We start from the raw sequence: 47,533 nt of genomic DNA, 5'->3' as shown, positions 1-47,533 counted from the left end.
GCCTGGAAGTCCGAAAGCGGGCTTGTTTCAGAGCGCGGGACGCGCTTGCGGAGCGCTTGAGCAGCGAGAAATCCGCGCTGCCGACCGAGTCGGGGGCTTCGCCGGGTCGAATTTCAACAGGCTGCTAACCCCAAGAGGAGAGTCCGAGATGAAGCACAAGAAGGTCGAGTTGGTGAAGGAGCGCGGCCGCTGGTCGGCGAAGTCCAAGCGTGATGCGGTGCTGAGGCTGCTGCGCGGCGAGGACTTGGACACGGTGTCGCGGGAGTCGAAGGTCACGGCGGCGAAGCTGACCGAGTGGCGCGAGGCGTTTCTCGCATCGGGCATGGCGGGCCTGAAGGCACGCGAGACCGACGCGCGGGACGAGGAAATCGAACGGCTCAAGGCGGTGCTGGGCGAGATGACGATGCGCTGCGAACTGCAGCGCGACGCGATCCGGAGGTTGAAAGCCGGCCTCCCTTTGGGCGAGACGAGGTTGCCGAAATGAGCGCGGCGACGTCGGAGGGGACGGGCCGGGTGTACGGGGTCAGGCGCGTGTGCTCGGCGTGGGAGCTTGCCCGCTCGACGTGGTATGCCCAGGCTGCGGCCACGCGGCCGGACCGTGCCCCGCCGGCCAAGCGCGGCCCGAAGACGGCGCTCAGTGACGAGGCGCTGGTGGCGGCGATCCGGGCCGTGCTGGCGGTGAGCCCGTTCACCGGCGAGGGCTACCGCAAGGTGTGGGCGAAGCTGCGGGCCGAGGGCATCCGTAGCGGCAAGGCGCGGGTGCTGCGGCTGATGGGCGCGCACGGCCTGCTGGCGCCGCAACGCGGCGGCGGCCCGCGGGGACCGCGGGCGCACGAGGGGACGATTCTCACCGAGGCGCCGGACCTGATGTGGGGGACGGACTTCTCGACGACGGTCACGCTGCGGGAGGGTACGGCGGCGGTGTTCATCGCGGTCGACCATTGCACGGCCGAGCTGGTGGGCGTGCATGCGGCGGCCCGTGCGACGCGCTGGGAGGCGCTGGAGCCGATCCGGCAGGGGGTGCGGGAGCGCTTCGGGCGGATCGGCGCGAAGGTCGCCAGCGGGCTGCGGTTGCGCCATGACCACGGGACGCAGTACATGGCCGACGATTTCCAGCAGGAGCTCGCGTTCCTGGGGATTGCGTCGAGCCCGTCGTTTGTCCGCGCCCCGGAGGGCAACGGGTGCGCCGAGCGGATGATCCGCACGCTGAAGGAGCAGTTGCTGTGGGTGCGGACGTTCGAGACCGTGGAGGAGCTGCGCCAGGCGCTGCTGGCGTGGCAGAAGGTGTACAACGAGCACTGGATGGTGGGCCGGCACGGCCACCGCAGCCCGGCACAGGTGCGCCGGGATCACCACGCCACGATGCAGCGCATGGCGGCGTGAATTACGCCCTCAGGCGTGTCCAGGAAATCGGGAGCGGTTCAGAGTTGGCAGGAATGTTCTCTCAATAGGCCATGGACCACACCACCCTAAGCACCCTACGCGACCGCCACCCCGCCTGGCGGCTGCTGGCCTCGCCGCACGCGCCGCTGGTGGCGAGCTTCCTGCACCGGGTGTTCGTGGCGCCCAACGTGCGGGTGATGAGCGAGGCCGATCTTGCGGAGGCGTTGGAGGACGAGCTGTTCGCCCTGCGCGAGCAGTTGGGTGCTGAGTCGTACCCGAAGGGCGCGCAGGACTACCTGAACGACTGGGCCGCGCCCGACAAGGGGTGGCTGCGCAAGTTCTACAAGCCGGGCACGGACGAGGCGCAGTTCGACCTGACGCCCGCCACCGAGAAGGCCATCGCCTGGTTGCTGACGCTGACCGAGCGCCCATTCGTCGGCACCGAATCGCGCCTGCTCACGCTGTTCGCGTTGCTGGAGCAGATCTGCGCCGGCACCGAGGCCGACCCGATCAAGCGCGTGGCCGACCTGCGCAAGAAGCGCGACGAGTTGGACGCCGAAATTGCCCGCGTGCTGGCCGGTGACGTACCGCTGCTGGACGACACGGCGGTCAAGGACCGCTTTCAGCAGTTCCAGCAACTGGCGCGCGAGCTGCTGGCCGACTTCCGCGAGGTGGAGCACAACTTCCGCCTGCTCGACCGCAAGGTGCGCGAGAAGATCGCGCTTTGGGAAGGCGCCAAGGGGGCGCTCTTGGACGAGATCATGAATGATCGCGATGCCATCGGCGACTCCGATCAGGGCCGCAGCTTCCGCGCCTTCTGGGACTTCCTCATGTCCAGCCGGCGACAGGAGGAACTCTCCGAGCGGCTGGAGCGGGTACTTCGGCTCCCCGCCGTCGCTCAGCTTTCGCCCGACCCCCGCACCCGCCGCGTGCACCACGACTGGCTGGAGGCCGGCGAGCACACGCAGCGCACGGTGGCCCAGCTGTCGCAGCAGTTGCGCCGATTCCTGGACGACCGGGCCTTTCTGGAGAACCGCCGCATCCTGGACTTGCTGCACGGCATCGAGAGCAAGGCGCTGAGCATCCGCGGGGCCGTGCCCGCTGGCACCGTAATGCACATCGACGCGATGGCGGCAGACATCGAGCTGCCGCTGGAGCGGCCTTTATTTACGCCGAGCGCAAAGCCTCACCTGGCCGATCTGGCCGTGCTGGCGGGCGAGGACGACATCGACACCGCGCGCTTGTTCGATCAGATCGTGGTGGACAAGGCGCGTCTGCGGTCCGCCGTGCAACGCGCACTGCGCCAAAAGGCGCAGATCACGCTGCGTGAGCTGCTGGAGCTTGAGCCGCTGAAACAAGGATTGGCTGAACTTGTGGCCTACCTGGAGCTGGCCCATGCTGGGGACGGCGACGCCCTGGAGGGCCTGCGCGCCATGGTGGACGAGGCCGTGCAGGACACCATACGCTGGCAGGCCAGCAACGCCGAGGGAGAAGCCGTGACGCGCGAGGCGCGCTTGCCGCGGGTGATCTTTACGCGTTGACGGCGGTCACAAGTGGTAGATGGCCAGGTAGGGTAGAACATGAACGATGACGCACTGCACGAGAGCGATTCGGTGGAGTCGCCACCCAGCGCGCTGCCGGCGGTGCCCGAGCTATCGCAACTGATGGTGCACCTGCTCAAGGGTGTGCTCTACCGCGACGACGACGAGCGCTTGTGGGCCAGCCTCTTGCGCCTGCAGGCGCGGGTGCGGGAACAGGCCGCCGTGCTGCTGCTCGACCTGGTGCTGGACGAGGCCGAGGGCCATGCTTTTCTGAAAAGCCGCCCGGACCCGGACGAGGCCGAGGGGGCGCCGCGCCTGCCACGGCTCGTCGCGCGCCGGCCGCTTTCCTACCCGGTGAGCCTGATGCTGGCGCTCTTGCGCCGCCGCATGGCCGAGTTCGACGCAGGCGGTGGAGACACCCGGCTGGTGCTCTCGCGTGACGACATCGCCGAGCTGATGCGGGTGTTTCTGCCCGATGGCACGAATGAGGCTCGGCTGATCGACCAGGTGGACGCGACGATCACCAAGGTGGTCGATTTGGGCTTTCTGCGCCGTCTCAAGCCTGCTGCTGGCGGTGGGCAGGACAGAGGCCACTTTGAAGTGCGGCGCATCCTGAAAGCTTTTGTCGATGCGCAGTGGCTGGCGGAGTTCGACGCGCGGCTGGAGGTCTACCGCACGGCGCTGTCGGGCGGCGCGAGTCTGGGTACCGGCCAGGAGAAGGCGGATGCGTGAGGCACCGATGGACGCTGGGACACTGGGCCTGGACTTCGTCGCTGACGACAATCGCGTCGGCTTCCGCCTTGACCGGCTGGAAGTGCTCAACTGGGGCACCTTCGACAAGCGCGTGTGGCGGCTTACGCTTGCCGGGCGCAACGGCCTGCTCACGGGCGACATCGGTTCGGGCAAGTCCACGCTGGTCGATGCCATCACGACCTTGCTCGTGCCGGCGCATCGCGTGGCCTACAACAAGGCGGCCGGGGCGGATGCTCGCGAGCGCTCCCTGCGGTCCTACGTGCTGGGCCACTACAAGAGCGAGCGCAATGAAGTCACGGGGAGCAGCAGGCCCGTGGCGCTGCGCGATGCGTCGAGCTACTCGGTCATCCTCGGTGTCTTCCGCAACGAGGGCTATGACCAGGCCGTGACGCTGGCCCAGGTCTTCTGGCTGAAGGACCCGCAGGGCCAACCCGCACGCCTGTTTGTGGCGGCTGAGCAGGCATTGACCATCACGGATGACTTCAGGGTCAACGGCGGCGACATCACTTCCCTGCGCAAGAAACTGCGGGCCGCGGGCTGCGAGCTGTTCGACAGCTTCCCGCCGTATGGGGCCTGGTTCCGCCGGCGCTTTGGTATCGAGCACGAGCAGGCGTTGGAGCTGTTCCACCAGACGGTCTCGATGAAGTCGGTGGGTAACCTCACCGACTTCGTGCGCAGCCACATGCTGGAACCCTTCGACTCCGGGCAACGCATCGAGGCCCTGATCCGCCACTTCGACGACCTGGACCGGGCGCACCAGTCCGTGCTCAAGGCCAAGCGGCAGGTGGAGCTGCTGACGCCCCTGGTCCAAGACGGCGCGCGGCACCAGCAGCTGACGGCCGAGATCCAGGGCTGGCGAGAGGCGCGTGATCAGCTCAGGCCGTATTTCGCCCGGCTCAAGGGCGAGCTGCTGGACCGGCGCCTGGCCTTGCTGGCGGAGGATGCGGCCCGGCTCGATGCCCAGATCGAGCGCCTGGATGCGCAGCGCGAGACCGAACGCGTTGAAGTCGGCCGGCTGGAGCGGGCACTGCGCGACAACGGCGGCGATCGGCTGGAGGAGCTGGCGGCGGAGATTCGCCGGCTGGAGCAGGAGAAGGTTCAACGCCAGCAAAGAGCTGAGCGCTACCGTGCGCTGCTGGCGCGCATCGACGCCGTCATGCCGGAGGACGAGTCCGACTTTCTGATTCTGCAGCAGGGTATTACCGAGCGTGCGGAGGACTTGCGCGAGCGCATTGCCGACCTGGACAACCGCGAGCGCGAAGAGGACTTCACGTTCCGCAAGGGCCGTGAAGAGCACGCCGCCTTGTCGGAAGAGATCGACAGTCTTCAGCGGCGCAAGAGCAACATCGACGCCGCCCAGGTCCGCATCCGCGATGCGCTGTGCGCGACGCTGGCAATCGCCGAGGACGAATTGCCATTCGCTGGCGAGCTCATCCAGGTGCGCGACGAGGAGCGCGATTGGGAGGGTGCCGCCGAGCGGCTGCTGCGCGGCTTTGGCCTGTCGCTCTTGGTGCCGGATGCTTACTACCCGGCCGTTGCGGACTGGGTGGACCGGCAGCATCTGGGCGGGCGGTTGGTGTACTTCCATGTGCGTCCGCGAAAGCCGGTGCAAAGCGCGGCGCTGCATCCGCAGTCGCTGGTGCGCAAGCTCGCCATCAAGACCGATTCACCCCACTATGAGTGGCTGGAACAGGAGCTTCGGAGTCGCTTCGACGTCGCCTGCTGCGACACCGGAGAGCAGTTTCGCCGTGAGGCGCGCGCCATCACGCGCGCAGGGCAAATCAAGGACCCGAGCGGTCGCCACGAGAAGGACGACCGCAGCCGGATCGACGACCGCAGCCGCTATGTGCTCGGTTGGAGCAATGCCGACAAGCTGCGGGCCCTGCGAGACCAGCGCGAGCGTCTGGAGGCCAGACTCGCCACGCTTGGGCAGCGCATTGGCGAGATCAGCCAAGCGCGCAACGAACTGCGGGGCCGGCTGGATGCACTGAGCAAGCTGGAGGAGTTCACCCGCTTTGCGGACATCGACTGGATGAGTCTCGCTCGGCGCATTGCCGAACTCTCCGAGGAGCGCGCACGGCTCGAAGCCGCATCCGACACCCTGCAAGAGCTGGGGCGACAGCTCAAGGCCGCTCAGGAACGCTTGGGCGAACTGGAGGCAAAGCGCTCCGATGCCTTGGGCAAGCGGGGCGAGGTCAAGAGCAAACGAGAGACCGCGCAGGCAATGCGGGATCAGGCCGGCAGCGTGTGGAACGACTTGCCGCTGACCGATGCGCAGATGGAGCGCCTGGATGGCTGGCGCGCGCAGGCGCTGGGCGAGCATCAACTGTCGGTCGAGTCTTGCGACAACCGCGAGCAGGAGGTGCGCCAACGGCTGCAGCAGCACATCGACGCCGAGGACAAGCGCCTGGCGCGGCTCACCGAGCGCATCGTCAATGCCATGCGCGGTTTCAAGGAGGAGTTCAAGGCCGAGACCGTCGAGATGGACGTTGCACTGGCGGCGCTGCCGGAATACGAGCGGATGCTCGACGGCTTGAAGCGCGATGACCTGCCGCGATTCGAGGCGCGCTTCAAGGAGCTATTGAACGTCAACACGATCAACGAGATCGCCAATTTCAACGCCCAGCTCGCCCGCGAGCGCGAGACGATCAAGGAGCGCGTCGATTTCATCAACCAGTCGCTTGAGGCCATCGACTACAACCCCGGCCGGTACATCAAGCTGGTGGCCCAGCCCAGCCCGGATGCGGAGATCCGCGACTTCCAGCAGGATTTGCGGGCGTGCACCGAGGGCGCGATGACGGGCTCGGCCGACGAACAGTATTCGGAAGCCAAATTCCTGCAGGTCAAGGCCATCATCGACCGCTTCCGAGGTCGTGAAGGGCTGTCGGACGCCGACCGGCGCTGGGCCGCCAAGGTCACCGACGTACGCAACTGGTTCCTGTTCTCGGCCAGCGAGCGCTGGCGCGCCGACGGGGCCGAGCACGAGCACTATTCGGACTCGGGCGGCAAGTCGGGCGGTCAGAAGGAGAAGCTGGCCTACACCGTGCTGGCCGCGAGCCTGGCCTACCAATTCGGGCTGGAGTGGGGCGCCGTTCGTTCGCGGTCGTTCCGCTTCGTCGTGATCGACGAGGCTTTCGGGCGCGGATCGGACGAGTCGGCGCAGTACGGGTTGCGCTTGTTCCAGCAGCTCAACCTGCAGCTGTTGATCGTCACGCCGCTGCAGAAGATCCACATCATCGAACCCTTCGTGGCCAGCGTCGGCTTCGTGCACAACGAGGGCGGACGCGACTCGCGGCTGCGCTGCCTGTCGATCGAGGAGTACCGGGCTCAGAAAGCGGAAGGCATGGCCGAAGCCAGGGCCGCCGGAGACCGCGCGGCACCATGAGCTGGACCACGCCAGCCGATCTGCGCGCTCAGGTCCAGCGCTTGTGGGACCGGGGTGACTTACTGCGGGCCACAGTGACGGACGCCGTTTCGTGGCCCCTGCGCCTGAACGTGAAGGTCCCCGCGGCTTCCGACCTGTCCGATCGATTCGAGGCCGTTCGTGAATGGGTGCGCGCCATCGCCGATACCCCTCAGGTCCGAATCGAATGGCGCGAGTGGAATCACCGCGTCCAGGGCATGCAGCGGCTCCCAGCGACCGTCTGGATCGATACCCTGCAAGACGCCTTGGCCTTCATCGGCAAGGTTCGGCAAGCGCAGCGGTTCGCGGCGCTCTGGCAGAAAACGGCAGCCGCGCAGCCGCCGCTGCTGGCGTGGCTGTCTCGGCGGCCGATCCAGGCGCTGGATCTGGTCGACCGCTGGGATCGTCTGCTGGCCGTCGTCGCATGGCTGCAGGCCCATCCTCGACCGGCCGTGTACCTGCGCCAGGTCGACGTACCTGGGGTGGACAGCAAGTTCATCGAGGCCCACCGAGGCGTCTTGACCGAGCTGCTGGACCTGGCTCTGCCAACCGAAGTCATCGAGCTTGACGCGACCGGCGTCGCGCAGTTCACGCGCCGATTCGGCTTCCTGGATAAGCCCGTCCGGATTCGGTTTCGCCTGCTCGACCCATCGCTGCCCAGCCTTCCGGGCTGCCCATCTTCGTCGCAGAACCTGCCCGACATCACGCTGGACGCCGCGAGCTTCGCAGCCCTGACGCTACCGGTCCGGCGCGTCTTCATGACCGAGAACGAGACCAACTTCCTTGCCTTCCCGCCCGCTGCGGGTGCCATCGTCGTCTTTGGCGCAGGCTACGGTTGGGAGGCGCTGGCGCGCGCCGAGTGGCTGCATCGATGCCAGCTGCACTACTGGGGCGACATCGACACCCACGGATTCGCCATCCTCGACCAGCTGCGCGGCTACTTCCCCGGCGCGGCGTCCTTCCTCATGGACCGGGAGACGCTGCTTGCCCACCGCCTACACTGGGGCGAAGAGCCCAAGCCTGTGCGCTATGATTTGCCGCGTCTCACGCCCGAGGAGGCGGCTGTCTATGACGAGCTCCGGTTCGATCGCCTCCAGCCCCGGCTGCGTCTCGAGCAGGAGCGCGTGGGGTTTGGCTGGTTGTGCGATCGACTGGCCTGTCTCCCCTCGGGAGCCCTCGTGGCTCCGCTCCCTTGCTCGTAAGCTCGGGAGCCGCTTTTCCGCTGGGTAAACTCCCCGCCACCAAATCACACCGGACCCCTGACCGTCGTCAGGGGTTTTTTGTTGCCCGTCGAGGGCCCTGCAAGAGGGGCGGCGGCCTGGCGGGCGTATCCGGTGCGTCCAGCCGCCACGGGCCGGGGGACGGCGGGGCCTCAATCGATCCGCATCACGCCCTTGCGTGGCGGCCAGGGGCCGAGGGTGTCGGCAGCGAGCCTGGCGCCCAGGGAACGCAAGACCTGGCGCTGTTCGGGGATGGGCACGCGCACGATCGCATCCTCCAGCCGGGCCAGGTCGGCGAAGGCGGGCAGGGCCCAGGCGCGTTGCAGCAGGGCGGTCAGGCGCGGCCAGCGCGCCGGGTCCGGCTGCCAGCGCACGAACACGGCGTTGCGCAGCAGGCAGGCGATGGCGATGTCGGCGATGGACACCTGGCCGAAGATCCAGCCTTCGGCCGGCAGCTGGGTCTCCAGCCAGTCCAGCGCCGCCGGCAGTTCCTCGTCGCGGGCGCGGTTGAACACCGCCTCGTCCGGCGCCTCGCCGAACAGCAGGCGCTTGGCGCCGCGCTGGTAGAACATCTTCCACACCACCACCTCGCCCAGGCGGGAGTCGCAGAACTCCTCCAGCCAGCGCGCCTGGGCGCGGTCGCCGACGTCGGCCGGGTACAGCGCCGGCTGCGGGTGGCGGTCCTCCAAGTACTGGCAGATCACCGAGGAGTCGTTGACCACGCGCTCCCCGTCCAGCAGCACCGGCACGCGCCGCAGCGGGCTGAGCGCGGTGAAGCGGTCGTCGCCCACGAACGGGGCGATCGGGTCGATCTCGTAGTCCAGCCCCTTCAGCGCCAGGCACACCAGCACCTTGCGCACGTAGGGCGAGAGGTGGTTGCCGATCACGCGGTAACGCGGCGTGCCTTCCATCGTCGTCCTCCGGGGCGGGTGGCGGGGTGGGGTGGTCAGGCGTCCCTGTTGTGGCGGCGCATGACGCGCTGCTTCTCGCGCTGCCAGTCGCGCTCGCGGGCGGCGTCGCGCTTGTCGTGCTCCTTCTTGCCCTTGGCCAGGGCCAGCTCCAGCTTGACCTTGTTGCCGCGCCAGTACATGGCGGTGGGCACCAGGGTGTAGCCGTCGCGCTCGATCTTGCCGACCAGCTTGTCGATCTCGTGCCGGTGCAGCAGCAGCTTGCGGGTGCGGCGGTCGTCGGCCAGCACGTGGGTCGAGGCCTGGATCAGCGGGGTGATCTGCGCGCCGAACAGGTGGATCTCGCCGTTGCGCACCAGGGCGTAGGCCTCGCCGATGTTGGCGCGGCCGGCGCGGATGGCCTTGACCTCCCAGCCCTGCAGGGCCAGGCCCGCTTCGTAGCGCTCGCCGAGGTTGTACTCGTGGCGCGCGCGCTTGTTCAGGGCGATGGTGCGGGTGGCCGGTTCGGCCTTGCCCTTCGCCTTTGCCTTATCATGGGCCGGTTTCTTGCTCATTCCCCCATTGTCGCCCAATTCGGGTGCCCACAGGCGTCTTCCCATGCCCCGCATCCACCGCAGCGCGCTGGTCGAGCACCCGGCTTCCCGCATGTTCGACCTGGTCAACGACGTGGCCGCCTACCCGCGGCGGTTCTCCTGGTGCGAGCAGGCGCAGGTGCTGGAGGCCGGCGGGGACCGCATGGTGGCGCGGCTGGACGTGGGCCTGGGCTCGCTGCGCACCTGGTTCACCACCGAGAACCGGCTGCAGCGCCCGCACCGCATCGACATGCAGCTGCACGACGGTCCGTTCCGCCGGCTGCACGGGGTGTGGGAGTTCCAGCCGCTGGGCGAGTCGGCCTGCAAGGTCTCGCTGACCCTGGAGTTCGAGCCGGCCACGCGCCTGCTGGCGCCGGTGTTCGCGCTGGGCTTCCAGGGCCTGGCCGACCGCATGGTGGACGACTTCGTGCGCGTGGCCGACCGCGAGGGCTGAGCCGTGCTGCGGGTGGAGGTGGTGATCGCCTGGCCGCACCGCCACGAGCTGCGGGAGCTGCGGCTGGAGGAGGGGGCCACGGTGGCCGACGCGGTGCGCGCGGCCGGGCTGGGCCACGAGGACCAGATCGCCGGCTACGCCGTGTTCGGTGCGGCGGCCGCGCCGGAGACCCGGCTGCACGACGGCGACCGCGTGGAGCTGCTGCGGCCGCTGGTGATGGATCCCAAGGAGGCCCGGCGCCGCCGCGCGGCGGCGCGGGCGCGCCGCTGAGGCCTCAGCGGCGGCGGCCTTCCTTCTCGCGCGGCAGGTTCGGGCCGAACTGGCGCACGGTCTTGCGGGCCAGCTCCAGGTCCTGCTCCGGGAAGTACTCGCCTTCCCAGCTGACCAGGCGGTCGTTCTCGAAGTGCAGGGTCAGCGTCTTGATCTCGACGTCGCCGCGGCGGTTGGTGCGCTCGGAGGCGGCGTAGTCCCAGCGCTGGGCGTGGAACGGATCGGCCACCGACGGCGTGCCCAGCAGGCCCAGGACCTGCTGCTTGCTCAGCCCCGGACGCAGCTGGTCCACGGCCTCCTTCTCCAGCAGGTTGCCCTGGTAGATCGGCTGCTTGTAGAGGATGCCGCAGCCGGCGACGGCGAGCGACAGGGGGGCGATCAGCAGCAGGCGGCGGATGCTCGGCATTGCGTACGGTCGGGATTGGGATGGGGCGATGATACACTCCCGGCCGCGTCTCGCGGCCCCGCTCGGCGGCGCGCGGTAAACCGCCAGTGAACCGGAGGTAACGGCATGGAATCGAACGACTTGCGCCGCGTCGGGCTCAAGGTCACGCATCCGCGCATGCGCATCCTCGAGCTGCTGGAGCAGAAGGGGCTCGAGCACCACATGACCGCCGAGGACATCTACCGCCACCTGCTGGAGCACGGCGACGAGATCGGCCTGGCCACGGTGTACCGGGTGCTGACCCAGTTCGAGGCCGCCGGCCTGGTGCTCAAGCACAACTTCGAGGGCGGCCAGGCGGTGTACGAGCTGGACCGGGGCGGCCACCACGACCACATGGTGGACGTGGACACCGGCCAGATCATCGAGTTCGAGAGCCCGGAGATCGAGGAACTGCAGCGCCAGATCGCGGCCCAGCACGGCTACGAGCTGGAGGAGCACTCGCTGGTGCTGTACGTGCGCAAGAAGAAGCCGCAGAAGCAGGCCCAGCCGCAGCGCTGAGCCGCCGCCCCGCGCGCCCGCGCCGTCAGCGGGCGCGGGCGGCCCGCCGGGCCGGGCGCTGCGGCGCCGCGGCCTCGGCGTCGGAGGCCACCGCCTCCTCCAGCAGGCGGCGCGCGGCGGCATGGGCCTCGGGCCCGACCTCCACGCCGCCCACCATCCTGGCCAGTTCCGCCTCGCGGCCGGCCTCGTCCAGCCGCTCCACCGCGCTGCGGGTGATGCCATCCTCCGGCGCCTTGCTGACCCGGTAGTGTGCATGGCCGTGCGCGGCCACCTGCGGCAGGTGGGTCACGCACAGCACCTGCCGGGCCCGCGCCAGGGCGCGCAGCTTGCGGCCGACGATCTGCGCCACCGCGCCGCCGATGCCGGAGTCCACCTCGTCGAAGACCATGGTCGGCACCGCGTCCGAGCCCAGCGCGGCCACCTCGATAGCCAGGGAGATGCGCGACAGCTCGCCGCCGGAGGCGACCTTGCGCAGCGGCCGCGGCGGCTGGCCGGCATTGGCCGCCACCAGGAACTCCACCCGCTCGGCGCCGTTGGCGTCCGGGCGCGCCTCGCCGACCGGCTCCAGCTCCACCAGGAAGCGGCCGCCGCCCATGCCCAGCTCGCCGATCAGGGCGGTGGTGGCCTCGCCCAGCGCCTGCGCGGCGGCCTGGCGGGTGGCGGTGAGGGCCGCGGCGGCCTGGCGCCAGGCCTCGGCGGCGCGGGCGATCCCGCCGTCCAGCTGTTCCAGGCGCTCGCCGGCGCCGCGCAGGGCGTCCAGCTCGGCGGCGATGCGGTCGCGGTGCGCGGCCAGCTCGGCCGGGGCGGTGCGGTGCTTGCGCGCCAGGTCGTGGATCCGGCCCAGGCGGCGCTCCAGCTCCTCGTAGCGGGCCGGGTCCAGGTCCAGGTCGTCGCGGATCCGGCCCAGCTGGGCCAGCGCCTCCTCGATCTGCACCGCGGCGCCCTCCAGCAGCTGGTCCACCTCGAGCAGGCGCGGCTCGTCCGCGGCGGCGCGGGTCAGGCGGTTGCGCACCTGCTGCAGCCCCTGCACCAGCGCGGGGCCGTCCTCGCCGCCGAGCCGGGCCAGGGCCTCGTCGCAGGCGGCGGTCAGGCCGGCGGCGTTGGCCTGGCGGCGGTGGGCGGCGTCCAGCGCCTCCAGCGCGGCCGGGTCCAGTTCCTCGCGCTCCAGCGCGGCCAGCTGGTGCTCCAGCCAGGCGATGCGGTCGGACCCGTCGCCCCGGGCCTGCAGCCGTTCGCGCTCGGCCAGCAGCGCCTGCCAGGCCGCGGCGGCCGCGCGCACGGCCGCGCGCTCGGCCTGGTTGCGGGCGTGGGCGTCGAGCAGGGCCAGCTGGCTGGTGCGGGAGAGCAGGGCCTGGTGCTCGTGCTGGCCGTGGATCTCCACCAGCATTCCGGCCAGCTCGGCCAGCTGCGCCAGGGTCACCGGACGGCCGTTGATCCAGGCCCGCGAGCCGCCGTCGGCGCGGATCACCCGCCGCAGCTGGCACTGGCCGTCCTCGTCCAGCTCGTTGGCGGCCAGCCAGGCCAGGGCGGGGGAGTCCGGGGCCAGGGCGAACTCGGCGGCCAGCTCGGCCCGCTCGCAGCCGTGGCGGACCACCCCGCTGTCGGCGCGCAGGCCGGACAGGAAGCCCAGGGCGTCCACCAGCAGGGACTTGCCGGCGCCGGTCTCGCCGGAAATGACGGTCATGCCCGGGCCGAATTCCAGTTCGGTGGCGCGTACTACGGCGAAGTCGCGGATGGCGAGGTGTCGGAGCATGGCCGGTATTGTAGGGGGCGTCCGTCTCGGCCGCGGAGACCGGGGGAGCGGGCGGCAGCCGGGCGTATTGCGGCCGCCCGGGGGAGGCACTATCTATTGGTGCATGAGCACCCCGCTGCCGACCCTGGACCCGCGTGCCCGCCAGCTCCTGCGGACCCTGATCGGCCGTTACATCCGTGACGGCGAACCGGTGGGTTCGCAGACCCTGGCGCGCGTCTCGGGCCTGGACGTCAGCCCGGCCACGATCCGCAACATCCTGGCGGACCTGGAGGAGATCGGCCTGCTCAGCTCGCCGCACACCTCCGCCGGGCGGGTGCCCACCGCGCAGGGCTACCGCGTGTTCGTGGACAGCCTGCTGCAGGTCAAGGCCCCGGGCGAGCAGGAGCTGGCCCGGCTGCGCAGCGAGCTGACCCCGGGCAGCAGCACCCAGGCCCTGCTGGGCAACGCCTCCGAGCTGCTGTCGGCCATGACCCATTTCGTGGGCGTGGTCAGCGCCCCGCGCCGCGAGCAGTTCGCCTTCCGCCAGATCGACTTCGTTCCGCTGGACGGGCGCCGCATCCTGGCCATCGTGGTGTTCGCCGACGGCGAGGTGCAGAACCGGGTGATCGAGCCGCAGCGGGCCTTCGAGGCGGCCGAGCTGGAGCGGGTGGCCAACTACCTCAACACCCACTGCACCGGCCGGCCGCTGGCGCAGATCCGCGCCACCCTGGTGCAGGAGCTGCGCCAGGCGCGCGACGCCATGGAGCGGATGCTGGCCCAGTCGGTGGAGCTGGCCGAGCAGGCCCTGGCCCCGCCAGGGGACGACGTGGTGCTGGCCGGCCAGACCCGGCTGATGGGTGTGCAGGACCTGTCCGACCTGGACCGCCTGCGCGAGCTGTTCGAGGCCTTCGCCCGCAAGCGCGAGATCCTGCAGCTGCTGGAGCGGACCATGCGCGCCCCGGGCGTGCGCATCTTCATCGGCGAGGAGACCGGCCTGGCCCCGCTGGACGGGGTCTCGGTGGTTACCGCCCCGTACCGGGCCGGCGGCCAGGTGCTGGGCGTGCTGGGGGTGATCGGCCCGACCCGCATGGCCTACGACCGGGTGATCCCGCTGGTCCAGGCCGCCGCCGACGTGCTCGGCGCGGCCCTGCAGCCGGCCCGCGAGGCTCCGGCGACTTGAATCGCTCCATTCCGGCCCCCATACGGCCGGAATACGCGGCCGGGAGCCGCACGGAGCCGATTGCATGACCCAGAACGAGACCCCTTCCCAGCAGCCGGAACATCCGGAGCAGCCGCAGACGACCGGTGAGGCCGCCGCGGCCACCACCGGTGCCGATCCGCTCGAGTCGCAGCTGCGCGCCGAGATCGAGGCCCTGCGCAGCGAGATCGAGCAGCTGAGGATGGATGCGCTGCGCGAGCGTGCCGACCTGGACAACCAGCGCAAGCGCATGGCGCGCGAGCTGGAGCAGGCGCGCCGGTTCGCCAACGAGCGCCTGCTGGGCGACCTGTTGCCGGTGCTGGACAGCCTGGACGCCGGCCTGGCCGCCGCCGGCGCGGAGGGCGGCCCCCTGAAGGAGGGGCTGGAGCTGACCTACCGCCAGCTGATGAAGGTCGCCGGCGACCACGGCCTGTCCGTGGTGGACCCGGTGGGCCAGCCCTTCGACCCCGAGCGCCACCAGGCCATCAGCCAGGCCGACCCGGGCGAGGCCGCGCCGGGCAGCGTGCTGCAGGTGTTCCAGAAGGGCTACATGCTGCACGACCGCCTGCTGCGCCCGGCGCTGGTGGTGGTCGCCCGCCACGACTGAACCGGCGCCGCGCCCGCGCGCGCCCCCACTTGAACGCCGCGGCCGCACCCCCCACCTAGCGAGCAGGGCCACCGCGCCAACGGCCAAACCCATTCCCCGAGGGAGCACACACATGAGCAAGATCATCGGTATCGACCTGGGCACGACCAACTCGTGCGTGGCGATCATGGAGGGCGGCAAGGCCCGCGTGATCGAGAACGCCGAGGGTGACCGCACCACGCCGTCGATCGTCGCCTACACCAAGGACGGCGAGGTGCTGGTCGGCGCCCCGGCCAAGCGCCAGGCGGTGACCAACCCCAAGAACACCTTCTTCGCGGTCAAGCGCCTGATCGGCCGCAAGTACACCGATGCCGAGGTGCAGAAGGACATCGGCCTGGTGCCCTACAGCATCGTCCAGCACGACAACGGCGACGCCTGGGTGGCGCAGGCCGACGGCCGCCGCATGGCCCCGCAGGAGATCTCCGCCAAGGTGCTGGAGAAGATGAAGAAGACCGCCGAGGCCTACCTGGGCGAACCGGTCACCGAGGCGGTGATCACCGTCCCGGCGTACTTCAACGACAGCCAGCGCCAGGCCACCAAGGACGCCGGCCGCATCGCCGGCCTGGACGTCAAGCGCATCATCAACGAGCCGACCGCGGCGGCCCTGGCCTACGGCCTGGACAAGGGCGGCGGCGACCGCAAGATCGTCGTCTACGACATGGGCGGCGGCACCTTCGACGTGTCCATCATCGAGATCGCCGAGGTGGACGGCGAGAAGCAGTTCGAGGTGCTGGCCACCAACGGCGACACCTTCCTGGGTGGCGAGGACTTCGACGCGCGCATCATCGACTACCTGGTCGAGGAGTTCCAGAAGGACCAGGGCATCGACCTGCGCAAGGATCCGCTGGCCCTGCAGCGCCTGAAGGACGCCGCCGAGCGCGCCAAGATCGAGCTGTCCAGCGCGCACCAGACCGAGGTCAACCTGCCGTACATCACCGCCGACGCCTCCGGCCCGAAGCACCTGGCCATCAAGCTGACCCGGGCCAAGCTGGAGGCGCTGGTGGACGACCTGATCAAGCGCTCGCTGGAGCCGTGCCGCATCGCGCTGCAGGACGCCGGCCTGCGCGCCTCGGACATCGCCGAGGTGATCCTGGTCGGCGGCCAGACCCGCATGCCCAAGGTGCAGCAGGCCGTGGCCGACTTCTTCGGCAAGGAGCCGCGCAAGGACGTCAACCCGGACGAGGCCGTGGCGCTGGGCGCCGCGATCCAGGGCGGCGTGCTGGCCGGCGACGTCAAGGACGTGCTGCTGCTGGACGTCACCCCGCTGAGCCTGGGCATCGAGACCCTGGGCGGCGTGATGACCAAGATCATCGAGAAGAACACCACGATCCCGACCCGCGCCTCGCAGGTGTTCAGCACCGCCGAGGACAACCAGTCGGCCGTGACCGTGCACGTGCTGCAGGGCGAGCGCGAGCAGGCCCGCTACAACAAGTCGCTGGCCAAGTTCGACCTGACCGGCATCGAGCCGGCCCCGCGCGGCGTGCCGCAGATCGAGGTGTGCTTCGACATCGACGCCAACGGCATCCTGCACGTGTCGGCCAAGGACAAGAAGACCGGCCGCGAGCAGAAGGTCGAGATCAAGGCCGGCTCGGGCCTGACCGAGGAGGAGATCCAGCGGATGGTCGCCGACGCCGAGGCGCACCGCGAGGAGGACCGCAAGTTCCAGGAGCTGGTGGCCGCCCGCAACCAGGCCGACAGCCTGGTCCACGCCACCCGCAACGCGATCAAGGAGCACGGCAGCAAGGTGCCGGGCGACGTGATCGGCCGCGTGGAGTCGGCCATCGCCGAGCTGGAGACCGCGATCAAGGGCGACGACAAGGCCCAGATCGAGGCCAAGACCCGCGCGCTGGAGGAGGCTGGCCAGTCGCTGTACGCGGCCGCCGCCGCGGCCGCCCAGGGCGGTGCCGATGCCGGCGCCGGCCAGGCCTCGGGCCAGTCGCAGGACGACGTGGTCGACGCCGAGTTCACCGAGGTCAAGGACGACAAGAAGTAAGGCCGTGCGGCGGCGCCCCAGCCGCCGCGTCCGGACAGCCCGCGCCGCCGCCGGTGGCGCGGGCTGTCGTGTAGGCGGCCTTGAGAGAACCAGCCCGGAATCCCGATGAGCAAACGCGACTACTACGAAGTGCTGGGCGTGTCCCGCAACGCCAGCGACGAGGAGCTGAAGAAGGCCTACCGCCGCTGTGCGATGAAGTACCACCCGGACCGCAACCCGGGCGACGCCTCGGCCGAGGCCGCGTTCAAGGAGTGCAAGGAGGCCTACGAGGTGCTCTCGGATCCGGCCAAGCGCCGGGCCTACGACGCGCACGGGCACGCCGCCTTCGAGCAGGGCTTCGGCGGTGGCGGTCCGGCGCCGGACATGGACGACATCTTCGGCGACATCTTCGGGACCATCTTCGGCGGCGGCTCGCGCGGGCCGCGCCGCGGCGCCGACATCGGCTACGTGCTGGAGCTGGACCTGGAGGAGGCCGTCGCCGGCGTCGAGAAGCGCATCGAGATCCCGACCCTGGCCGAGTGCTCGGCCTGCGCCGGCACCGGCTCGGAGGACCGCAAGCTGGAGCCGTGCCTGACCTGCCACGGCCGCGGCCAGGTCCGCTTCCAGCGCGGCATCTTCACCATGCAGCAGGCCTGCCCGGACTGCGGCGGCCGCGGCCAGACCGTGCGCAACCCGTGCCGCGTGTGCCACGGCGCCGGCCGCATCGAGGACGAGAAGATCCTGTCGGTGAAGATCCCGGCCGGCGTGGACAACGGCGACCGCATCCGCCTGGCCGGCGAGGGCGAGGCCGGCCCGCCGGGTACGCCGCCCGGCGACCTGTACGTGGAGGTGCGGGTGCGCGAGCATCCCATCTTCCGCCGCGACGGCGACGACCTGCACTGCGAGGTGCCGATCCGCATCTCCCAGGCCGCGCTGGGCGCGGTGGTCAACGTGCCGACCCTGGGCGGGGAGGTGGAGATCCGCATCCCGGCCGAGACCCAGACCGGCAAGGTGTTCCGCATCCGCGGCAAGGGTGTGCGCTCGGTGCGCAGCCGCGTGCCCGGCGACCTCTACTGCCGGATCGTGGTCGAGACCCCGGTCAACCTCACCGCCGAACAGCGCGAGCTGCTGGAGAAGTTCGAGGCCACCTTCACCGGCGAGGAAGGCCGCCGCCACTCGCCCCGCTCGGCCACCTTCCTGGACGGCGTCAAGGCCTTCTGGGACCGCATGACCTCCTCCTGACCCCGCATCGACCCGCGCCCCTGCAGGAGCCGCGTCAGCGACCCGAGCCATCCTGTAGGAGCCGCGTCAGCGGCGACCCGAGGCCGCGACCGGAGCCCGCGTTCAACGCGCATCCCGGGGATGCGCCCGCGACGCCGTTCCGGCCACGCCACGCCGCACCGCAACCCGGACCGGCCCGCCGGGCTGCCGCGTGCACGGCGCCTGCAGAAGGGCGCCGGCCCGGCTCCTGTAGGAGCCGCGTCAGCGGCGACCCGAGGCCGCGACCGGAGCCCGCGTTCAACGCGCATCCCGGGGATGCGCCCGCGACACCGCTCCGGCCACGCCACGCCACACCGCAACCCGGACCGGCCCGCGCCGGGCTGCCGTGTCGCAGGGGCGCCGGGCGAAGCGTTAGCATGCGTGCCTTGCCAACAAGGCCGCGCCCCATGAGCAACACGCTGGAAAAGCACCTGGTCCACGACCGCCGCAACCGGCCCGGCGGGCCCTCGCCGGTGGACGTGGTCACGGTGCAGTCGCAGCTGGCCTACGGCTACGCCGGCAACAGCGCCACCGTGCCGGTGCTGCGCATGCTGGGCCTGCGGGTCGTGGAAGTGCCGACCACGCTGTTCAGCAACACCCCCTTCTATCCGACCCTGCGCGGCCGGGTGCTGCCGGCCGACTGGCTGGCCGAGCTGCTGCAGGGCCTGGACGAGCGCGGCGTCAGCACCCGCACCGGGCTGCTGCAGTCGGGCTATTTCGGCAGCGTGGCCAACGGCCAGGCCTTCGCCGACTGGCTGGAGCGCCACCACCGTGCCGGCACCGCGCCGCGCTACCTGCTGGACCCGGTGATCGGCGACCTGCACACCGGACCCTACGTCGAGCCCGGCCTGGAGGCGGTGTTCGTGGAGCGGCTGCTGCCGCTGGCCTGGATGGTCACCCCCAACGCCTTCGAGCTGGAGCGCCTGGCCGGGCAGCCGGCGCTGCGGGAGGCCGAGGCCCTGCGCGCCGCGCGCGCGCTCCTCCGGCGCGGCCCGGAATGGGTGCTGGCGCACAGCGTGCAGGGCGGGGAGGACGAGCTGCTGACCCTGCTGGTGGGGCGCGAGCGCGCCTGGCGCCTGGCCTCGCCACGCCTGGACGTGGACGTGGCCGGCACCGGTGACGTGGTCACCGCGGTGCTGGCCGCCAGCCTGCTGCGTGGCGAGCCGCCGCCGCGCGCCGCCGAACGCGCCCTGGCCGGCGTGCACGCGGCGCTGGAATCCACCCTGGCCCACGGCTGGGAGGAGCTGGACGTGCAGGCCGCGGCGCCGGCCGCCTTCACTGAGGGCGCGCCGCGGTTCCAGGCGGTGGAGGTCTGAGCCCATGCCCGTGGCGCCGGTCGTCGGCCTGGTCGGCAGTGCCGGTGCCTATGGCCGCTGGCTGCGCGCCTTCTTCGAGCAGCGCATGGGCCTGCGCGTGCTCGGCCACGATCCGGCCGACCCTGACAGCGACACGCCCGGACGCCTGCTCGCGGAGGCGGACGTGCTGCTGTTCACCGCGCCCATCCGCCATACTCCGGCGCTGATCGGCCACTACCGCCGGCTCTCGGCCGGGCGCGAGGCGGGCAGGCTGTGGCTGGACGTGACCTCGCTCAAGCAGGCGCCGGTGGCGGCGATGCTGGCCTCGCGCGCCGAGGTGGTGGGCCTGCATCCGATGAGCGCGCCGCCCAAGGCGCCCACGCTCAAGGGCCGGGTGGTGGTGGTGTGCGAGGCCCGGCTGGAGCGCTGGCGTCCCTGGCTGGAACAGCTGCTGGAGGCGCTGCAGGGCCAGTACGTGCGCACCGCGCCCGAGCACCACGACCGGGTGATGGCGCTGGTCCAGGCCCTGGTCCACGCCGCGCACCTCGGGCAGGCCGGGGTGTTGCGCAGCTTCGCCGGGGAACTGGGCGGGCCGCAGGCGCTGCTGCCGTTCCGCTCGGTGGGCTTCGAGATGGATGCGGCGGTGATCGCCCGCATCCTGGCGATGAACCCGCAGATCTACGAGGACATCCAGTTCGAGAACCCGCACGTCGCCCGGGTGCTGGCGCAACTGGAGGCGCAGATCGCGCGCCTGCGCGCGTTGGTGGAGCAGGGCGACGACCGGGCGCGCGCGCAGTTCCGCGCGCAGTACCTGGACGCCAACCGCGCCGCCTGGGACGCGGCCGCGCTGGAAGAGGGCAGCTACACCTTCGAACGGGTGGGCTACCTGCTGGCCGACCTGACCGAGACGCACAGCCTCGGCGTGCACCTGCCCGAGGACCGTCCCGGCTCGCTGCGCGCGCTGCTGCACGTGTTCGAGCGGCACGGCATCAACCTCAGCTCGATCCATTCCTCGCGCACGCCGGCCGGCGAGGTGCATTTCCGCATCGGCTTCGAGCCGGCCTCGGACCCGGACGCGCTGCGCCGTGCCGCCGCCGAGATCGACGCCAGCGGCCTGGGCCGGGTCCTGGAGTGGCCGCGCGAGGGCGGCCCGGCGGCGCGCTAGGCCTGGGTCAGCACCAGCGAACCGTCTGGCGTGGAGAACTGCTTGCCCTCGCGCTTGAGCGGCATGCCGTCCAGCAGCTCGTAGCGCAGCGACGGCTTGCCGTCGGGGCCGGGCCTGTCGTCGTGGAACTCGATGACGATGTACGAGTTGCCTTCGCTGTCGGTGGCGGGGAACTGGCGGAAGGACATGCGCACCTCCTGGAATGTTGGACGCCAACAATGCGCCCCCACGGCACGATTATTCGCCACCGTGCTTAAGCGCATGTTGGCGCCTGGTGAGGGTTCCGTACGGAACGGCGCCGGGACGGCTACAATGCCGCCATGACCACGACCTTCACCCTGTCCCGTCGCGCCCAGGCGCTCACCAGCTCGGCCATCCGCGAGATCCTCAAGGTGACCGAGCGTCCCGAAGTCATCTCCTTCGCCGGCGGCCTGCCGTCCCCGGCGACCTTCCCGGTCGAGCGCATGCGCGAGGCGACGGAGAAGGTGCTGCGCGAGGCCCCGCAGGCCGCGCTGCAGTACGGTCCCACCGAGGGTTTCAGCCCGCTGCGCGAGTGGATCGCCGAGCGGCTCAGCCGCGGTGGCGCCAGGATCCCGGCCTCGCGCGTGCTGGTCACCACCGGCTCGCAGCAGGGCCTGGACCTGCTGGGCAAGGTGCTGATCGACGAGGGCAGCAAGGTGCTGGTGGAGACCCCCAGCTACCTGGGCGCGCTGCAGGCCTTCTCGCTGTTCTCTCCGCAGTTCGCCTCCCTCCCCAGCGACGCGCAGGGCATCGTCACCGACGCCATCTCCCCGGAGCAGATGGCCGGTGCGCGCTTCCTGTACTGCCTGCCCAACTTCCAGAACCCGACCGGCCGGCGCATGCCGCTGGAGCGGCGCAAGGCGCTGGTGGAGCTGGCGGCCAGGGCCGGCGTGCCACTGGTCGAAGACGATCCCTACGGCGAGCTGTCCTACGGCGGCGAGGCGCTGCCCAGCCTGCTGTCCATGAACCCCGACGGGGTCATTTACATGGGCTCGTTCTCCAAGGTGCTGGCCCCGGGCCTGCGCCTGGGCTACGTGGTCGCACCGGAGCAGGTGCTGGCCAAGCTGGTCCAGGCCAAGCAGGCCGCCGACCTGCACACCCCGACCTTCTCCCAGCGCGTGGTGTACGAGGCGGTGCAGGACGGCTTCCTCGACCGGCACATCCCCACCATCCGTGCCCTGTACGGCACGCAGTGCCAGCACATGCTGGCGGCGCTGGAGCGCGAGTTCCCCGAGGAAGTCACCTGGAACCGTCCCGAGGGCGGCATGTTCATCTGGGTGCAGCTGCCCAAGGGCCTGGACAGCGGCAAGCTGCTGGCCAAGGCGGTGGAGCGCAACGTGGCCTTCGTGCCGGGCGCGCCGTTCTACGCGGTGGACCCGCAGACCAACACCCTGCGCCTGTCGTTCGTGACCGTGCCGGGCGAGAAGATCGACGCCGGCATCAAGGTCCTGGGCGAGCTGCTCAAGGCCGAGATCGCGGCGCTGCGCGCCGCCGCCTGAGGACGCCCCCCGGTGCCGCGCGCGCTGGCCCGGGTCGAGGCGGTGCTGACCGGCCGGGCGGGGGACTACACCCGGCCGGGCAGCCGCAGCGCCATCGCCAAGCGCCCGCGCCCGGGACCGGGCCTGGCCGGGCCGGAAGGCCTGGACGGCGACGAGCAGGGCGACCGCCGCGTGCACGGCGGTCCCGACAAGGCCATCCACCACTATCCGCATGACCACTACGCGGCCTGGCGCGCCGAGCTGGGCCCGCATCCGTTGCTGGAGGCGCCCGGCGCCTTCGGCGAGAACATCAGCACCCGCGGTGTGACCGAGGCCGACCTGTGCCTGGGCGACCGCCTGCGCCTGGGCGCGGCGGTGGTCGAGGTCTCGCAGGGCCGGCAGCCGTGCTGGAAGCTGTCCGACCGCTTCGGCATCGCCGCCCTGGCCCGGCGCGTGCAGTACAGCGGCCGCACCGGCTGGTACTACCGCGTGCTGGAGCCGGGCCCGGTGCAGGCCGGCGACGTGCTGGAGTTGCTGGAGCGTCCCTGGCCGGACTGGCCGCTGACCCGCCTGGCCGGGCTGCTCTACCGGCGCACCCTGGATCGTGCCGGGCTGGTGGCGGCGCTGGCACTGCCGCTGGTGCCGTCCTGGCGCAAGGTGTTCGAACGCCGCCTGGAGCAGGGCCGAACCGAAAACTGGGACGTGCGCCTGCACGGCCCGCAGGCCTGACCGCGTCCTCGCCCTGCAGAAGCGGCATCCAGCCGCGACGCGCCCGCGTCCGGCGCCGGCGTTCAACCGCCACCTTGCCAGCGTCCACGGCGCAGGTGCATCCGCCGCACGCCGCAACCGGCCACGTCCGTCGTGTCGCCGCTGGCGCCGCTGCTGCAGGAAATCCCGCACCGCCGCGGGAGCAGGGAGACCCGGGGCCGGGGGCACCGGACGCGGGGGATCACGCCCGCGCCAGCGCGCGACCCACCTTGCTGCCCGTGGGCCGGCCCAGCAGCGCGGCCAGCCAGCGTCCGGTGCCGGCCAGCGCCTCCAGGTCCACGCCGGTCGCCAGGCCCATGCCGTGCAGCATGTACACCAGGTCCTCGGTGGCGAGGTTGCCGCTGGCTCCGCGCGCGTAGGGGCAGCCACCGGTGCCGGCCACCGCGGCGTCGGCCACGCGCACGCCGGCCTCGATGCACGCGGCCACGTTGGCCAGGGCCTGGCCCCAAGTGTCGTGGAAATGCACCGCCAGCGCCGGCATCGGCACCGCGGCCGCCACCGCCAGGAGCATTTCGCGGGCCTTGCGCGGCGTGCCCACGCCGATGGTGTCGCCCAGCGAGATCTCGTAGCAGCCCAGTTCGTACAGGCGCCGGGCCACGCGCACCACGTCGGCCAGCGGCACCTGGCCCTGGTAGGGGCAGCCGAGCACGGTGGAGACGTAGCCGCGCACGCGCACCCCGTCGGCGCGGGCGCGCTCGAGCACCGGCACGAAGCGCTCGATCGACTCGTCGATCGAGGCGTTGATGTTCTTGCGGTTGAACGCCTCCGAGGCGGCGGTGAACACCGCCACTTCCTCCGCGCCGGCGGCGCGGGCGCGCTCGTAGCCCTGCAGGTTGGGCACCAGCACCGGGTAGGCCACGCCGGGGCGGCGGATGATGCCGGCCATCACCTCGGCCGCGTCGGCCATCTGCGGCACCCACTTCGGGCTGACGAAGGCGGTGGCCTCGATGCTGCGCAGGCCGGTGGCCGAAAGCCGGTCCACCAGCGCGATCTTGTCGACGGTGGCGACCTGCCGGGCCTCGTTCTGCAGGCCATCGCGCGGGGCGACTTCGACGATGCGGACGAAATCGGACATGGCGCTACTCCGCGGCCACCACGGCCAGCACCGCGTCGGCCTCGACGAACTCGCCGGCGGCCGCGCGCAGCTCGGCGACCACGCCGGCCTGCGGCGCCCTGACCGTCAGCTCCATCTTCATCGCCTCCATCACCAGCAGCGGCGTGCCGGCCTCCACCCGCGCACCGGGCTGGGCATGGACCACCACCACCCTGCCGGGCATGGGCGCCAGCACGCGTCCGTCGCCGGCGCCGGCGGCCTCGCCGCCGCGGCTTTCCGGCGGCAGCAGGCGCACCGCCAGGCGCTGCCGGCCGTCGTGCAGCTCCAGCCCGCCGTCCCCGGCGAACACACCGTAGCGGTGCGCCTGGCCGTCCAGGCGCAGTTCCAGCGTGGTCCCGTCCAGGCGCGCGGCCTGCACCTCGTGCGCGTGGCCGCCGGCTTCGATGCGCCAGTTCCCGCCGTGGCCGCTGGCGCGCACCTCGTGGACCTGCCCGCCGGCCTGCAGGCGCAGCATGCGCGCGGCGCGGCCGAGCAGGCGCCAGCCGTCGCCCAGTGCCCATGGCGACCACGGATCACCGCTGCGCGCGGCGGCCGCGGCCTCGGCGGCCTGCTGGCGCAGCAGCAGCGCGGCCGCGGCGGCGGCCAGCGCCGTGGAGGCGGGCACGGGCGGGGCCAGGAACTCGTCGGTGTGGCGGTCCAGGTAGCCGGTGTCGATGCGGCCCTCGACCACCGCTGGATGCCGCACCAGCGCCTCCAGGAAGGCCAGGTTGGTGCGGGTGCCGGCCACGTGGCTGGCGGCCAGGGCCTCGCGCAGGCGCGCCAGCGCCGCGGGGCGGTCGGCGTCGTGCACGATCAGCTTGGCGATCATCGGATCGTAGAACACGCTGACCGTGTCGCCGGCCTCCACGCCGGCGTCCACCCGCACCTGCGGCGAGGGCGTCGGCAGCACCAGCCGGCGCAGGGTGCCGGAGGCGGGAAGGAAGCCGGCCTCCGGATCCTCCGCGTACAGACGCACCTCGATGGCGTGGCCGCGCTGGGCGATCCGCTCCTGGCGCAGTGGCAGCGGCTCGCCGGCGGCCACGCGCAGCTGCCATTCCACCAGGTCCAGGCCGGTGACCATCTCGGTGACCGGGTGCTCGACCTGCAGGCGTGTGTTGATCTCCATGAACCAGAACGCGCCCTCGCCATCCACGATGAACTCCACCGTGCCGGCGTTGACGTAGTCGATGGCGCGGGCCGCGGCCACTGCGGCCTGGCCCATGGCCTGGCGGCGTTCGGGGGTGAGGAAGGGCGAGGGCGACTCCTCCAGCACCTTCTGGTAGCGGCGCTGCGCCGAGCACTCGCGCTCGTGGAGGTGGACGAGGTTGCCGTGGGCGTCGCCGAACACCTGCACCTCGATGTGGCGCGGGCTGGCGATGTAGCGTTCCAGCAGCACGCGGTCGCGGCCGAAGGCGCCACGCGCCTCGCGCTGGCAGCTCTCCAGCGCGGCCGGGAAGTCCTCCAGACGGTGCACCACGCGCATGCCCTTGCCGCCGCCGCCGTGCGCGGCCTTGATCATCAGCGGGAAGCCGATGCGCGCGGCCTCGCGCAGCAGGGTCTGCGGCGACTGGTCCTGGCCGGTGTAGCCGGGCACCACCGGCACGCCGGCCGCGGCCATCAGCTCCTTGGCCCCGGCCTTGGAACCCATGCGGCGCATGGACTCCGGGCGCGGCCCGATGAACACCAGCCCGGCGGCGGCCACCGCCTCGGCGAAGTCGGCGTTCTCGGAGAGGAAGCCGTAGCCGGGATGGATGGCCTGGGCGCCGGTGGCGCGCGCGGCCTGGAGGATGCGTTCGCCGCGCAGGTAGCTGTCGGCCGGCGCCGGGCCGCCGATGTGCACGGCCTCGTCGGCCATGCGCACGTGCAGGGCGCCGGCGTCGGCGTCCGAGTACACCGCCACGCTCGCGATGCCCAGGCGCCGGCAGGTGCGGATGATGCGGCAGGCGATCTCGCCGCGGTTGGCGATCAGGATCTTGTCGAACAGGGGCACGGTCCTACTCCGTGGTCCAGGCCGGCGCGCGCTTGTCGAGGAAGGCGGCCATGCCCTCCTGGCCCTCGGGCGAGACGCGCAGGCGCGCGATCAGGGCGGCGTTGGCCGCGTCCAGCGCGTCGCGGTCGCCGCCGGCGCAGCCCTGCCGCACCAGCGCCTTGGCCGCGGCCGCGGCCTGTGGACCGGCGCGCAGCAGCAGGTCGAGCTGGCGCTGCACCGCCGCGTCCAGCGCCTCCGGCTCGGCCACCTCGTGCAGCAGGCCCATGGCCAGGGCCTGGGCAGCGTCGAAGGTCCCGGCAGTGGCGAACCAGCGCCGCGCCTGGCGCGGGCCGATGGCGGCGACCACGTAGGGCGAGATCCCCGCCGGCAGCAGGCCCAGGCGCGCTTCGGTCAGGCCGAACCTGGCCTGCGGCACGCCGATGGCGATGTCGCAGCAGGCCACCAGGCCCACGCCGCCGCCGTAGGCCGCGCCGTGCACGCGGGCGATGGTCGGCCGCGGCAGCTCGTCCAGGGTGCGCATCAGCCGGGCCAAGGCCAGGGCGTCCTGGCGGTTCTGTTCCTCGCTGGCGGCGGCCATGCCGCGCATCCACTGCAGGTCGGCGCCGGCGGAGAAGGAAGGGCCTTCGCCCTCCAGCACCACCACGCGCACCGCCGGGTCGCGGCCGGCGGCCTCCAGGGCCGAGGTGAGGGCGGCGATCAGCCCCGCGTCGAAGGCGTTGTGCAGCTGCGGCCGGTTCAGGCGCAGGCGCAGCACGGGGCCGGCCGGTTGGATCAGCAGCGGTTCGGCCATCGTCTTTCCCAATGGTGGAGCCGCCGATGATAGCCGTGGTGCCGCAAGTGGCCATGACGCAGCGCGGCGTAGGCCACGCGGGCGCGGTGGACGGCCAAAGGCGCGCAAGGCACTGCCCAACGCGGGCCATCGCGGCGCGAGCCGGATGTGAAGGCGGGTGCTACAATTGAGAACCGTTCTTGATTATGAGTCTGCCGTGACGCTGTCCGACCTGCCGCCACGCACCCCCGTCGTCGTCCAGTCCGTGGAGGACCGCAGCCCGAACGACCCGGTCGCGCGGCGCCTGCGCGAGCTGGGCTTCGTGGCCGGGGAGCCGGTCGAGATCGTGGCCCGCGGTCCGTTCGGGGCCGAGCCGCTGCTGGTGCAGGTGGGCTTCACCCGCTTCGCCCTGCGCCGCGCCGAGGCCGCGCGGGTGCGGGTGGGCCGTCCGCAGGAGGCCGGGGCATGAACGGCACCACCCTGCGCCTGGCCCTGCTGGGCAACCCCAACTGCGGCAAGACCGCGCTGTTCAACCAGCTGACCGGCAGCCGCCAGAAGGTGGCCAACTACGCCGGCGTGACCGTGGAGCGCAAGGAGGGACGGCTGGTTTCGCCCTCCGGCCGCACCTATACGGTGCTGGACCTGCCCGGCGCCTACAGCCTCAACCCGGCCAGCCTGGACGAGGCCATCACCCGCGACCTGTGCCGCGGCTTCTACCCGGGCGAGCCGGCGCCGGACGTGCTGGTGTGCGTGGTGGACGCCACCAACCTCCGCCTGCACCTGCGCTTCGTGCTGGAGGTGCGGCAGATGGGCAAGCCGATGGTGGTGGCGCTGAACCTCAGCGACGTGGCCGCGCGCCGCGGCATCGCCATCGACCGCGAGGCGCTGGCGCGCGAGCTGGGCGTGCCGGTGGTGGAGACCGTGGCCGTGCGCCGCAACGGCGCGCGCCCGCTGGTGGAGCTGATCGACCGCTTCGCCGACGCCCCGCAGCCGCCGGCGGTGCAGCTGCCGGAGGACGCCGACCTGCACGCCGAGACCCGGCGCCTGCTGGCGGCCACGGTCAGCATGCCGCGCCGCACCGCGCAGGTCGACGATGCCCTGGACCGCTGGCTGCTGCACCCGGTGTTCGGCCTGCTGACCCTGGCGGTGGTGATGTTCCTGATCTTCCAGGCGGTGTACGCCTGGGCCGCGCCGGTGATGGACGCCATCGACGCCGGCACCTCCGCCCTGGGCGAGTGGGTCACCACGCACATGGAGGAGGGGCCACTGGCCAGCCTGCTGGCCGACGGCATCATCGCCGGCCTGGGCGGGGTGATCGTGTTCCTGCCGCAGATCCTGATCCTGTTCGCCTTCATCCTGGCGCTGGAGGAGTCCGGCTACCTGCCGCGCGCGGCGTTCCTGCTGGACCGGATCATGGCCGCCGCCGGCCTGTCCGGCCGTTCCTTCATTCCGCTGCTGTCGTCCTTCGCCTGCGCCATCCCCGGCATCATGGCCACCCGCAGCATCCAGGACCCGCGCGACCGCCTGGCCACCATCCTGGTGGCGCCGCTGATGACCTGTTCGGCACGGCTGCCGGTGTACACGCTGCTGATCGGCGCCTTCATCCCCGCGCGCCAGGTCTGGGGCGGGCTCAACCTGCAGGGCCTGGTGCTGTTCGGCCTGTACATGGCCGGCATCCTCAGCGCGCTGGCGGTGTCCTGGGTGATGAAGAAGTGGCGCCACGACAAGGGTGAGCATCCGCTGCTGCTGGAGCTGCCGTCCTACCGCCTGCCGCACCCGCGCGACGTGCTGATCGGCCTGTGGGAGCGGGCGGTGATCTTCCTCAAGCGCGTGGGCGGCATCATCTTCGCCCTGACGGTGCTGCTGTGGGTGCTGCTGTCGTTCCCGGCGCCGCCGGCCGACGCCACCCTGCCGGCGATCGACTACAGCCTGGCCGGCCGCATCGGCCACGCCCTGGCGGTGGTGTTCGCGCCGCTGGGCTTCAACTGGCAGATCTGCATCGCCCTGATCCCGGGCCTGGCCGCGCGCGAGGTGGCGGTGTCCTCGCTGGCCACGGTGTACGCGCTCTCGGCCGCCGACGACGAGGCCGCGGCGCAGGCGCTGACGCCGCTGATCTCCGACGGCTGGTCGCTGGCCACCGGCCTGGCCCTGCTGGCCTGGTACATCTACGCGCCGCAGTGCATCGCCACCTGGGCGGCGATCCGCCGCGAGACCGGCTCGTGGAAGACCATGGCCCTGGCCGCCGGCTACCTGTTCGCGCTGGCCTACCTGGCCTCGCTGCTGACCTACCAGGTCGCGGTGCGGCTGGGCGCGGGCTGAGGGAGGAACCGGGCCATGCCGCTGACGGTGCAGTACATCGTGGTCGGCCTGGTGGTGGCCCTGGCCCTGTGGATCTTCCTGAAGAAGCAGATGCCCGGCACCCTGCGCCTGGCCCTGGCCAAACCGCTGGTGCGTGACGGCCGGCCGGCGTGGATGCGCGCGCTGGCGCGGCGCATCGCCCCGCCCGCGCAGGGCGGGGGCGGGGCCTGCGGTGGCTGCGACAACTGCGGGCCGCCGCCGCGGCGCTGAGCCGGCGCCTCAGCCGGCGGCGTCGGCCGGCAGCCAGGCGCGGAAGCGGCCGCTGCAGTGGAGCAGGGCCAGCATGTACAGCATGCCGTCGTAGTAGCGGTGCCGGCCGCGCGGCACCGGCCGTTCCCACAGCGCGCGCACGAAGTCCAGCCGGCGCGGATGGTCGGCGGCCAGGCTGGCGGTGGCGTTCATCGCCACCAGGCCGGTGGTGCGGCCGCCGCCCAGCGGCCGGCCGTCCAGGGTGTAGAGGCTGGCGTGCGTGTCCAGGCCCTGCTCCAGGAAGAAGGCCTGCAGCCGGTTGGACAGCGCCACCTGGCGCGGATCGGCGCGCCACCACGACCAGTCCACCGCCCAGTTCATCGCCGTGCGCCAGGCGTCGTAGCGGAAGTCGGCCGATTCCGGTCGCCACGGCGCCGCCCACGGCGTGCCGTCGAAGTTGCCGTAGTCGGGCGTGAGCGCGGTGCGCGGGTGCGCCGCGCGCACGAAGTAGTCGCGGCTGGTGCGCGCGGCCTCGGCCCAGAAGCCGCGGTCGGCCTCCGGGCCGACCCGCGCCCACACCTCGTAGAAGGCGGGCAGGTGGTAGGACGGATCGGTGTGCGCGGCGTTGGGCAGGTCCGGGGTGAAGCGCACCATCCGCGCGTCGCGGTCGAACAGGTTGATGGCGGTGGCCTGCCTGGCCGTGACCGTGGCCCCGGTGATCGGGCCACGGTGCAGGGCATGGGTGAGGATGCGGTCGGCCCAGGCGCGGTAGGCGTAGGGGCCTTCGCCCTCGCCCCAGCGCGCGGCGGCGAAATACAGCGCGGTGGCAAAGTATTCCTCGCCGTCGGGCGCGGGCATCGCATCGTTGGGCGTGCCGTCCGGGCGCAGCGACCAGGCGAAGTAGCCGTAGGCCGGATGTGCCGGGTCGTCCTGGTACATGTGGGTCAGCGCCCAGTTCCACAGCGCGTCGAACTCGCGCCTGCGGTCCAGCTGCACGGCGATCATCATCCCGTAGGACATGCCCTCGGAGCGCACGTCGCCGTTGTGGACGTCGAGGATGTACGCCAGTGGGCCGTGCCCGTTGGCGCCGGCCTCGTAGTACACGGCCTCCTCGTCCGGGTCGCCGTGGAACAGGCGGCCGAAGGCCTCCTCGATCCTGGCTTCCACCTCGGCGGCCGGAATGCCCGCCTCGGCGAACAGGTCCGGGTAGTGGCCGGTGGCCACCGCGCCGGCACTGGCGGCGGCGGACGCGGCCGGGGTGCCGGCGGTGCCGTCGGCCGTGCGCCCGCAGGCGGCCAGCACGGGCAGGAGGAACAGGGCAAGGGAGCGGAGCAGGGCACGCATCGGGCTGGTAGCGGTATCCACGTTGGCCCGGACGATAGCAGAGCGCGGCGGGCGCGGCCGCCTCAGCGCATGCCCTTGTGCTGGCCGCCGTCCACCGGCACGCAGGCGCCGGTGATCCAGGCCGCGCGCGGCGAAGCCAGGAACACCACCACGTCGGCCACCTCCTGCGGTGTGCCCAGCCGGCCCCAGGGAATGGTGGCGCGCACGGCTTCGTAGCGGGCCGGGTCCTCGTGGCGGATGCGTTCCCAGCGTCCGCCCGGTGCCTCGATCGAGCCGGGGGCGATGGCGTTGGCGCGGATCCCGTCCGGACCGTGGAACACCGCCAGCTTCTTGGCGTAGGCGATCAGCGCGGCCTTGGCCGCGGCGTAGCCGAAGTCCGCGCCGGGACTGGCCTCGATGCCGGAGATCGAGGCCACCAGCACGATGCTGCCGCCGCCGGCTTCCTTCATCCACGGGATCACCTGGCCGCAGGCGCGCGCCGCGGCCAGCACGTCCAGGTGCAGGCAGGCCTGGAGGTCCTCCAGCGACGGCCCCAGCGCCAGCGCCGAGGCGTTGTGCACCAGCACGTCCACGCCGCCGAAGGCCTGGCGCACGCCGTCGAGGAAGTCCGCCTGCGGCGCGGCGACGCCCGCGTCGCAGGCGCGCACGTGCACGCGCCCGCCGAGCGCGCGCAGCCGCTTTTCCACCTCGTGCAGGGCGCTGCGCCCGCGCGGGTCGCCGCCGCGCGCGCACACCGCCACGTCCGCGCCCTCGGCCGCCAGGCCCAGGGCGATGGCCCGGCCGATGCCGCGGCTGCCGCCCAGTACCACGCAACGCTTGCCCGCCAGTCCCAGGTCCATGTTCCTCCCCTTGCCATGTGGTGCCATGCCGGCCGTGGGCGCCTCCTCGCGGACGCGCCCCGCCGGCCCGCGGGGACGCGGGCGGCGGCCGCGGCTACATGCGGAACACCCCGAAGCGCGCCGGCTCGATCGGCGCGTTGAGCGCGGCCGACAGGCCCAGGGCCAGCACCCGGCGGGGGTCCACCGGGTCGATGATGCCGTCGTCCCACAACCGCGCGGTCGCATACCAGGGGCTGCCCTGGGTCTCGTACTGCTCCCGGATCGGGGCCTTGAACGCCTCTTCCTCCTCGGCGCTCCAGGTGCCGCCCTTCGCCTCGATCGCGTCGCGCCGGACCGTGGCCAGCACGCTGGCGGCCTGCTCCCCGCCCATCACGCTGATCCGGGCGTTGGGCCACATCCACAGGAAGCGGGCACCGTAGGCGCGGCCGCACATGGCGTAGTTGCCGGCGCCGAAGCTGCCGCCGATGACCACGGTGAACTTGGGCACCGACGAGCACGCCACCGCGGTGACCATCTTCGCCCCGTCCTTGGCGATGCCGGCATTCTCGTACCTGCGGCCGACCATGAAGCCGGTGATGTTCTGCAGGAACACCAGCGGGATGCCGCGCTGGTTGCACAGCTCGATGAAGTGCGCGCCCTTGAGCGCGCTCTCGGAGAACAGGATGCCGTTGTTGGCCACGATCCCGACCGGGTAGCCGTGGAGGTGGGCGAAGCCGCAGACCAGGGTCCTGCCGTAGCGGGCCTTGAACTCGTCCAGCTCGCTGCCGTCCACGATGCGCGCGATCACCTCGCGCACGTCGAACGGGCGGCGGGTGTCCTGCGGCACAATGCCGTACAGCTCCTCGGCCGGGTACAGCGGCTCGCGCGGTTCGCGCACGGCCACCGGCAGCTGCTTGCACCGGTTGAGGTGGCCGACGATGGAGCGGGCGATCTGCAGGGCGTGGCGGTCGTCCTCGGCCAGGTGGTCGGCCACGCCGGAGATGCTGGTGTGCACGTCGGCGCCGCCCAGCGCCTCGGCGTCCACCACCTCGCCGGTGGCGGCCTTCACCAGCGGCGGGCCGCCGAGGAAGATCGTGCCCTGGTTGCGCACGATGATGCTCTCGTCGCACATGGCCGGCACGTAGGCGCCGCCGGCGGTGCAGCTGCCCATCACCACGGCGATCTGCGGGATATTCTCCGCGCTCATCCGCGCCTGGTTGTAGAAGATGCGGCCGAAGTGCTCGCGATCGGGGAACACCTCGTCCTGCAGCGGCAGGAAGGCGCCGCCGGAATCCACCAGGTAGAGGCAGGGCAGGCGGTTCTCGCGCGCGATCTCCTGCGCGCGCAGGTGCTTCTTCACCGTCATCGGGAAGTAGGTGCCGCCCTTGACCGTGGCGTCGTTGGCCACGATCACCACTTCCTGGCCCATCACCCGGCCGATGCCGCAGACGATGCCGGCCGCCGGCGCGGCGCCGTCGTACATGTCCTCGGCGGCCAGCGGCGCGATCTCCAGGAACGGCGAACCGGGGTCGAGCAGGACGTCGATGCGCTCGCGCGGCAGCAGCTTGCCGCGCTCGGTATGGCGTTGGCGCGCCTTCTCGCCGCCCCCGGCGGCGGCGCGCTCCAGCCGCCGCCGGAGCTCGGCGGCCAGCTGGCGGTGGTATTCGGCGTTCTGCGTGAATTCAATCGAGCGGGAGTCGATCTGGCTGCTGAGGGCGGGCATGGGCGTCCTGGAGTGCGGCTGCCGCAAGCATACGGCAGCCGGCTCCGTCGGCCTTCTGGCGCCGCAACAAGGCGGCGGCGTTTAGCGTCCGATCAGTTGTCGGCGTCGTCGCGGGCCCGCGCGGCGGCTTCACGCGCTTCCTGCGCGGTGCGTTCGGCCGCGTCCGCGGTGGCGTCGGCGGCCCGGGCAGTGGCGTCGCGGGCGGCATCGCCGGCGCGGTCGGCCGCCTCGCGCGTGTTGGCGGCGGCGGCGTCCAGGGCCTGCCCGCTGCGGTCGGCCGCCTCGCGGGCCTGGATCGCGGCCGCGTCGGTGGCGGCCTGTGCCGCGTCCACGGCCTCGGCGGCGGCGTTCTCGGCGTGCTCGCCGGCGCGCTCGTAGTGCGCCTGGGCGTCGTCGCGGGCCGGTTCGTTGCAGGCGGCCAGCGGCAGAACCAGGGCGGCGGCGGCCAGCAGGGGCAGGGTGCGCTTCATGGGCGGGCGTCCTTCGTGGTGGATGGCACCCGAGGATCGCCAAGACCGGCTCAGCATGCCGTGAAGCCCGGCGCGCACGGAAAACCCTGCATAAACGAAAAGGCCGCCGGTTCCCCGGCGGCCTTTCCGCAAAGACTTGCCCTCAGCGGATTACTGCTGGGCCTCGTCCTTGGCGGCCTCGGCGGCTTCCTTCGCCTCCTCGGCGACGTCAGCAGCGGCCTCGGCGGTGTCGGCAGCAGCCTCGGTGGCAGCGTCAGCCGCGGTATCGGCGGCGTCAGCAGCGGCGTCGGCGGCGCTCTGCGCAGCGTCGGCGGTTTCAGCGCCGGCGGCGGCAGCCGCGTCGGCAGCAGCCTGGGCTTCGGCAGCCGCCTGGTCAGCGGCAGCAGCGGCGTCCTGGGCGGCTTCCTGCTTCGAGCACGCGGCCAGGGCCAGACCCAGAGCCAGTGCGACCAGCAGCTTGTTGATGCTCATTGGTGATTCCTCGTCGATTAGTTGGGCAGCGCGCTGTCGCGCGCCACGGACAATGATGACAAGCCCATATCCGCTGTCAAGCGGCTACGGGTGAATCCGGTTCTGTCCGGTAAAGGCTTCGTGAAATCCCGGGTGCGCCGATTATATGACGGTCAGACCGTTTCGATGGCAATCGCCGTCGCCTCGCCGCCGCCGATGCACAGCGAAGCCACGCCGCGGTTCAGCCCGCGTTTGCGCAGGGCGTGGACCAGGGTCACCACGATGCGGGCGCCGGTGGCACCGATCGGGTGGCCCAGGGCGCAGGCGCCGCCGTTGACGTTGAGCTTTTCGTGCGGGATGCCCAGCTCGCGGATCGGCGCCATCGCCACCACGGCGAAAGCCTCGTTGATCTCGAACAGGTCCACGTCCTCGACCTTCCAGCCGGCCTTCTCCAGCAGCGCGGAGATCGCGCCCACCGGCGCGGTGGTGAACCACTCCGGCTCCTGCGAAAAGGTGGCATGGCCGACGATGCGCGCCAGCGGCCTGATGCCGCGGCGGGCCGCTTCCTCGGCGCTGAGCAGGATGGTGGCGGCGGCGCCGTCGGAAATGCTCGAGGAACTGGCGGCGGTGACGGTGCCATCCTTGCGGAAGGCCGGCTTCAGCGTCGGGATCTTGTTGATGTCGGCGCGGGCCGGCTGCTCGTCGGTGGCCACCTCGACCTCGCCCTTGCGGGTGGCGACCTTGACCGGGACGATCTCGTCGGCGAAGGCGCCGGAGGCCTGCGCGGCCTGCGCACGCCTGACCGATTCGATCGCGTAGGCGTCCTGGTCCTCGCGGGTGAAGCCGAACTTCTCCACCGTCTTCTCGGCGAACACGCCCATGGCCTGACCATCGTACGGATTGGTCAGGCCGTCCCAGGCCATGTGGTCCACGACCTGGAAGTTGCCGTAGCGGTTGCCGGTGCGGGAGTTGGGGATCATGTGCGGCGCGTTGCTCATGGACTCCATGCCGCCGGCGACCACGACCGAGGCCGAGCCGGCCTTGATCAGGTCGTGGCCCAGCATGATCGCCTTCATGCCCGAGCCGCACACCTTGTTGATGGTGGTGCAGCCGGCGGAGGTCGGCAGGCCGGCGGCCAGTGCGGCCTGGCGCGCCGGCGCCTGGCCCAGGTTGGCCGGCAGCACGCAGCCCATGATGACCTCGGAGACGTCCGTGGCCGGCACGCCCGACTGTTCCAGCGCGGCGGCGATGGCGGCCGCGCCCAGCGTCGGCGTGGGCACGCCGTTGAACTGGCCGAGGAAGGAGCCGATGGCGGTGCGCTTGGCACCGGCGATGACGATGTCGGACATTGGGACCTCCACAGGATCGAACCCCGATTATCGCGGCGCCCGGAAGGAGGCGCCACCGTCCGCGTGGACAGGCGACAGGCGGGGGGCGATTGCGGGATAGAGCGGAGGCGATCCCCGCGGGCGGAGGCCCGCCACAACCGAGCCAGGATGCATTGATGCGGATCTCCGGCAACGCGACCGGTCGGGGCGGGCTGGCCCGCCCCAGGTTGGCGGTGGCCGGCGCCACCGTGCTGGCGGCCAGCCTGGCGGCCCGCGGGGGCGGCGGGGGCAACACGCGCCCCGATCCGCCGCCCCCGCCGCCGGCCACGCCACCGGCCCCGGAACCGCCGCCCACGCCGCAGCCGGCGGTCGACGCGCACCTGCAGCTGGTCAACGCCACCGCCAACCAGCGCCAGGGCTACACCGGCGCCGGTTACCGCATCGGCGTGATCGACAGCGGCATCAACCGCAATCACCCCGCGCTGGCCGGGCGGGTGGCGGCCAACCTGGTCTACGTCAACCCGGCGCGCAACGACATGAGCGTGGACGACAAGGTCGGCCACGGCACCACCGTGGCCATGCTCGCCGCGGGGCAGCCGTTCGGCGCCTGGCCAGGCGGCGTGGCGCCCGGTGCCACCCTGCTGTCGGCGCGCATCATCAATGACGAGCGGCCGCAGGACGACGGCTCCGGGCAGGGCAACGAGGTCACCGGCGCGATCGGCGTCAAGGCGATCCACCAGGACCTGGCGGCGCTGGGCATGCGCATCATGAATAACTCGTGGGGCGGCCTGTACTGGACCCGGCCCACGGTCACCGCCGCCATCGCCGACGAGTACCGCTTCTTCATCCGCGACTACGACGGCCTGGTGGTGTTCTCCACCGGCAACGAAAGCCGCGCCGATCCCACCGACATGGCCTCGCTGCCCAGCCAGGCCGGCCCCAACAACAGCCGTCCGGCGGCGGACCTGGAGCGCGGCTGGCTGGCGGTGGCGGCGCTGGACACCGCCAGTCCCGACCGCCTGGCCTGGTACTCCAACGCCTGCGGCATCGCCCGCAACTACTGCCTGGTGGCGCCGGGCACGGCGGTGTTCCCCGGCCACGACGCCACCGCGGCCAACCCGAGCTACTACTACGGTAGCGGCACCTCGTACGCCGCGCCGCTGGTCTCCGGCGCGGCGGCGCTGGTGTGGGAGGCGTTCCCGTACTTCGACAACGATCTGGTGCGGCAGACCCTGCTGGGCACGGCCACCGACCTGGGCGAGCCCGGGGTGGACGCGGTGTTCGGCTACGGCCTGCTCAACGTGGAGAAGGCCCTGCGTGGCCCGGCGCGCTTCGACTGGGGCGACGTGACCGTCAGCTTCGACGGCAGCTCGGCCTGGACCAATCCCATCACCGGCAGCGGCGGCCTGGTCAAGCGCGGCTCCGGCACGCTCACCCTGGGCGCGCCGGGTGTGGAGCTGGACTACACCGGCGCCACCCGCATCGAGGGCGGCACCCTGCACGTGCTCGGCGAGCTGACGCGCTCGGACGTCACTGTCGCCGCGGGCGGCCGCCTGGACGGCGCCCGCCGCCTGGGCGGGAACCTGGTGAACGAGGGGGTGGTGCACATCGGCGAGTCGGCCGCCGACGGCCTGGGCCTGGGCGTGGGCGGCGACTACGTGCAGCGCCCCGGCAGCCAGCTGTCGCTGGTGCTGGGCTGGGGCCACCTGGAGGTGGCGGGGCGGGCCACGCTGCAGGGCGGCGAGGTGCATGTGGCCGGCCTGCGCGACGGCTACGTGGCCGAGGTGCGCGAGGACGTGCTGCGCGCCGAGGGCGGCGTCACCGGCCGCTTCGACGGCCTCACCGCCGCGCCGGGCCTGTTCCTCGACGCCAGCCTGCTGTACGGCAACCACGAAGTGTGGCTGGACGTGCGCCGGGCGGAGGTCACCGCGGCGGCGGCCGGCCTGGCCGGGATCACCCCGGCGGCGCTGGAGGCCGCGCAGCGCGTGGAGGCGGCGTTCGACCTCATCGACGGCGGACGCTCCCCGGATGCGGACGGCTTCCTCGACGCTGCCGGCCGGCTGCAGCGCATCACCGATCCGCGCATCGCCGCGGCGGCCCTGCGCAGCCTGTCCGGCGAGGTGCACGGTGCGGCGATGGCGGCCACCTACGACACGCTGGACCTGACCCGCCGCACCCTGTCCTCGCGTTTCGCCGGGCTGGCCGGAGGCGAGGGCGCCGGCGCCTGGCTGCGCGGCCTGGGCGGTGCCACCGCGGCCGGCGCGGCACAGGCCCGCCTGGGCGGCTGGATGGCCGGCCGCGACGTGGCGGGGGACGGCCTGGTGGCCGGCATGGCCTTCGGCGAGACCCGCAGCGACAGCCGCCTGGGCGGCACCGCCGACCACAGCCGCGAGCGGCAGACCCAGGTGCAGGCCTACCTGGGCGCCAGCCGCGGCGCGGCCTACGCCTTCGGTCAGATCGGCGGCGGCCAGTACCGGCGCTGGATCGACCGCCAGCTGCTGCTGGGCGACCGCCACCACGGCCTGCGCAGCGACTACGGTGGCGATTTCGCCGTGACCAGCGTGGAGGCCGGCTACCGCTTCGGCGACGGCGCCGCGGTGCTGGTGCCGTATGCCGGCGCCGAGCACGCGCGGGTGCGCAGCGACGCCTTCGCCGAGGCCGGCGCGGCCGGCTTCGGCCTGCGCAGCGGCCGCGAAGGCTCGGCGCGCACCCAGGCCATCGCCGGCCTGCGTGGCCGGCGCGACTGGGGCGCGCTGCGGCTGTCCGGTTATGTGGAGTGGCAGCAGACCCTGGCCAGCCACGGCCTGCGCCGTCCGGCCAGCTTCACCGGCATCGAGGTCTGGTCGCCGCTGGCGGCCGAGGACCCGGCGCGCAGCGGCGGCGTGTTCGGCCTGTCGGCGCGCGCCTGGCTGTCGCAGCACGCGCTGCTGTCGCTGGACTGGGACCGCCGCTTCGGCCCGCGCGGCGGGGCGGACGCGCTGTCGTTGCGCTACAGCGTCGGCTTCTGAAAACGCGCGGGCGGCTGCGGCCGCCCGCGCTCAGCCGCGGCCCTCGAACAGCTCGCGGCCGATCAGCATGCGCCGGATCTCGTTGGTGCCGGCGCCGATGGTGTACAGCTTGGCGTCGCGCAGCAGGCGGCCGGTCGGATACTCGTTGATGTAGCCGTTGCCGCCGAGGGCCTGGATCGCTTCCAGCGCCACCTGCACCGCGGCCTCGGAGGCGTGCAGCAGGCACGCGGCCGCGGCCGCGCGCGAATGGCGGCCGGCGTCGAAGTCGCGCGCCACCTGGTAGGCGAAGGCGCGGCTGGACTGCAGCGCGGTGTACATGTCGGCCAGCTTGCCCTGCATCAGGCCGAAGGTGCCCACGGGCGCGTCGAACTGGCGACGCTCGCGCACGTAGGGCAGGGCCACGTCCATGGCCGCCTGCATCAGGCCCAGTGGGCCGCCGGTGAGCACCAGGCGCTCGGTGTCCAGGCCGCTCATCAGTACCCGCACGCCCTGGTTGACCTCGCCCAGCACGTTCTCCGGCGGGATCTCGCAGTCCTCGAATACCAGCTCGCAGGTGTTGGAGCCGCGCATGCCCAGCTTGTCCAGCTTCTGCGCCGTGGAGAAGCCCTTCATCCCGCGCTCGACGATGAAGGCGGTGATGCAGCGGCTGCCGGCCTCCTTGCCCGCGGTGCGCATGTACACGATCAGCACGTCGGCCTCGGGGCCGTTGGTGATCCACATCTTGTTGCCGTTGGCCACCCACACCCCGTCGCGCAGCTCGGCGCGGCAGGCCATCGAGCCGACCACGTCGGAACCGGCACCCGGCTCGCTCATGGCCAGTGCGCCCTTCCATTCGCCGCTGCACAGCTTCGGCAGGTACTTGCGGCGCTGCGCCTCGGTGCCGTTGAGGAACAGGTTGGAGACGCAGAGGTTGGAGTGGGCGCCGTAGCTGAGGCCGACCGAACCGGATGCGCGCGAGATTTCCTCCATCGCCACCAGGTGCGCCAGGTAACCCATGCCGCTGCCGCCGTACTCGGGCGCGACGGTCATGCCCAGCAGGCCCAGCTCGCCCAGCTTCGGCCACAGGTCCTGCGGGAAGGCGTTGTCCGCATCGATCCGCGCCGCGCGCGGCGCGATCTCGGCCTCGGCGAAACGGCGCACCGCCTCGCGCAGTGCGTCGATCTCCTCTCCCAGCTGGAATGCGTCCATCGGCTCCCCTGTAATTGGTTTCATCTGTACCGAAGTGTAGGGGCTGGTCCGCTCCAGCTCATTGTGCGGCCGCACATGAGCCGCCCCCTGCAGGGGCCGCGTGCGCGGCGACCCGGCCGGCGCGTCCGGGACGGCGGTCAACCGCCACGCGGCCGGAGCCCTGCCTCGAACGCCACGTTGAACGCCGCCTCCGGGTACGCCCTCGGGTCGCCGCTGACGCGGCTCCTACAGCGCGAGGCAGCGCGGCGGAACCCCCTGCAGGAGCCGCGTGCGCGGCGACCCGGCCGGCGCGTCCGGGACGACGGTCAGCCGCCACGCGGCCGGAGCCCTGCCTCGAACGCCACGTTGAACACCGCCTCCGGGTGCGCCCTCGGGTCGCCGCTGACGCGGCTCCTACAGCGCGAGGCAGCGCGGCGGAACCCCCTGCAGGGGCCGCGTGCGCGGCGCCCCGGCCGGCGCGTCCGGCGCCCGCGTTCACCCGCCACGTTTCCGGGTGTGCGTTCACGCCGCAGCGGCGCCGGCGCACCGGCCGCAACCGGTTGCGCCCGTCAATGCTCGCCGCGCAGATGGCCCATGCGCGGGGTGGCGCGGCCCATCGGCAGCTTGAGCTTGCCGATGGCGGCCAGGCGCGACTCGGCGATGCGGTCGGCGGCGTACTGGGGGCTGATGCCTTCGCGCTCGGCCAGGTCGAAGATCTTCGACACGTTGTGGTAGATGCTGCGGATCAGGCGCATCGCCCGCTCGCGGTTGTAGCCGTCGATCTCCAGCGACACGTTCATCACGCCGCCGGCGTTGACCGCGTAATCGGGCGCGTAGAGGATGCCGCGGCGGTGCAGTTCGTCGCCCACCGCGTGGCTGGCCAGCTGGTTGTTGGCCGAGCCGCACACCACCTGCACCTTCAGCCGGTCCAGCACCTGCTCGTTGATGGCGCCTTCCATCGCGCAGGGCGCGAACACGTCGGCGGCCACGTCGTAGATCTCGTCGGGCTTGACCGCCTCGGCGCCGTACTCGGACACCGCGTGCTCGACCTTGGCCGGGTCCAGGTCGGTGACGAACAGCTTGGCGCCGCGCTCGCGCAGCAGCTTGGCCAGCTCCATGCCGATGTGGCCCAGGCCCTGCATGGCGATGCTGACCTTGCCCACGTCCTCGTGGCCGAGCTTGCGCTTGAGCGTGGCCATCAGCGCCTGCAAGGTGCCGTAGGCGGTGAACGGGGCCGGGTCGCCGGAGCCGCCGTGGACCTGGTGCACGCCGGTGACGTACTCGGTCTCCAGGTAGATCAGCTCCATGTCGTTGACGTCGGTGCCCACGTCCTCGGCGGTGATGTAGCGCCCGCCCAGGGCGTCCACGCAGCGGCCGAAGGCGCGGAACAGCGCCTCGGTCTTGTCGGTCTTCGGGTCGCCCAGGATCACGGCCTTGCCGCCGCCCACGTTCAGGCCGGCCAGCGCGTTCTTGTAGGTCATCGTCCGGCTCAGGCGCAGCACGTCGCGCACCGCGTCGGCCTCGTCGGCGTAGTGGCGCATGCGCACGCCGCCAAGCGCGGGCCCCAGCACGGTGTTGTGGATGGCGATGATGGCCTTTAGGCCGGCATCGGGGTTGTTGCAGAAGACAACCTGTTCGTGACCGGAGGTGGCGGGGGTTTCGAAAAGCATCGTGGGCTCCGCGTGGGGGGCGCGCGTGGCTGGCGGACCGGCGGGACGGGCCTGCCGGATCCGGCAAACAAAAACGCGCCGGGGCCAGTATCGGGGAGGCTGCGTCGCGGGGGCGCCATTCTACCCCCGTCCGACGGACGGTCCCATCCGGGCCTTGCGGAACCGAACGGGCGTGCTATTTTGCCGGCCATGACCACTCCGGCCCCCGCCACCGCCAAGGGCGCCAGCACCCGCGGGATGCTGCTGGGCCGTGCCTGCGAGCTGGCCGCGCGGCTGGGGCTGGAGGGCGTGAGCATCGGCGAGCTGGCCTCCGCCGCCGGCATGTCCAAGAGCGGCGTGTTCGCCCACTTCGGCTCGCGCGAGGACCTGGTGCGGCAGACCCTGGACTGGGCGGCCGGGAGCTTCACCACGCAGGTGCTGGAGCCGGCGCTGCGTCAGCCGCGCGGCCTGCCGCGGCTGCAGGCCATGCTCGACGGCTGGATCGGCTGGATCCTGGACCATCCGGAAGGCTGCGTGTTCCTGGGCGCGGCCACCGAGTACGACGGCCGCCCCGGCCCGATGCGCGACCACGTGGCCGAACTGCTGGAGCGCTGGCGCCTGATCGTGGAGCGCGCGGTGGCCATGGCCGTGGAGGAGGGGCACCTGCGCGCCGGCACCGATCCGGCGCTGGTGTCCTACCAGCTGCACGGCTTCATGTACGCGCTGCACCACATGCGCCTGCACCAGCCGCAGGCCGACGTGCTCGCCCGCGCCGCGGTGCGCGACCTGCTCGACCGTCTCCGGGCCGGCGCCGGGCCGGCCCGCTCCCCCCGCTGACTCGAAGAAGTCCCGCCATGTCCCCCACGACCGTTTCCGCTTCGCCACAAAAAAGCACGACCGTTCGTTCTTTCAGGGTGCCCCGGGCGGTGCGCTGGGCCTTCGCCGCCGGCGGCTGGCTGATGCCGGGGACCACCCTGCGCCGGGCCTCGCGCCTGTTCGCCACGCCGCTGGCGCACTCGCACCGGCGCGCCTGGGAGGCCGACGTCTCCGACTGCCGGGTGGGGCAGGTGGAAAGCGGCGGCCGCACGCTCACCACCTACACGTGGGGCGATCCGGCCGCCCAGCCCTGGGGGCTGTTCACCCACGGCTGGTCCAGCTTCGGCCTGCGCTGCCGGCCCTGGGTGGAGCCGCTGCGCCAGGCCGGCTACGCGGTGGTGTCCTTCGACCTGCCGGGCCACGGCCGCAACGAGCCGGCGCAGACCAACCTGGTGGAGTGCGCCGGGGCGGGGGCGGCGGTGGCCCGCTGGCACGGCCCGGCCGCGGCGGTGCTGGCGCATTCCATGGGCGGCGGGGCCGCCGCGCTGGCCATCCGCGACGGTGGCCTGCAGGCCGGGCGGGCGGTGCTGGTCGCCCCGGCCGCGGACGTGCTGGCGGCCGGGCACCGCTTCGGGCGCATGGTCGGCCTGCGCGAGCCGCTGGTGGAGCGGATGTTCCACCAGTTCGAGCGGCAGCTCGGCGTGCCGGTGGCCAGCCTCTCGGTGCATGCCTACCTGCCGCGGTTCGGCATGCCGGCGCTGGTGGTGCACGATCTGGAGGACGACGAGGTGCCGTGGGAGGAGGGCGAGCGTTACGCCCGCCTGTGGCCCGGTGCGCGCCTGCTCAGCACCCGCGGGCTGGGCCACCACCGCATCGCCGGCGATCCGGAGGTGATCGCCGCCGCCCTGCGTTTCCTGCGCGGGGAGCCTGTGGGCGAGCGGGTGGTGTCCTCGCCGAACCTGCCGTTCGGCATCGCCTGAGGCGGGTACCGGCCGGTTGCGCCCCCGCGGGGGCCGCGTCAGCGGCGACGCGAAGGGGCACGTCGCGGCGGGCGCCCGTGCCGATGGGCGGCATGCCGCCCCTTTTCCGGCGCACTTGAATGCGGGCTTCGGACCCGCGGGCCGGGTCGCGGCGTACGCGGCTCCTGCAGGGCCGGGCGCCTGTGTGGGGACTGCATGCGGCGCCTTTCCCGTTGCGGCTGAACGCGGGTTTCGCATAGGCCGGCCGGGTCGCCACGTGCGCGGCTCCTACAGGGGCACCGCTTCGCGCGCCGGCCCGGTCGTCATGCGCTTCCTGCAGGAAAGCCGCGTCAGCGGCGACGCGACGGGCGCGTCGCGGCGGGCGCCCGTGCCGATGGGCGGAATGCCGCCTCTTTGCCGACGCACTTGAATGCGGGCTTCGGCCCCCCGCCGGCCGGATCGCCGCGTACGCGGCTCCTGCAGGGCCGGGGCGGCGGCGAGACGCCGGGGAGGGGCGGGGCGAAATGTCACGCTGCGGCGCAACCAATGGTTTCGCGTGCAATGTCTAGAATCGGTGCGAAACCTTGATTCACGAGGACGCATGAGCACGCCCGCCACCCAGATCCCCGACGCGCGCCCGGATGCCTCGCCGCTCCGCTTCATTACCGCCGCCAGCCTGTTCGACGGCCACGACGCGGCGATCAACATCATGCGCCGCCTGATCCAGGCGCAGGGCGCGGAGGTGATCCACCTGGGCCACAACCGCAGCGTGGAGGAGGTGGTGCGTGCCGCACTGCAGGAGGACGCCGACGCCATCGCCCTGTCGTCCTACCAGGGCGGCCATGTGGAGTACTTCCGCTACATGGTGGATATGCTGCGCGAGCAGGGTGCCCCGCACATCCGCGTGTTCGGCGGCGGCGGCGGCACCATCACGCCGGAGGAGATCCGCGACCTGGAGGCCTACGGCGTGGAGCGCATCTACCACCCCAACGACGGCATGAAGATGGGGCTGGTGGAGATGATCCAGGACGTGGTCGGCCGTGCCGCCGCCGCGCGCGAGGCCGCACCGGCCCACGCCGGCCCGGTGGATCCGCGCCCGGCGCTGGAGGACGAGTTCGCCATCGGCCGCATGCTCAGCGCCATCGAGGACGGCGTCTTCGGCGAGGCCGAGCTGGCGCTGCTGCGCAAGGGCTGGGCCGCGGCCGCGCGCACCCCGGACGGCCGCCCGCTCACCCCGGTGGTGGGCATCACCGGCACCGGCGGAGCCGGCAAGTCGTCGGTGACCGACGAGCTGCTCAACCGCTTCCTGGCCTGCTTCCCGGAGATGCGCACCGCCGTGGTGTCGGTGGACCCGACCCGCCGCCGCAGCGGCGGCGCCCTGCTGGGCGACCGCATCCGCATGAACTCGCTGCGCAGCCGCCGCGTGTACATGCGCTCGATGGCCACGCGCCGCCAGCACGCGGCCACCAACACCGTGCTGCACGACTGCATCGGCTTCCTGCGCTCGCTGGGCTTCGACCTGGTGATCGTGGAGACCGCCGGCATCGGCCAGAGCGACTCGGAGATCGTGGACCTGGTGGACTTCCCGGTCTACGTGATGACCTCCGACTACGGCGCGGCCAGCCAGCTGGAGAAGATCGACATGCTCGACTTCGCCGAGCTGGTGGTGCTGAACAAGTACGACCGCCGCGGCGCCGAGGACGCCCTGCGCGACGTGCGCAAGCAGTGGAAGCGCAACCGCAACGCCTTCGACGTCCGCGACGAGGACATCCCCGTCTATCCGACCATCGCCAGCCAGTTCAACGACCCCGGCGTGAGCTGGATGTTCGCCAACCTGTGCCGGCTGCTGAAGGCCAGGCTGGATCCGGCCTCGCCGCGCTGCGACTTCGCGCCGCGGATCGACACCACGCTCAGGGAGCCGCGCGCCACCGTGCTGATCCCGGGCAACCGGGTGCGTTACCTGGCCGAGATCGCCGAGCAGGGCCGGGCGATCAACCGCCGCATCGAGAGCGAGTCCGAGACCGCCAGCCGCGCCCAGGGGCTGTGGCAGGCGCTGCGCGAGCTGGAGGACCCCAGGCTGCCGCGGCCGCTGGACCTGTACGAGGCCGCCGACCTGCACGTGGAGGGCGACCGCTCGCTGGCCACGCTGCGCCAGCGCTACAACGACGCGGTGCAGTCGCTCTCGGCCGAGTCGCTGCGCCTGCTGCGCGAGTGGCCGGCGCGCCTGAAGGCCATCACCGACGAGGTGAACGAGTACCAGGTGCGCGGCAGGACCATCCGCGTGGAGAACTACCGCGAGTCGCTCAGCCACCAGAAGATCCCCAAGATCGCCCCGCCGACCTGCCGCAGCTGGGGCGAGCTGCTGCGCTTCCTGTCCAGGGAGAACCTGCCGGGCAGCTACCCGTACACGGCGGGCGTGTATCCGTACCGCCGCACCGGCGAGGACCCGATCCGCATGTTCGCCGGCGAGGGCACGCCGGAGCGCACCAACCGCCGCTTCCACTACCTGAGCTACGGCCAGCCGGCCGCGCGCCTGTCCACCGCCTTCGACAGCGTGACCCTGTACGGCGAGGATCCGGCCGAGCGCCCGGACATCTACGGCAAGATCGGCAACTCCGGCGTCAACGTGCCCACGCTGGACGACATGAAGAAGCTGTACTCCGGCTTCGACCTGTGCGCGCCGAACACATCGGTTTCCATGACCATCAACGGCCCGGCGCCCATCATCCTGGCCATGTTCATGAACACCGCCATCGACCAGCAGGTGGAGAAGTACCTGAAGGCCGACGCCGACCGCTGGGCGCTGGCGCAGAAGAAGATCGACGCCTTCTTCGAGGGCAGGGAGCGTCCGCGCTACCACGGCGAACTGCCCAGGGGCAACGACGGCCTGGGCCTGGCGCTGCTGGGCGTGACCGGCGACCAGCTCGTGGACCGCGAGACCTACGAGAAGATCAAGGCCGAGACCCTGCAGGTGGTGCGCGGCACCGTCCAGGCCGACATCCTCAAGGAGGACCAGGCCCAGAACACCTGCATCTTCAACACCGAGTTCGCCCTGCGCATGATGGGCGACATCCAGCAGTACTTCGTGGACCACCAGGTCCGCAACTTCTACTCGGTGTCCATCTCCGGCTACCACATCGCCGAGGCGGGCGCGAACCCGATCAGCCAGCTGGCCTTCACCCTGGCCAACGGCTTCACCATCGTCGAGTACTACCTGGCCCGGGGCATGAAGATCGACGACTTCGCGCCCAACCTGAGCTTCTTCTTCAGCAACGGCATGGACCCGGAGTACACGGTGATCGGCCGCGTGGCCCGCCGCATCTGGGCCCGCGCCATGCGCGAGCGCTACGGCGCCAACGAGCGCAGCCAGATGCTCAAGTACCACATCCAGACCTCCGGCCGCTCGCTGCACGCCCAGGAGATCCAGTTCAACGACATCCGGACCACGCTGCAGGCCCTGTACGCCCTGTTCGACAACTGCAACAGCCTGCACACCAACGCCTACGACGAGGCCATCACCACGCCCACCGAGGAATCGGTGCGCCGCGCCGTGGCCATCCAGATGATCATCAACAGGGAGCTGGGCCTGAACTTCATCGAGAACCCGTGGCAGGGCAGCTACGCCATCGAGTACCTGACCGACCTGGTCGAGGAGGCCGTGTACCGGGAGTTCGAGGCCATCAGCGAGCGCGGCGGCGTGCTCGGCGCCATGGACACCATGTACCAGCGCGGCAAGATCCAGGAAGAGAGCCTGTACTACGAGCAGAAGAAGCACGACGGCTCGCTGCCGATCATCGGCGTCAACACCTTCCTGGCCAAGGACGGCGGCAGCGACGTCAGCGGCGAGATCGAGCTGATCCGCTCCACCGACGAGGAGAAGCGGCAGCAGATCGAGAACCTGCGCATCTGGCAGCGCAACCGCAACCCGCTGGCGCCGGCAGGGGAGACCGAACACGGCCACGTCGTGGACGGCGACCCGGCGGCCGCAGCCACCGAGCCGCACGACGGTCACGGCCTGGCCTACCTGCAGAAGACCGCCCGCGAGCGCCGCAACGTGTTCGAGGCGCTCATGGAGGCGGTCAAGACCCACTCACTCGGCCAGATCAGTCATGCGCTGTATGACGTGGGAGGGGAGTATCGGCGGAATATGTAGGGACCTCAATCCTTTGGAGAGGTAGAGCGTGGTCGACTTTGCGAAGCTGGTCTCGAGCTTAATTGGGGGGGGTATAGCTCGCACCCTGCACGAAACGTTCTCCAGAATTGATTGTCAGGTTAGCCATGTGGAACTAAGTAGTCGGCCCTGAAGAATCCGCCTCTCATCCCCGTGCGGGTACCGTTGGCTGCGATCCAGCCGTGATGAGCGAAATCAACGCCCCCAGCATCCAGGCACAAAAAGCCGCGATCCAGCGCATCAGCCAGC

General features: G+C 71.8%; 38 protein-coding genes and 1 pseudogene. 23 read left to right on the top strand and 16 right to left on the bottom strand.

Annotation, left to right across the window (positions count from 1 at the left end):
• The first annotated feature begins 148 nt into the window (after window positions 1-148).
• From CR938_RS05535 to CR938_RS05515, 5 genes and pseudogenes are all read left to right on the top strand, one after another.
• Window positions 149-1,383: pseudogene (locus CR938_RS05535) on the top strand (IS3 family transposase).
• 71 nt (window positions 1,384-1,454) lie between these two features.
• Window positions 1,455-2,924 carry a DUF3375 domain-containing protein gene (locus tag CR938_RS05530; RefSeq protein WP_162124038.1) on the top strand — a complete coding sequence of 490 codons (1,470 nt, stop codon included), beginning with the start codon at window positions 1,455-1,457 and terminating at the stop codon, window positions 2,922-2,924.
• A 39-nt stretch (window positions 2,925-2,963) separates the two neighbouring features.
• Window positions 2,964-3,656, top strand: coding sequence for a DUF4194 domain-containing protein (locus CR938_RS05525; protein ID WP_068607609.1), 693 nt, complete (start codon window positions 2,964-2,966; stop codon window positions 3,654-3,656).
• Entirely contained in the window at window positions 3,649-7,062 is a 3,414-nt protein-coding gene (locus tag CR938_RS05520) for an ATP-binding protein (RefSeq protein ID WP_246190988.1), read from the top strand. Before CR938_RS05525 ends, CR938_RS05520 begins: the two co-directional genes overlap by 8 nt.
• Window positions 7,059-8,282, top strand: a complete 1,224-nt coding sequence (locus tag CR938_RS05515) for a DUF3322 domain-containing protein (RefSeq protein ID WP_162124037.1) — start codon at window positions 7,059-7,061, stop codon at window positions 8,280-8,282. Before CR938_RS05520 ends, CR938_RS05515 begins: the two co-directional genes overlap by 4 nt.
• A 170-nt stretch (window positions 8,283-8,452) precedes the next feature.
• Here CR938_RS05515 and CR938_RS05510 read toward each other — a convergent pair whose 3' ends face one another.
• Both CR938_RS05510 and smpB read right to left on the bottom strand, forming a co-directional pair.
• Entirely contained in the window at window positions 8,453-9,211 is a 759-nt protein-coding gene (locus CR938_RS05510; RefSeq protein WP_162124036.1) for a glutathione S-transferase family protein, read from the bottom strand.
• 35 nt (window positions 9,212-9,246) lie between these two features.
• Window positions 9,247-9,762 (bottom strand): SsrA-binding protein SmpB, encoded by a 516-nt coding sequence (smpB, locus tag CR938_RS05505; RefSeq protein WP_162124035.1) that lies wholly within the window; start codon window positions 9,760-9,762, stop codon window positions 9,247-9,249.
• A gap of 43 nt (window positions 9,763-9,805) precedes the next feature.
• Between smpB and CR938_RS05500 the strand changes: the two genes are divergently transcribed.
• Both CR938_RS05500 and CR938_RS05495 read left to right on the top strand, forming a co-directional pair.
• A complete protein-coding gene (locus CR938_RS05500; RefSeq protein WP_162124034.1) occupies window positions 9,806-10,234 on the top strand; it encodes a type II toxin-antitoxin system RatA family toxin in 429 nt (142 codons plus the stop codon).
• Between the two features lie 6 nt (window positions 10,235-10,240).
• Window positions 10,241-10,504, top strand: a complete 264-nt coding sequence (locus CR938_RS05495) for an RnfH family protein (protein ID WP_162124040.1) — start codon at window positions 10,241-10,243, stop codon at window positions 10,502-10,504.
• 4 nt (window positions 10,505-10,508) lie between these two features.
• Here CR938_RS05495 and CR938_RS05490 read toward each other — a convergent pair whose 3' ends face one another.
• Window positions 10,509-10,901, bottom strand: a complete 393-nt coding sequence (locus CR938_RS05490) for an outer membrane protein assembly factor BamE (protein WP_211365186.1) — start codon at window positions 10,899-10,901, stop codon at window positions 10,509-10,511.
• Window positions 10,902-11,015: 114 nt separating this feature from the next.
• On the opposite strand from CR938_RS05490, the gene fur reads away from it, so the two are divergent.
• Window positions 11,016-11,447, top strand: coding sequence for a ferric iron uptake transcriptional regulator (fur, locus tag CR938_RS05485; RefSeq protein WP_162124032.1), 432 nt, complete (start codon window positions 11,016-11,018; stop codon window positions 11,445-11,447).
• A 25-nt stretch (window positions 11,448-11,472) separates the two neighbouring features.
• Here fur and recN read toward each other — a convergent pair whose 3' ends face one another.
• The gene (gene recN, locus CR938_RS05480) at window positions 11,473-13,200 is read right to left on the bottom strand and encodes a DNA repair protein RecN (protein ID WP_162124031.1); all 1,728 of its coding nucleotides are present in this window, start codon (window positions 13,198-13,200) and stop codon (window positions 11,473-11,475) included.
• 103 nt (window positions 13,201-13,303) lie between these two features.
• Here recN and hrcA point away from each other — a divergent pair, with 103 nt between their 5' ends.
• The 6 genes from hrcA (at window position 13,304) to CR938_RS05450 (ending at window position 20,715) form a co-directional block, all read left to right on the top strand.
• A complete protein-coding gene (gene hrcA, locus CR938_RS05475) occupies window positions 13,304-14,359 on the top strand; it encodes a heat-inducible transcriptional repressor HrcA (protein ID WP_162124030.1) in 1,056 nt (351 codons plus the stop codon).
• A gap of 64 nt (window positions 14,360-14,423) precedes the next feature.
• Complete coding sequence (grpE, locus tag CR938_RS05470) at window positions 14,424-14,984, top strand: nucleotide exchange factor GrpE (protein ID WP_162124029.1); 561 nt, start codon at window positions 14,424-14,426, stop codon at window positions 14,982-14,984.
• 112 nt (window positions 14,985-15,096) lie between these two features.
• The gene (dnaK, locus tag CR938_RS05465; protein ID WP_162124028.1) at window positions 15,097-17,016 is read left to right on the top strand and encodes a molecular chaperone DnaK; all 1,920 of its coding nucleotides are present in this window, start codon (window positions 15,097-15,099) and stop codon (window positions 17,014-17,016) included.
• 105 nt (window positions 17,017-17,121) lie between these two features.
• Window positions 17,122-18,237 (top strand): molecular chaperone DnaJ, encoded by a 1,116-nt coding sequence (dnaJ, locus tag CR938_RS05460; protein ID WP_162124027.1) that lies wholly within the window; start codon window positions 17,122-17,124, stop codon window positions 18,235-18,237.
• 425 nt (window positions 18,238-18,662) lie between these two features.
• Window positions 18,663-19,571 carry a pyridoxal kinase gene (gene pdxY, locus CR938_RS05455; protein ID WP_162124026.1) on the top strand — a complete coding sequence of 303 codons (909 nt, stop codon included), beginning with the start codon at window positions 18,663-18,665 and terminating at the stop codon, window positions 19,569-19,571.
• Window positions 19,572-19,575: 4 nt separating this feature from the next.
• Entirely contained in the window at window positions 19,576-20,715 is a 1,140-nt protein-coding gene (locus CR938_RS05450; RefSeq protein ID WP_162124025.1) for a prephenate dehydrogenase, read from the top strand.
• Here CR938_RS05450 and CR938_RS05445 read toward each other — a convergent pair.
• Complete coding sequence (locus CR938_RS05445; RefSeq protein WP_162124024.1) at window positions 20,712-20,903, bottom strand: hypothetical protein; 192 nt, start codon at window positions 20,901-20,903, stop codon at window positions 20,712-20,714. The genes CR938_RS05450 and CR938_RS05445 overlap by 4 nt on opposite strands.
• Before the next feature lie 132 nt (window positions 20,904-21,035).
• Here CR938_RS05445 and CR938_RS05440 point away from each other — a divergent pair, with 132 nt between their 5' ends.
• Window positions 21,036-22,235 carry an aminotransferase-like domain-containing protein gene (locus CR938_RS05440; RefSeq protein WP_162124023.1) on the top strand — a complete coding sequence of 400 codons (1,200 nt, stop codon included), beginning with the start codon at window positions 21,036-21,038 and terminating at the stop codon, window positions 22,233-22,235.
• Between the two features lie 12 nt (window positions 22,236-22,247).
• Window positions 22,248-22,943, top strand: coding sequence for an MOSC domain-containing protein (locus CR938_RS05435; protein WP_162124022.1), 696 nt, complete (start codon window positions 22,248-22,250; stop codon window positions 22,941-22,943).
• Window positions 22,944-23,163: 220 nt separating this feature from the next.
• Here the strand turns inward: CR938_RS05435 and CR938_RS05430 are convergent, their stop codons facing one another.
• The 3 genes from CR938_RS05430 to CR938_RS05420 are packed head-to-tail and all read right to left on the bottom strand — an operon-like array spanning window position 23,164 to window position 26,855.
• Complete coding sequence (locus CR938_RS05430) at window positions 23,164-24,057, bottom strand: hydroxymethylglutaryl-CoA lyase (RefSeq protein WP_162124021.1); 894 nt, start codon at window positions 24,055-24,057, stop codon at window positions 23,164-23,166.
• Between the two features lie 4 nt (window positions 24,058-24,061).
• The gene (locus CR938_RS05425) at window positions 24,062-26,059 is read right to left on the bottom strand and encodes an acetyl/propionyl/methylcrotonyl-CoA carboxylase subunit alpha (protein WP_162124039.1); all 1,998 of its coding nucleotides are present in this window, start codon (window positions 26,057-26,059) and stop codon (window positions 24,062-24,064) included.
• Between the two features lie 10 nt (window positions 26,060-26,069).
• Window positions 26,070-26,855 (bottom strand): enoyl-CoA hydratase-related protein, encoded by a 786-nt coding sequence (locus CR938_RS05420; protein ID WP_162124020.1) that lies wholly within the window; start codon window positions 26,853-26,855, stop codon window positions 26,070-26,072.
• A gap of 196 nt (window positions 26,856-27,051) precedes the next feature.
• Between CR938_RS05420 and CR938_RS05415 the strand changes: the two genes are divergently transcribed.
• Genes CR938_RS05415 through CR938_RS05405 form a run of 3 tightly spaced genes read left to right on the top strand, consistent with a single transcriptional unit; the run spans window position 27,052 to window position 29,402 of the window.
• Window positions 27,052-27,303, top strand: coding sequence for a FeoA family protein (locus CR938_RS05415; protein WP_211365184.1), 252 nt, complete (start codon window positions 27,052-27,054; stop codon window positions 27,301-27,303).
• The gene (feoB, locus tag CR938_RS05410) at window positions 27,300-29,153 is read left to right on the top strand and encodes a ferrous iron transport protein B (protein ID WP_162124018.1); all 1,854 of its coding nucleotides are present in this window, start codon (window positions 27,300-27,302) and stop codon (window positions 29,151-29,153) included. Before CR938_RS05415 ends, feoB begins: the two co-directional genes overlap by 4 nt.
• Window positions 29,154-29,168: 15 nt before the next feature.
• Window positions 29,169-29,402 carry a DUF6587 family protein gene (locus CR938_RS05405; RefSeq protein ID WP_162124017.1) on the top strand — a complete coding sequence of 78 codons (234 nt, stop codon included), beginning with the start codon at window positions 29,169-29,171 and terminating at the stop codon, window positions 29,400-29,402.
• A gap of 9 nt (window positions 29,403-29,411) precedes the next feature.
• Here CR938_RS05405 and CR938_RS05400 read toward each other — a convergent pair whose 3' ends face one another.
• From CR938_RS05400 to CR938_RS05375, 6 genes are all read right to left on the bottom strand, one after another.
• Window positions 29,412-30,725: a family 8 glycosyl hydrolase gene (locus tag CR938_RS05400; protein ID WP_162124016.1), complete on the bottom strand. Its 1,314-nt coding sequence runs from the start codon at window positions 30,723-30,725 to the stop codon at window positions 29,412-29,414.
• Window positions 30,726-30,787: 62 nt separating this feature from the next.
• Window positions 30,788-31,564, bottom strand: a complete 777-nt coding sequence (locus CR938_RS05395) for an SDR family NAD(P)-dependent oxidoreductase (protein WP_162124015.1) — start codon at window positions 31,562-31,564, stop codon at window positions 30,788-30,790.
• A 94-nt stretch (window positions 31,565-31,658) separates the two neighbouring features.
• Window positions 31,659-33,266, bottom strand: coding sequence for a carboxyl transferase domain-containing protein (locus CR938_RS05390; RefSeq protein ID WP_162124014.1), 1,608 nt, complete (start codon window positions 33,264-33,266; stop codon window positions 31,659-31,661).
• Window positions 33,267-33,358: 92 nt separating this feature from the next.
• The gene (locus CR938_RS05385) at window positions 33,359-33,736 is read right to left on the bottom strand and encodes a hypothetical protein (RefSeq protein ID WP_162124013.1); all 378 of its coding nucleotides are present in this window, start codon (window positions 33,734-33,736) and stop codon (window positions 33,359-33,361) included.
• 150 nt (window positions 33,737-33,886) lie between these two features.
• Window positions 33,887-34,207, bottom strand: coding sequence for a hypothetical protein (locus tag CR938_RS05380; RefSeq protein WP_162124012.1), 321 nt, complete (start codon window positions 34,205-34,207; stop codon window positions 33,887-33,889).
• 152 nt (window positions 34,208-34,359) lie between these two features.
• Window positions 34,360-35,535, bottom strand: a complete 1,176-nt coding sequence (locus CR938_RS05375; protein ID WP_162124011.1) for a thiolase family protein — start codon at window positions 35,533-35,535, stop codon at window positions 34,360-34,362.
• Between the two features lie 155 nt (window positions 35,536-35,690).
• On the opposite strand from CR938_RS05375, the gene CR938_RS05370 reads away from it, so the two are divergent.
• Entirely contained in the window at window positions 35,691-38,522 is a 2,832-nt protein-coding gene (locus CR938_RS05370; protein WP_162124010.1) for an autotransporter serine protease, read from the top strand.
• Between the two features lie 30 nt (window positions 38,523-38,552).
• On the opposite strand, the gene CR938_RS05365 is transcribed toward CR938_RS05370, so the two are convergent.
• Window positions 38,553-39,710, bottom strand: a complete 1,158-nt coding sequence (locus tag CR938_RS05365) for an isovaleryl-CoA dehydrogenase (RefSeq protein WP_162124009.1) — start codon at window positions 39,708-39,710, stop codon at window positions 38,553-38,555.
• A 548-nt stretch (window positions 39,711-40,258) separates the two neighbouring features.
• Window positions 40,259-41,359, bottom strand: coding sequence for a Glu/Leu/Phe/Val family dehydrogenase (locus CR938_RS05360; RefSeq protein ID WP_162124008.1), 1,101 nt, complete (start codon window positions 41,357-41,359; stop codon window positions 40,259-40,261).
• Window positions 41,360-41,548: 189 nt separating this feature from the next.
• On the opposite strand from CR938_RS05360, the gene CR938_RS05355 reads away from it, so the two are divergent.
• The 3 genes from CR938_RS05355 to CR938_RS05345 all read left to right on the top strand — a co-directional run bounded on the left by CR938_RS05355 (window position 41,549) and on the right by CR938_RS05345 (window position 47,266).
• A complete protein-coding gene (locus CR938_RS05355) occupies window positions 41,549-42,175 on the top strand; it encodes a TetR/AcrR family transcriptional regulator (protein WP_162124007.1) in 627 nt (208 codons plus the stop codon).
• Between the two features lie 89 nt (window positions 42,176-42,264).
• Window positions 42,265-43,134: an alpha/beta hydrolase gene (locus CR938_RS05350; protein ID WP_246190987.1), complete on the top strand. Its 870-nt coding sequence runs from the start codon at window positions 42,265-42,267 to the stop codon at window positions 43,132-43,134.
• A gap of 580 nt (window positions 43,135-43,714) precedes the next feature.
• Entirely contained in the window at window positions 43,715-47,266 is a 3,552-nt protein-coding gene (locus CR938_RS05345) for a methylmalonyl-CoA mutase family protein (protein ID WP_162124005.1), read from the top strand.
• Window positions 47,267-47,533: the final 267 nt, after the last annotated feature.

Origin of the sequence: Pseudoxanthomonas taiwanensis (assembly GCF_010093135.1) — a bacterium.
Taxonomy (GTDB): domain Bacteria; phylum Pseudomonadota; class Gammaproteobacteria; order Xanthomonadales; family Xanthomonadaceae; genus Pseudoxanthomonas; species Pseudoxanthomonas taiwanensis.
The sequence above is the reverse complement of the archived record's forward strand: the minus strand, read 5'-3'. Positions and strand labels throughout refer to the sequence as shown.

What these genes read in the sequence shown, in the direction of transcription:
- CR938_RS05530 (WP_162124038.1), top strand. Translation starts at nt 1,455, where the DNA reads ATGGACCACACCACCCTAAGCACCCTACGCGACCGCCACCCCGCCTGG.
- CR938_RS05525 (WP_068607609.1), top strand. Translation starts at nt 2,964, where the DNA reads ATGAACGATGACGCACTGCACGAGAGCGATTCGGTGGAGTCGCCACCC.
- CR938_RS05520 (WP_246190988.1), top strand. Translation starts at nt 3,649, where the DNA reads ATGCGTGAGGCACCGATGGACGCTGGGACACTGGGCCTGGACTTCGTC.
- CR938_RS05515 (WP_162124037.1), top strand. Translation starts at nt 7,059, where the DNA reads ATGAGCTGGACCACGCCAGCCGATCTGCGCGCTCAGGTCCAGCGCTTG.
- CR938_RS05510 (WP_162124036.1), bottom strand. Translation starts at nt 9,211, where the DNA reads ATGGAAGGCACGCCGCGTTACCGCGTGATCGGCAACCACCTCTCGCCC.
- smpB (WP_162124035.1), bottom strand. Translation starts at nt 9,762, where the DNA reads ATGAGCAAGAAACCGGCCCATGATAAGGCAAAGGCGAAGGGCAAGGCC.
- CR938_RS05500 (WP_162124034.1), top strand. Translation starts at nt 9,806, where the DNA reads ATGCCCCGCATCCACCGCAGCGCGCTGGTCGAGCACCCGGCTTCCCGC.
- fur (WP_162124032.1), top strand. Translation starts at nt 11,016, where the DNA reads ATGGAATCGAACGACTTGCGCCGCGTCGGGCTCAAGGTCACGCATCCG.
- recN (WP_162124031.1), bottom strand. Translation starts at nt 13,200, where the DNA reads ATGCTCCGACACCTCGCCATCCGCGACTTCGCCGTAGTACGCGCCACC.
- hrcA (WP_162124030.1), top strand. Translation starts at nt 13,304, where the DNA reads ATGAGCACCCCGCTGCCGACCCTGGACCCGCGTGCCCGCCAGCTCCTG.
- grpE (WP_162124029.1), top strand. Translation starts at nt 14,424, where the DNA reads ATGACCCAGAACGAGACCCCTTCCCAGCAGCCGGAACATCCGGAGCAG.
- dnaK (WP_162124028.1), top strand. Translation starts at nt 15,097, where the DNA reads ATGAGCAAGATCATCGGTATCGACCTGGGCACGACCAACTCGTGCGTG.
- dnaJ (WP_162124027.1), top strand. Translation starts at nt 17,122, where the DNA reads ATGAGCAAACGCGACTACTACGAAGTGCTGGGCGTGTCCCGCAACGCC.
- pdxY (WP_162124026.1), top strand. Translation starts at nt 18,663, where the DNA reads ATGAGCAACACGCTGGAAAAGCACCTGGTCCACGACCGCCGCAACCGG.
- CR938_RS05450 (WP_162124025.1), top strand. Translation starts at nt 19,576, where the DNA reads ATGCCCGTGGCGCCGGTCGTCGGCCTGGTCGGCAGTGCCGGTGCCTAT.
- CR938_RS05445 (WP_162124024.1), bottom strand. Translation starts at nt 20,903, where the DNA reads ATGTCCTTCCGCCAGTTCCCCGCCACCGACAGCGAAGGCAACTCGTAC.
- CR938_RS05440 (WP_162124023.1), top strand. Translation starts at nt 21,036, where the DNA reads ATGACCACGACCTTCACCCTGTCCCGTCGCGCCCAGGCGCTCACCAGC.
- CR938_RS05430 (WP_162124021.1), bottom strand. Translation starts at nt 24,057, where the DNA reads ATGTCCGATTTCGTCCGCATCGTCGAAGTCGCCCCGCGCGATGGCCTG.
- CR938_RS05420 (WP_162124020.1), bottom strand. Translation starts at nt 26,855, where the DNA reads ATGGCCGAACCGCTGCTGATCCAACCGGCCGGCCCCGTGCTGCGCCTG.
- feoB (WP_162124018.1), top strand. Translation starts at nt 27,300, where the DNA reads ATGAACGGCACCACCCTGCGCCTGGCCCTGCTGGGCAACCCCAACTGC.
- CR938_RS05405 (WP_162124017.1), top strand. Translation starts at nt 29,169, where the DNA reads ATGCCGCTGACGGTGCAGTACATCGTGGTCGGCCTGGTGGTGGCCCTG.
- CR938_RS05400 (WP_162124016.1), bottom strand. Translation starts at nt 30,725, where the DNA reads ATGCGTGCCCTGCTCCGCTCCCTTGCCCTGTTCCTCCTGCCCGTGCTG.
- CR938_RS05395 (WP_162124015.1), bottom strand. Translation starts at nt 31,564, where the DNA reads ATGGACCTGGGACTGGCGGGCAAGCGTTGCGTGGTACTGGGCGGCAGC.
- CR938_RS05390 (WP_162124014.1), bottom strand. Translation starts at nt 33,266, where the DNA reads ATGCCCGCCCTCAGCAGCCAGATCGACTCCCGCTCGATTGAATTCACG.
- CR938_RS05385 (WP_162124013.1), bottom strand. Translation starts at nt 33,736, where the DNA reads ATGAAGCGCACCCTGCCCCTGCTGGCCGCCGCCGCCCTGGTTCTGCCG.
- CR938_RS05380 (WP_162124012.1), bottom strand. Translation starts at nt 34,207, where the DNA reads ATGAGCATCAACAAGCTGCTGGTCGCACTGGCTCTGGGTCTGGCCCTG.
- CR938_RS05375 (WP_162124011.1), bottom strand. Translation starts at nt 35,535, where the DNA reads ATGTCCGACATCGTCATCGCCGGTGCCAAGCGCACCGCCATCGGCTCC.
- CR938_RS05370 (WP_162124010.1), top strand. Translation starts at nt 35,691, where the DNA reads ATGCGGATCTCCGGCAACGCGACCGGTCGGGGCGGGCTGGCCCGCCCC.
- CR938_RS05365 (WP_162124009.1), bottom strand. Translation starts at nt 39,710, where the DNA reads ATGGACGCATTCCAGCTGGGAGAGGAGATCGACGCACTGCGCGAGGCG.
- CR938_RS05360 (WP_162124008.1), bottom strand. Translation starts at nt 41,359, where the DNA reads ATGCTTTTCGAAACCCCCGCCACCTCCGGTCACGAACAGGTTGTCTTC.
- CR938_RS05355 (WP_162124007.1), top strand. Translation starts at nt 41,549, where the DNA reads ATGACCACTCCGGCCCCCGCCACCGCCAAGGGCGCCAGCACCCGCGGG.
- CR938_RS05345 (WP_162124005.1), top strand. Translation starts at nt 43,715, where the DNA reads ATGAGCACGCCCGCCACCCAGATCCCCGACGCGCGCCCGGATGCCTCG.